Below are 57671 nucleotides of genomic sequence, written 5' to 3' on the forward strand. Positions count from 1 at the left end.
TTCGACGCACCATTCGACACCGGATGTTAAAGATCAAGTTAGGAGACGACGTCCTTGCGCGCGAAACCGCGGAAGGCCAGCGCGAACAGCACGAGCGCGTAAGTGATGGAAATTGCCGTGCCCTGGATCATGCCGGACCACTCCGGGCGCGGCTGGACGGCGTCGGCCCAGGCGAACTGCCAGTGCGAGGGCAGGAAGTCGCGCCAGTGGCCGAGAGCCGTCACCGCGTCCAGCACGTTCCCCACGATGGTGAGTCCGACCGCGCCGCCGACCGCGCCCAGCGGCGCGTCCGTCCTGGTCGAAAGCCAGAACGCGAGCCCCGCGGTGACCAGTTGGGACACAAAGATGTACGCCACCACGACGACGAGCCGCTGGGCCGCCGTGCCCGGGGAGACGGCGCCGCCCGTGGGCAGCTCCAGTGGCCCCCAGCCGTAGGCCGCCGTACCCACCGCCAGCGCGACGACCGGCAGGAGCACCATCGCCGCGAGACTCATGCCGAGCCCGACCGCGAGCTTGGACCACAGCAGCCGGGCACGCGGGACGGGCGCCGCGAGCAGATAGCGCAGCGAGGACCAGTTGGCCTCGGAGGCGACCGTGTCACCGCAGAACAGGGCGACCGGGATGACGAGCAGGAACCCGGCGGAGACGAAGAGGTTCATCGCGGCGAAGTTGGCACCGGACGCGGTGGCCGTGTCCATGAGCGTCACCCGGCCGTTGCGGTCGGCCGGCTGGCCGCCGATGGCGAAGGCGACGACCAGCACGAACGGCAGTACGGCCAGGATGGCGCCCATGACGAGCGTACGGCGTCGCTTCAACTGCCTGACGAGCTCGACGCGCAGCGGCAGTGTCCGCCGCGCCCGGTACCCGTCGGCCGTCTCCGTCCGCTCGGCGAGCGCACTCATGCGGAACCTCCGATCAGGGTGAGGAAGGCGTCCTCGAGACGCCGGTGGGGGCCGAGCGAGGCCACCGGGACCTCGAGCCGCACCAGTTCGACGAGCAGCCGGGCGGCGGCCGCGGAGCCGACGGCGTCCGCCTCGGCGGCGGGGGGCCCCGCGTCCGACGTCTCCTCCCCGACGGACTCGACAGTGGCTCCGACGGTCTCGACGGTGGCCGAGACCGTCGTCACCGTCCGTGGGGCGCTCCCGGTCGTGGCATCGCGCACGGCGGCGTCGGCACCCGCTCCGGCGGTCTCGACGGTGGCCGAGACTGTGGCCGAGACCGTCGCGGTCGCCCGGGCGACCGGCGCCCCACCCAGAACCTCCACGGTGCGCGGTCCGCCGCCCAGGACGTCCAGGGCACCCGGCCCGTCGGCGCTCGGTACGCCGAGCGGTGCGAGGCGCACGAGCAGTCCGCCCTCCGTGCGTACCGTCGACTCCACCCCGGGCAGCGCGGCCACCTTCTCCACCAGCGGGTCGGAGATGTCGCTCGCCAGTCCCACGAGCAGGGTGTCGCCGGAGCCCACGATCTCGTCCACCCGTCCCGCCTGGACCAGTCGGCCGCGGTCCATGACCACCAGATGCGTGCAGGACTGTTCGACCTCCGCCAGCAGGTGGCTGGAGACGATGACCGTGCGGCCCGCCGCCGCGTACCGGATCATGACCTCGCGCATCTCACGGATCTGCGGCGGGTCGAGGCCGTTGGTCGGTTCGTCGAGGATCAGCAGGTCCGGCAGGCCGAGCATCGCCTGGGCGATCGCGAGGCGCTGGCGCATGCCCTGGGAGTACGTGCGCACGGCGCGGTCCAGGGCGTCGCCCAGTCCCGCGATCTGCAGCGCCTCGTCCAGATGTGCGTCCTCGGGCGGGCGGCCCGTGGCCCGCCAGTACAGCTCCAGGTTCTCCCGGCCGGACAGGTGCGGCAGGAAGCCCGCGCCCTCCACAAAGGCTCCCACCCGTGACAGCACCGGGGCGCCCGGGCGGATCGCATGGCCGAAGACCCGGATCTCGCCGCCGTCCGGGCTGATCAGGCCCATGAGCATGCGCAGGGTCGTCGTCTTGCCCGCGCCGTTCGGCCCCAGCAGGCCAAGCACCTGGCCCCTCTCCACACGGAAGGAGAGGTCCTTGACCGCGTACCGCTCCGCCGACCTCGCGTACCGCTTGCTCAAGTCCGTGATCTGCAGCGGGACATCGGCGAGCGCGGGGTCGGGCGCCGATGCCGTCGCGCGGCGGCGGCGCGTCAGCAGCAGGGCCGCCGCGCTCACCGCTCCGGCGAGTGGGAGCCACCAGACCCAGGCCGGGAGCGAGGCGGGTGCGGTCGTCACGTCCTGTGCCGTCGGTACCTGCAGGCCGCCCTTCAGGGAGACCGTGTAGGTGGCGGGCGCCGCCGGGGACGCATAGCCGAGGTCCGTCGAGGCCAAGGCCAGCCGCAGCCGGTGGCCCTTCTGTACGTCGTGGTCTACGGCGGGCAGCGTCAGCGTGACGTCCTTGCCGTCCTTCGCGCCCGTGACCCGCACGGGGGCGACCAGTTGCGAGGGCAGCACCTGGGTGCCGCGCGGGCCGACGTCGTACACCTTTCCGAAGAGCACGGCGTCGTCGCTCGTCGACGTCACATGCACGGTCACCGTGGGCGAGCCGGTGATCCACAGGTCGTTCCGCAGGGGCCGGGAGTCGAAGTGCGCGTACTGCCCGGGGAAGTCGAGGGAAACCCCGATGCCCAGCGACGACAGCTGGGACAGGCCGCCCGAGCCGCCGAGGCCGGGGAGCGCCGAGACGGCGGGCGGGCTCGCGCCCGCCGGGTTGGTGAAGCGCTGCTCGCGGCCGCTGAGCGCGACGGTCCGCCGCCCGCTCTCCAGCCCGGGGTACACGTCCCCGCCGGCACCCTTCAACTGGACCGAGCCGTCCGTGGAGCGGATGCCTCCGGTGCGGGTGATACGGAAGGCGGGCCCGGTGTCGACGCCCTTCTCGTCCTTCAGATAGCGGTCGAACCACGCCGTGACGCGCGCCTGGACGCGGCTTGTCTCCATGTCCCCGCCGTCGTGCCCGCCCGCGATCCAGTCGACGTCCACCGGCGCCCGGTTGGCCCGGATCGCCCTGGCCGCCGCGTCCGCCTGGCCGAGCGGGAACAGCGAGTCGGACTGGCCCTGGACGAGGAGTGTGGGCACCTTGATGTCCTTGCCGACGGCGGACGGCGAGCGCGCCTCGAGCAGGGCGCGCGCCTGTGCGTCGGGGATCCCGGACTCCGCGACCCGGTCGTACATCCGGCACAGCTCGTCGATGAACCTGCCGCAGCCTCCGCCGGAGTTCATGAAGACGCCGGCCCACAGCTTCTTGAACACGCCGTTCGGGAACAGGGCGTCCGCCAGGTTCCAGTACGTGATCGCCGGGGCGATCGCGTCCACCCTGCGGTCGTACCCGGCGGCCAGCAGTGAGATCGCACCGCCGTAGGACGCGCCGGTGACGCCCACGCGCGGATCGCCCGGCTTGTCCAGCAGGACCTCCGGGCGCCGGGCCAGCCAGTCGACGAGCCGCGAGACATCGGCGACCTCACCCCTGGGGTCGTTCAGCCCGATCTTGCCCGTCGACCTGCCGAACCCGCGCGCCGACCAGGTCAGCACCGCGTACCCGTCCCGGGCCAGTTGCTCCGCCTGGGCCCTGACGTCGTCCTTGCTGCCGCCGAAGCCGTGCGCGACCAGGACGGCCGGGCGGCGGCCACCGGATTCGGAGGTGAAGTACGACGTGTCGATGCGCACCCCGCCGCCCATGTCCATGACTCTGTCGGTGCGGTGCACGGCAGGCGCGTCGTCGGACGCGACGGCCGTCCACGTACCGACACCGGCCAGCACGAGGACGATCGCGGCCACGGCGGCCACGATCCCTCGGGGCAGCCCCCGGACCGCGGGCAGTCGAAGATCCATGCGTCAACGGTAAAGGCCCCCACCGACATCCGGGGCAGCCACCGGGCTGAACTGAGGCCCATCCCACGGATGTAGGGGCCTGATGCCGCATACCGCAGCCGTGGTACGAAGGCCCATGGAGATTCGCCGTGCCACCACTGCCGCCGAAGTGGCCTCCGCCGAGCACCTCTTCGACCATCCCGTCCGTCCCGAGTGGGCGGAGCGCTTCCTGGCCGCGGCCGGGCACCATCTCCTTCTGGCCTACGAGGACGGCCAGCCGTCGCCCGTCGGCTTCGTCAGCGGCGTCGAGACCATCCACCCCGACAAGGGCACCGAGATGTTCCTGTACGAGCTGGCGGTCGCGGAGCCGTACCGGCGCAGGGGAACCGGACGGGCGCTGGTCCGGCGCCTCGCCGCGCTCGGCCGCGAACGCGGTTGCTACGGCATGTGGGTGCTGGTCGACACCGGCAACGACGTCGCCCTCGCCGCCTATCGCAGTGCGGGCGGCAAGGGCGACGGGACGTGCACCGTGGTGACGTGGGACTTCACCTGAGTGCCCGCGGACGGGCTCAGACCTGTGCGTCTCGCAGTGCGGGCGGCAAGGGCGACGGGACGTGCACCGTGGTGACGTGGGACTTCACCTGAGTGCCCGCGGACGGGCTCAGACCTGTGCGTCCTCCGGGATCGACACCAGCCAGCGGGTGTCGCGGCGCGGGCGGAGGTAGAGGGCCCAGTAGAGGGTGGCCACCGCCGTGATGCCGCCGGTCCACAGCAGGTAGCTCGTCTCCTGCTGGCTGAGGATGTACGCCAGGACCGCGATCAGCAGGACCGGCATCGCGGGCCACAGCGGCATCCGCCAGGCGGGCGTCGTCGTGTGCGCGCCTCGCCGGGCGAGCAGGGCGGCGACCGCGACGAGCAGGTACATGCCGGTCACCGAGACGCCCGTGACGCCGTACAGGGTGTCCAGGTTGACGAAGCACAGCAGCGCGCCCGGGACGCCGACGACAAGGGTGGCGACCCACGGGGAGCCGAACCGCCCGAGCTTGGCGAGGCCGTTGTTGACGGGCTCCGGCCAGGCCTTGTCGCGGGCCGAGGCGAACAGCACGCGGGAGTTCTGGATCACCATGACGATGCCCGCGTTGATGATCGCGAGGGCCACGCACAGGCTGACGAAGGTGCCGACGGCCGAGTTGGACCAAGCGGTGACCATGCTGCTGATGTCGCCGCCCGTCAGCGCCTTCACATCGGGGGCGCCCATGGTGATCGCGACGACCGGGACCAGGATGACGACCGAGGAGATGGCGAGGGTGGCGAGGACCGTGCGGGCGACGTTGCGGCGCGGGTTCTCCAGTTCCTCGGAGAGGTAGACGGCGGTCGAGAAGCCCTGGGTGACGAAGAGGGCGATGGCGAGGCCGGAGACCACCAGCATGGCGGTCACGGTGTCCGTGTGCCCGCCGGATCCGGTCACCTGCATCGAGACCAGGCTGCCGAGGCCGCGCCGGCTGTGGGTGAAGCCCAGGACGGCCACGACGCCGGCCGCCACCACCTCGAGGACCAGGAAGATGCCGGTGATCCAGGCGTTGGCGCGCAGGTCCAGCAGACCGGCGAGGGTGGCGAGCAGCATGACCCCGGCGCCCGTCATCGCAGGGTCGAGATGGACGACGGGGGCGAGGTAGTCCGCCGTGCCCATCGCGATCACCGGCGGGACGATCACGACGACCAGCAGGGACAGCACGAAGACCAGCCACCCGGCCAGCCGTCCCGCCAGCGTCGACACCATGGCGTACTCGCCGCCCGCGCTGGGGACGAGGGTGCCGAGCTCCGAGTAGCAGAACGCCACGGCGATGCAGAGGAGGGAGCCGATAGCGATCGTGAGGGCGGTGGCGGTGCCCAGTGAGCCGAACAGGTCGGGCACGACCACGAACAGCGTGGAGGCGGGCGTCACGCATGACAGGGTGAGCAGGGTTCCGCCGATGACGCCGATGGAGCGCTTCAGCTTCTGGGGACTGTGCGATGGCTCGATGACGGCGTTCTCGACAGGGCGGAGCGTGTCGGTCATGCGGCGGTTCCGATCGATTCGTGCGAAAGATGGTTGGTCGGGAGCGCTATCGCCTCCGGCGGCTCTCGTCGTACGTCACTTCGTCCGCTCCCGGCGCTGAATGGAACCCCGACGAAAACCGCTGCGTCAATGGGCATTCATCTACGGAATTCGCAGTCAAAACATGATCAACTTCATGATTGCGTGGCGAGAAGTCCGTTCACCCGGCTGCTTTCGGTTGTGCGGGAACCGTACCTTCCGCGCAGAAATTCACGAATACCGTCCGGACTCCGGACACCGCACCGGTGTCGCGAGCGTGCTCCGTCCCGGTCGCACCGTTGTCGGTGGGCCCCGCTAGAGTCGCCGTTCACAACCGAATCACAGCAGTGGGGTGGGACAGATGAGACTGCGGCACACCGCGGCCTGGGTGGGGATCACGGCGGCGGCGCTGATGGCGACGTCCGCGTGCGACGCGGAGAGTGCGAAGACTGCGGCCAAGGCGGTCGACAACGCCGACAGGATCATGGCGGCGCTGGCGCGTGCGACCGACCGGACCGAGAACCTGGGTTCCGCCGAGGTCAGGATGACGACCGAGATGCCGACGACCGGACCGATCACCATGAACGGCACCTACTCCTGGGGCCATGGCTTCGCGTTCGACGTCGAGACGGACACCAAGGCCGTGCGGATGCAGCGGGTGCACGCCGCCGCGAAGACCCGCATGCTGTTCGTGGACGGCGCCTACTACTACCAGATCGACCCGCAGCCCTCCGGCCCGCTCAAGGGCAAGGAGTGGATGAAGATAGACGCGTCGGCGGTGTTCGGAGACAAGGGCGCCCAGGCGTTCCAGGGGAACTCCGGCAGCGGCAGCCCGGCGGCCGCCATGCGGGGCCTGAAGTACGCCAACAACGTCGACGACCTCGGCAGGGAGACCGTCGACGGGCAGAGCGCGACCCACTACCGGGCCGTGGTCGACCAGGCGCACATGGGCAAGTTCAAGGAGGCCTACGGCGACCAGAACAGCGTCTTCGGTGCGCTGACCGGCGGCGCCGACTCGATCACCATGGACGTCTGGGTCGGCGCCAAGGACCTCCCGGTCCGTTTGAACGAGCGGATCGGCAGCGCGACGGTGTCGATGGACTTCGAGAAGTTCGGCGCCACGGCCGAGATCAAGGCCCCGCCCGCCGCACAGACCGGTGACGTCACCGAGCAGCTCAAGAAGGCCCGCGCCCAGCAGCAGGGCTGAACCGGCCCGGCAGCAGGGCCGAACCCGGTCCGGACAAGACGGTGCCCCGCCCCGAGGGGAGGGGCGGGGCACCGTACGGCCTCAGTGGTTGCGCGGGAACCCGAGGTCCACGCCCGCGGGGGCCTCGGACGGGTCGGGCCAGCGGGAGGTGACGACCTTGCCGCGGGTGTAGAAGTGCGTCCCGTCGTTGCCGTAGATGTGGTGGTCGCCGAAGAGGGAGTCCTTCCAGCCGCCGAAGGAGTGGTAGCCCACGGGGACCGGGATCGGCACGTTGACGCCGACCATGCCGGCCTCGATCTCCAGCTGGAAGCGGCGGGCGGCGCCGCCGTCCCGGGTGAAGATCGCCGTGCCGTTGCCGAACGGCGAGGCGTTGATGAGGGCCACGCCCTCCTCGTACGTCTCCGCGCGCAGCACGCACAGCACCGGGCCGAAGATCTCGTCCTGGTACGCCTTCGCCGTGGTCGGCACCTTGTCGAGGAGCGAGATGCCGATCCAGTGGCCGTCCTCGTACCCCTCCACGGTGTAGCCGGTGCCGTCGAGGACGACCTCGGCGCCCTCCGCCGCCGCGCCCGCCACATAGGACGCCACCTTGTCCCGGTGCGCCTTGGTGATCAGCGGGCCCATCTCCGAGGCCGGGTCGTCGCCCGGGCCGATCTTGATCTTCTCGGCGCGCTCGCGGATCTTCTCCACGAGCTCGTCGCCGATTCCGCCGACGGCCACGACGGCGGAGATCGCCATGCAGCGCTCGCCCGCGGAGCCGTACGCCGCGGAGACCGCCGCGTCCGCCGCGGCGTCCAGGTCCGCGTCCGGCAGCACCAGCATGTGGTTCTTCGCGCCGCCCAGGGCCTGGACGCGCTTGCCGTTCGCGGACGCCGTGGTGTGGATGTAGCGGGCGATCGGGGTCGAACCGACGAAGGACACGGCCTTGACGTCCGGGTGCTCCAGCAGCCGGTCCACGGCCACCTTGTCGCCGTGGACGACGTTGAAGACGCCGTCCGGCAGACCGGCCTCCGCCAGCAGTTCGGCGAGGCGGACCGACGCCGACGGATCCTTCTCGGACGGCTTCAGCACGAAGGTGTTGCCGCACGCGATGGCGATCGGGAACATCCACATCGGGACCATCGCCGGGAAGTTGAACGGCGTGATGCCCGCGACGACACCCAGCGGCTGCCGGATCGAGGCCACGTCCACGCGATTCGCCACCTGCGTGGACAGCTCGCCCTTGAGCTGCACGCTGATACCGCAGGCCAGGTCCACGATCTCCAGACCGCGCGCGACCTCGCCGAGCGCGTCGCTGTGCACCTTGCCGTGCTCCGCGGTGATCAGCTCGGCGATTTCGTCGCGGTGCTCGTCGAGCAGCGCGCGGAACTTGAAGAGGACGGACGTGCGCTGCGCGAGCGAGGACTGGCCCCAGGCGCGGTACGCGTCCCTGGCCGCCGCGACGGCCGCGTCCACCTCGTCCACGCTCGCGAAGGCGACCTTCGTGGTGACCGCGCCGGTCGCCGGGTCCGTCACCGGCCCGTATGTGCCCGACACGCCTTCGACGGACTTGCCGCCGATCCAGTGGTTGACGATCTTCGTCATGCCCAAGAACTCCTTCACAGATGGCGGCGTCGGGTCGAGACGTGCCGGTCGTACTCCTCGCGCGCCTTGACCGCCGACGGTCGGGTCGCGGTCTCGGCCACGGGTACATCCCACCAGGCCTGCGCCGGGGGCGCGCCCGACACAGTGTCTGCGGTTTCGGTCTCCACGTAGACACATGTGGGAGTGTCCGCGTCGCGCGCCTCGGCCAGGGCTGCACGCAGCTCGCGCACGGTCTTCGCGCGCAGCACGCTCATGCCGAGGCTGGCCGCGTTGGCGGCAAGATCCACGGGCAGCGGCGCCCCGGTGTACGTGCCGTCCTCGGACCGGAAGCGGTAGGCGGTGCCGAAGCGCTCGGCGCCCACGGACTCCGACAGTCCGCCGATGGACGCGTAGCCGTGGTTCTGCACGAGCAGGACCTTGATCGCTGTCCCCTCCTGCACGGCCGTGACGATCTCCGTCGGCATCATCAGATAGGTGCCGTCGCCGACCAGAGCCCACACGGACCGGTCGGGCGCCGCCATCTTCACACCGATCGCGGCCGGGATCTCGTAGCCCATGCACGAGTAGCCGTACTCGAGGTGGTACTGGTCGCGGGAGCGGGTCCGCCACAGCTTGTGCAGATCGCCGGGGAGCGAACCCGCCGCGTTGATGACGATGTCGGACTCGTCCACCACGGCGTTCAGCGCGCCGACGACCTGCGGCTGCGTCGGCCGTACGTCGGGCTCCCCGGCCGCGAAGCAGGCGTCGGCCCGCTGCTCCCAGCGCTCCTTGTCCTCGGTGTACGCGGTGACGTACGCGGCGTCGACGCGGTGGTCGTGCAGTTGCAGCGCCTCGGTCAGTTGCTCCAGACCGCTGCGCGCGTCGGCCACCAGCGGCAGACCGGAGAGCTTGTGACTGTCGAACGGGGCGATGTTGAGGTTGAGGAAGCGCACGCCGGCAGCGGCGAAGAGGGTGCCGGAGGCGGTGGTGAAGTCGGTGTAGCGGGTGCCGACGCCGATCACCAGATCAGCGGTGCGGGCCAGTTCGTCCGCGGTCGCGGTGCCGGTGTGGCCGATGCCGCCGACGTCCTGCGGGTGGTCCCAGCGCAGCGAGCCCTTGCCGGCCTGGGTGGAGGCGACCGGCACGCCGGTGGCCTCGGCGAACTCCGCGAGGGCGTCCTCGGCGCGGCTGTGGTGGACGCCGCCGCCCGCCACCACGAGCGGACGCCGGGCGGCACGGATCGCGTGGACGGCCTCGGCGAGTTCGACCGGGTCGGGGCCCGGACGGCGCACCGTCCAGGTCCGCTCGGCGAAGAAGTCCTCCGGCCAGTCGTACGCCTCCGCCTGCACGTCCTGCGGCAGCGCGAGGGTGACCGCGCCCGTGTCGACCGGGTCGGAGAGCACGCGCATCGCCTGGAGAACTGCCGGGATCAGCGCCTCGGGCCGGTTGATCCGGTCGAAGTATCTCGACACCGGGCGCAGACAGTCGTTGACGGACACATCGCCGGCGTGTGGGACCTCCAGCTGCTGGAGCACCGGGTCCGCCGGGCGGGTGGCGAAGACGTCGCCGGGCAGCAGCAGGACGGGGATGTGGTTGATCGTGGCGAGGGCGGCACCCGTGACCAGGTTGGTGGCGCCGGGCCCGACGGACGTCGTCACGGCGTGTGCGGACAGCCGGTTCGACTGCCGGGCGTAGCCCACCGCCGCGTGCACCATCGACTGCTCGTTGCGGCCCTGGTGGTACGGCATCACGGGGGACCCGGAGGGCGTCCCTCCGGCAGACACGGCACCGTACTCGACCAGCGCCTGCCCAAGGCCCGCGACGTTGCCGTGGCCGAAGATGCCCCAGGTGGCGCCGATCAGGCGGCGGCGCACCCCGTCGCGCTCGGTGTACTGGGCGGCCAGGAAGCGTACGAGCGCCTGAGCGGTCGTGAGCCTCGTCGTCGCGGTCATCGGTACCCCCCTGTGCTCTCCAGGTGGTCCGGGTGGAAGCAGATCCGCCACTGGCGCTCCTCGCCCGGCCCGGCCATGACGTTCAGGTAGTACATGGGGTGTCCGGGCTGGGCGATGGACGGGCCGTGCCAGCCGTCGGGAACGAGGACGGCGTCACCGGTGCGGACCTCGGCGAGGACGTCGGACCCGCCGTCGCGGGAGGGGAATACGCGCTGGTACCCGAAGCCGTTCGGACCCTGGATCTCGAAGTAGTAGATCTCCTCGAGCTCCGTCTCCTCGCCCGGCCGTGCCTCGTCGTGCTTGTGGGGCGGATACGAGGACCAGTTGCCGCCGGGCGTGATGACCTCGACGGCGATGAGCCTGTCGCACTCGAAGGCGTCGGCAGAGGCGAAGTTGCGCACCTGGCGGGCGCAGTTGCCGCTGCCGCGCTCCTCGACGGGTACCTCCGGCGCGGGGCCGTAGCGGGCGGGGAGTCGGCGCTCGCACTTCGCTCCTGCCAGGGCGAAGCGGCCTCCCGCGCCGGAGGCGATCTGTGCCCGGGCGTCACGGGGGACGTAGGCGAAGTCGGAGACTCCTGTGAACACGTCCTCCCTGCCCAGGAGTTGGAACCTCTTGTCCTCCGTGTGGACCGTACAGGCGCCCTCGAGGGGCAGCACGATCCACTCGCTGTCACCGGTGGCGAACGTGTGTGTGCCGCCCGGCTGGAGGTCCACGATCCGCAGGCTGCTGTGGGTCCAGCCGGCCCGCTCGGGGGCGATGTCGAGCGCATACGCGGCGTTCGCGGTGGCGCCCCTGGGAACGTACAGCTCCTTGCTCATGCGGCCCTCGCAGAAGTCCTCGTGCGGTGTCCACGGCGGCGGCCACGTCGCCGCCCGCCGGGTCTGTACGCGGAACTGCCGCCCAGGCCTTCGACGACGGCGACGGACCGGGTCACGGCCTCGGTTCCAAGGCTGTTGTGCAAGGTGCCGTCCATCAGGGGACGCCGGGACCGCATGGCGACGGCCTTCGCGACCGTCTCGGGGTGGCGGGTCCGTGGCCGGACGAGTTCGGTGACGTCCACGCGCGCGTGCGTGACGCAGGGGCCGCCGTTCCGGTACCCGCTGTCGGTCCCGCCCTCGTGCCGGGCGCCCCCGACCTGGCCGGCCCTCACGGCACCGCTCCCGCCGTGACCGCGCCCTCGATCTCGTCGGCCGTGGGCATCGCGGACGAACACTCCAGACGGGACGCGACGATGGCACCCGCGGCGTTCGCGTACCGCACGGTCCGCTCCAGGTCCCAGCCGCCGAGCAGCCCGTGGCAGAGCGACCCGCCGAAGGCGTCGCCCGCGCCGAGCCCGTTGAGGACCGTCACCGGAAGCGGCGGGACCTGGACCGATGCGCCCCCACTGGTCATCGCGAGGACGCCCTTGGGTCCCTGCTTGACGACCGCGAGTTCGACACCCGCGTCCAGCAGGGCACGGGCCGCGGTGTGCGGGTCACGCTCGCCGGTGGCGATCTCCACCTCGTCGACATTGCCGACGGCGACGGTGGCATGGCGCAGGGCCTCGGCGTACAGGGCGCGGGCGGAGTCCGGGTCCGTCCAGAACATCGGCCGCCAGTCGAGGTCGAAGACCGTCGTGCCCGCCTTGGCGCGATGAGCGAGCGAGGCGATCGTGGCGGTGCGGCTCGGCTCCTCGCTCAGGCCCGTGCCCGTCACCCAGAAGACCCCGGCGGCGCGGATCGCGTCCAGATCCAGCTCGTGTGCGTCGATCTCCAGGTCCGGCGCCTTGGGCTGCCGGTAGAAGTAGAGGGGGAATTCGTCCGGCGGGAACACCTCGCAGAACGTGACCGGCGTCGGCAGCCCGGCGACCGGCGTGACCCACCGGTCGTCCACGCCGAAGCCGCGCAGCGCCTCGTGGAGGTAGGTGCCGAAGGGGTCGTCGCCCGTACGCGTGATCACCGCCGTACGGCGGCCGAGGCGGGCTGCGGCGACCGCTACGTTCGTCGCCGAACCGCCCAGGAACTTCCCGAAGGACGTCACCTGCGGCAGGCGCACGCCCATCTGCAGCGGATAGAGGTCGACACCGATCCGGCCCATGGTGATCAGGTCGAACGGGCCGCCGGGCGCGGCGGCCACGGACTCCTCGAACTCCTCCATCGAGTTCCCTTCACATCGGCTGTCCCCAGGTCTAGCCGCGCCGAGGGAGCCCTGTCAACGCTTTGTCCAGACATATGGACGACCGCTTGACATGGTTTCGGGGCGGCCGGAAGCTGACGCCCATGACGTCGTTGTCACCTCAGCCCTCACTCTCCCGCATCCGGATCGGTTCGGCTCCCGACTCCTGGGGTGTCTGGTTCCCCGACGATCCCCGGCAGGTGCCCTGGCAGCGCTTCCTCGACGAGGTCGCCGAGTCCGGCTACGAGTGGATCGAGCTGGGGCCGTACGGATATCTGCCCACCGATCCCGCGGTCCTCGCCGAGGAGACCGGGCGACGCGGCCTCAAGGTGTCCGCCGGCACGGTGTTCACGGGGCTGCACCGCGGTCCGGACGTCTGGGACGCCACCTGGGCGCATGTCTCGGCCATCGCCGCGCTGACCCAGGCCATGGGCGCCTCGCACCTCGTGGTCATCCCGGCGTTCTGGCGGGACGACAGGACGGGCGAGGTGCTGGAGCCGAGCACCCTGACCGCCGAGCAGTGGCGGCACCTGACCACGCAGACCGAACGGCTCGGGCGCGAGGTGCACGAGCGGTACGGACTGCGGATCGTCGTCCATCCGCACGCGGACACACACATCGACAGGGAGGAGAACGTCACGCGCTTCCTCGATGCGACGGACTCCTCAGCGGTGTCGCTGTGCCTGGACACCGGGCACTATACGTACTGCGGTGGCGACAGCGTCTCGCTGATCGAGACGTTCGGGGAGCGGATCGGCTACCTCCATCTCAAGCAGGTCGACCCCGGGATCCTGGCCGAGGTGCGGGCGGGCGAAATCCCCTTCGGCCCGGCGGTGGCCAAGGGCGTGATGTGCGAACCGCCGTCCGGCGTACCGGCGTTGGAGCCGGTGCTGGCCGCCGCGGGCCAACTCGACGTCGACCTGTTCGCCATCGTGGAGCAGGACATGTACCCCTGTGACCCCGACAGGCCGCTGCCCATCGCGCGGCGCACCAGGGCGTTCCTGAGGTCCTGCGGGGCGTAGGCGACGCAGGCGCCCTCGGGGCTTCCGGCTCCTGCCGGGTGCGTGCGGCGTGGGCGGCCTCTTGAAGTCAACTCCGGCCGCTACTCGTACTAATCGATGAAATCGGTCAAGTGTGTCGAAGCTGTGAAGACCGGCAATTCCGGAGATCACCCCATCGGGGGCGCAACCAGGACGCGTAGCGCGGAGTTTACTCAACGTCGGGCATTCCGCCCGGCCGTTGAGACGATCCCCAAGGAGCACCTCTCCATGTCGCGTATCGCGAAGGGCCTGGCCCTGACCACCGTTGCCGCTGCGGCCGTGGCCGGCACCGCCGGTATCGCCGCCGCCGACAGTGGCGCCACCGGCGCTGCCACCAACTCCCCGGGCGTCGTGTCGGGCAACTCCGCGCAGGCTCCGGTCCACGTCCCGGTCGGTGTGTGCGGGAACACGGCCAGCGTCATCGGCCTGCTGAACGGGGCGGTCAGCAACTCCTGCGCCAACGGCTGACGTCCGAGCGACCCTTGAGCCGGCCGTTCTCCCTCGGAGCACGGCCGGTCGGCGCTGCACGGCCGGTCGGCGCTGCACGGCCGGTCGGCGCTGCACGGCCGGTCGGCGCTGCACGGCCGCCAGGCGCGAAGTCGCTTGCACGGACGCGAGGACGGCCCCGAGGACGGATGGGGGGTCAGGCGTGACGGCGACGGCCCCCGGGTCAGCCGAGGCGGCGTACTGGATCCCCCGCCAGGTATGCCTCGATGTCCTCGACGGCCTGGCCGTAGTACATCGCGTAGTTGGCGCGCGAGACATAGCCGAGGTGCGGGGTGGCGAGCAGACGCGGGGCGGTGCGCATCGGGTGGTCGGCGGGGAGTGGCTCCACGTCGAAAACGTCGATGCCGGCGCCGGCGATGCGGCCCTCGTGCAGGGCCGCGAGCAGGGCGTCCTGGTCGACGATGGCGGCGCGCGAGGTGTTGATCAGGTACGCGGTCGGTTTCATGAGCGCGATCTCGCGGGCGCCGACCAGGCCACGGGTGCCGTCGCCGAGGGCGAGGTGCACCGAGACGAAGTCGCTGCTCGCGAGCAACTCCTCCTTGGACGGGGCGAGTTCCGCACCGGCCTCCTCCGTGCGCTCCTTGGTGAGGTGCGGGCTCCAGGCGGCGACCTCCATCCCGAAGGCGAGCCCCACCCGAGCAACCCGGCTGCCGATCTTCCCGAGCCCGAGCAGTCCGAGCCGCCGCCCGTGCAGATCCGCACCCACGGTGCTCTGCCAGGGGCCGCCGTCGCGCAGGGCGTTGTTCTCCTCGACGATCCCGCGCGCCAGCCCGAGCAGCAGGGCCCAGGTCAGCTCGAGCGGTGGCGTGGAGGAACTCGAGGTACCGCAGACGGTCACTCCGTGCGCCTCGGCCGCGCTGTAGTCGATGACGGTGTTCCGCATCCCGGAGGCGATGAGCAGCTTCAGCCGGGGCAGCCGGGCGAACAGCGAGCTGGGGAACGGCACGCGTTCGCGCAGGGTGACGACGATGTCGAACTCGGCGAGCGCGTGGGCCAGCGCGTCCTCATCGGCGAAGTGCTCGGCGAAGGACACCACCTCGACGCGGTCCGCCACCGGAGACCAGTCCGCCACGGAGGTCGCGATCTGCTGGAAATCATCAAGTATCGCGCAGCGAAGCCCCATGTCAGCCCCCTTCTGATCAATGGGTGCACCTTATCGAATCAACATCGAAATCGAATCAACATCGAATCAACATCGAATCACTTGCGGCGCGTTGTCGCCGGATGTGTGGGCCGGACCGCGGCGGCCCCGGCCGCGGCTACTTCCTCATGTCGGCGTAGAAGACGATGTTGTAGTGGAGTTCGTGGTTCTTCGCGTCCGCCGCACCGCGTTCGGCATCCTTCGTACCCGTCCGGGTTGCATCCTTGGTGGCCGCCGGGGCTGCTGCCTCCCTGGCGAGAGTGTCGCCGGAAGCGATGAGGCGGAGCTCCGCATGCCGCGAGTTCGGTTGCAGGTCGTGGACGGCGACCTTCTCCCTGCTCACGTGCTCGATCTTCCGTACGACGAACGTGGCCGTCCGTCCGTCGGCCCGACGCACCTCGATTGGGTCCCCGAGCTTCACCCGCAGCACATTGCGAAGGAGCCCTGGGCCCTTGGGGGTGTTGTGGCGAGCAAGAAGCACGGAAACCCCCTTCTCGCCGGGTGTGACACTGCCGGTGTACCAACCGGGCCGGTCCGCCTTCTCCACCGGCGGAGCCTCGAGTTGGCCCTCGTCGTCCAGGCCGAGCTCGAGCAGGGGTCCCGCGTCCACGCCGGCGGAGGGGATCGTCAGTCTCACGGGCTTCGAGGCGCGCAAGGGGGCTGAGCCCGCGATGACCGACGACGCCGTGGCACCGTGCGCGGGTTGGCGGTCATGCACCACACGGCCGGGCCCCATGACACCGCAGGCCGCCGCTCCACCGCCGACGCCGACCAGGAATACCGCTGTCACCGCAACGCGGCGAAAAGTGGGAGCAGCCGAAGAGATGACAGGCACGAAACTTCCCCTCAATTCTTCTGACGGGGCAGACAACGGCGGAGACTAATAAGGAAGTTGGCGGGAGACGGCGGAATGACACGCCTCTCGCACGGCATCGGAGCCAGATGGGTGAATCAAGCGCTGTGCCCAGTAGCGTCCCTGTCCCTGTCCCTGTGCAGGGTGATGGGGTACCCGACGGTCGCCGTCTCACCCCGCTTGAGCGAGCCCGACCACCGCAACAGGGGCTCGGCGCAGCCCACCAATGCCCGAAGTCGGCGAGGTCATGATGCGCACGGCGGTGGGCTCCGACAGTGCCGATGCGTCGAGAGGGTGGGCGCATGGCTGCGGCAGCTGAAGAAGACCACATGCGGCCCATCTTCGATCACCTTTGGCGCAGTGATCAGGCTTTTTGGCTCCAATGGGGCATTTTTATGCGCGACGCGCCCCTGGAGTCCGTCGTTCTGCCGACAGGCGAATACTGTTGGGCGGTTCAAATGATCGCGGCAGGCAGGCCCATAGGCCCTTGGAGGAAATGCCCACGCGATGTTTCGTCCACGGCTCTGTACCCCACCACGGGCCGATCCGCTGGAACGTGCGACTCCATCCACTCTGAACAGCAAAAACGAAATCTGCGCAACGGGAAACAACTCACCGCTCACGAAGCGCAGCTTGATTCAGCGAATTCGGCAGTTGACTCAGCTCTGCTCATGAAAACGTCCTGGATAGCGGGTAAATGATCCCGGGTGAGGTTCAACCGAACTTTGCGGTGGCGATGCGGAATACGCTTACGTCCCGGGGTATGGGTTACCGCGTCTCCGGGTGCTTCCCCGGCAAGTGAGCCAAGGGATCGAACCCTCTGGCCTCGCGGTTCTCATGACTTGCCTCTGACCCGTAGTGTCCTCGTCTTTCTGGCCGCGACGGCCGAGAGCCCCCGCTGCCCGAGAGGGCAGCGTAGGGGCGCAAGCGCGGTGGCGCGACCGGCTCGCCACCGTTCTCCGTGAAGTCCTCGCCGCGGCGCTTTGCCGAAGCCCCTGAACCTACGGGTGCTGTACCCGAGCGACTCAAGGCACCTTGGGCTGTTCGGCCCTGTCGCGATCGAGGGCCGCGAGGGATGCTTGATCAAAAGGGAGAGGAATAGGCTGGCACATCAAACGATAGGGAATGAAATGTCCATCAAAGGCCGTAGATGTCGAGGGATGGGGCGAGCGGGCGGGCTCACCGCAGCAGGTGTGTTCGCGATAGGCGCGCTCCTTGGCGGCGGTGCCGGTCCAGCACTGGCGAATACTGCTTGGATTTCGGCAAGCTCCGTTACGGTGACCCCAACAAATCCGCCGAACCAAAATGGCGGGGGCTATGGTTGGGAGGATGGCTACAATGCCGGTTCCAGGTGCGAGGGACTTTCGTCCACTCATGGAGCCCCGCTCCCACCTGAGCTTGCCGCAAATATAGCCAAGGCGGACGCCAGTAAAGATCCGACTGCGCAAAGACTGGCTTCTGCAGCCGCAGCCGAATACAAGGCGAACTACAACGCCGGATACCAGAAGGGATTCGGTGATGCCGACTGCGGTCACCGCAACCAGTTCATAGGCCCCGTCCCGCCCAAGCCAGAGCAGAACCAACAGCAGAACCAGCAGCCGCAGCCGCAGAACCAGCAGCCGCAGCCGCAACAGCCGCCTGAGGTGCAGCAGCCGCAGGAGCAGCCGCCTGAGGTGCAGCAGCCGCAGCCGCAACAGCCGCCTGAGGTGCAGCAGCCGCAGCCGCAACAGCCGCCTGAGGTGCAGCAGCCGCAGGAGCAGCCGCCTGAGGTGCAGCAGCCGCAGGAGCAGCCGCCTGAGGTGCAGCAGCCGCAGGAGCAGCCGCCTGAGGTGCAGCAGCCGCAGGAGCAGCCGCCCGAGGTGCAGCAGCCGCAGGAGCAGCCGCCGAATTGTCAGTGTTGACGGACACTCACCACCAACCCTTGCTCGGTGGTCCGGCAATCCGGCAATCAACCAGGTCTTTCCGGTCAGCCGTGACGGCTTTGGCGCTGGCGGGCTGAGCGTAGCGGTTGATGGACTCGCGGACACCCTCTGCCAGGGGCTCCCCGGCAGCACTGAGGTTTCCGCCGAGGATGATCGCTGCCGGGTTCAGACAGTTGACGAGGTCGGCGAGGACCAGACCGAGGGTCCGTCCTGCGCGGCCGTCCAGTGGAAGCCCGCCGGCGCATTCGTGAACGGCTTCATCCAGTTCACCGTCCCCGGCGGCAACGAACGCCGGTCAGCGCTCGGCAGCCAGACCTCCAGCGCAGCACAGGACGAGAACTCGGTCGTCTTCACTAAGCAGCAGCAGCCGGAGTTCGACAAGCTCCGCGCCGCCCTTGACCAGGCGATCGCCGCGCAGCACGCGCCGCAGGCCCCAGTTGCCACGAGGCCCACTTCACTCGCAGACGAACTGACGAAGCTCGCGGCGCTGCGGGATCAGGGCATCCTGAGCGCGACCGAGTTCGAGCAGCAGAAGGCGCGGCTGCTCGCCCAGTAGTTCACCCACGATCAAGGCCCGGCCGTACGCCCAGCGGATCGGCCGGGCCTTTCCATGCCCTGGGAGGCGCGGCCGTGGCAAGGGTGAGGAGGATGGGGCTTGACGGTGGATCACCAGCCCGAGGCTCCCGGCGGCGGCGCGGGGCGAACAGGAAGTCGTTCGACATCCTCGGCCCTCGCGCGGTACGCCCGGCGGGGACGGCCGACGAAGCCCCGGCCCACCGATCATCATCCTGGACGCCGCGTACCGCTCCGGCCAGTGGGTCAGTACGGATGGCGGTCCCCCTTGTCCGTCCACGCCGCGTAGGCCTTTGCGCCCAGCTCCGGGTAGATCTGCTCGACGTGGATCCGACGCTGGTCCAGCGGCTTGGTGAAGTCCTCGTACTGGTAGACGTCGTCAAAGCCGATGTCGCGGGTGGCCTTCAGGTCGCAGCTGAAGTAGACGGCGTCGATGCGCGACCAGTAGATGGCACTCATGCACATCGGGCACGGTGCGCCGCTGATGTAGATCGAGCAGCCCTGGAGCATGCGGGCGCGCTTCGGAACCGGGTCGGGAGACCCTTCGGGGCGCGGGACGTATGCGAGGGTGCTCTCGTTCTGGTGTTCCTCCGAGATGCTGGGCGCCTCGGGGTTGAGTTGCTGGACCGCCTTGCGAATGGTCTCCACTTCGGCGTGTGCGGTCGGGTCGCCGGTCAGGAGAACGCGGTTCTGCCCACGGGCGATGATTTCGCCGTCCCGAGTGATCACGGCACCGAACGGGCCGCCCCAGCCATGCTCCACCGACTCCGTGGCCAGCCGTACGGCTTCCGCCAGAAACTCCTTGTGCCCCATGAGGACCTCCGTTCCGCGCCGACGCGTCTTCCGCCACCCCTTGTTTGCCGTTTGCCATCATTTGTCCGATAAGTTCCTTTTGGATTAGGCTACTCCGTATGAACGTCAGCGCCAACCGAGCTCCCGGCGGAGCCGGAGCCACCGTCGTGACCTCTCAAAAAGTCGTCCCCGGCCGTGAGGAGGACTACAAGCGCTGGCAGGAACAGGTGAATCGGGCCGTACGGGACTTCGACGGCTTCGAGGGGACCGAGCTCTATCCGCCCAACTCCGAATCCGGCGAGGCCAACCAGTGGGTCGTGGTGTTCCGTTTTTCGGGTGTAGACCAGTTGAGTGCGTGGCTCACGTCCGGGACGCGCCGTGAACTCCTCGACCGGGGCCGTGGGTTGTTCGAGGAGGAGCCCTCCCAGGAGGTTCTGAGCGGCGGGGAGCCTGCTCAGCAGGCCGTTACGGCGGTCATCTCCCATGAGGTGAAGCCCGGCCGGGAGGGGGACTTCGCGACCTGGCAGGACAAGACCCTGAGGGCCCAGGAGAAATTCCCGGGATTCATGGGGTCCGAACTCTTCGCGCCTGTGGAAGGAGTTCAGGACCGCTGGGTCGTTGTCTTCCGGTTCGACACGCGTGAGCACCTCGATCAGTGGCTGCGTTCGGACACCCGCATGAAACTGCTGGACGAGGGTCGCGACTACTTCGCCGACTACGACGTCCGCGAGATCGCATCGGCCTTCAGCGGATGGTTCCGTTTCCGCGAGGGGGAACAGGGGGGCGTCCCGCCCAACTGGAAGCAGGCCATGTCCGTTCTCCTCGCGCTCTATCCCACCGTCATGGTGCTCAACCTCACCGAGGGCCGCGTCCTCACGCACATCGGCGTTCCGGGGTACCTCGGACTCTTCATCGGAAACGTGCTGAGCGTCGCAATTCTGACCTGGGTGCTGATGCCGATGGTCGTCAACCGCGCCCTGACCTTCTGGCTGGCGCCGGACCGGCCGCGGTCGCGACGCATCGACATGGCGGGCGCCGCCGTGGTGCTGGTGTGCTACGCCGCTCTCATCGCGATCTTCAGCCTCATCGCCTGAGCGCCGGTTCATCACCGAGTTCTGGTTCACCACCGAGTGCCGGTTCATCACGTCCATCATCGAGTGCCGGTCCATCACGCCTGCTCAGCCGTCGAAGTGAATCAGTGGCTTGATGATCCCGTCGGCCCCGGCTTCCATCATCCGGAAGGCCCGCTCGACCTCCTCGAAACCGAACTCGTGCGTGGTCATCTGGGTGGGGTCCACCCTGCCGTACTCCATCAACCGGAAGATCCGGCGCAGACGCTCCCTGCCCCCTCGGTTCAGTCCGCCGTAGACCTGCTTGTCGGACATCCCGTATCCGAAGGACTCCAGCGGAATCGTCAGCGGTTCGGGAACCTCACCGTGGTAGCCGACATTGGAAATGCGGCCTCCCGGTTTGGTGACGCGGAACGTCGCCTCCCAGGTCCCGGGCGTCCCCAGGGCTTCGATGGCCGCGTCCACACCCTGGCCCTCTGTCAGCTCGAGAATCCGCTCGACGGGATCGCACCGGGTATGGTCGACGATCACATCAGCGCCGAAGTGACGGGCCACTTTCTGCCGTTCGGGCCGCGACTCGACGGCGACGACGAGCCCGGCACCGCGCAGCCGGCACCCGATGGTGGCCGAAAGGCCCACCGCCCCCTGGGCGAACACGGCAACGGTCTGACCGAAGTCGAGCTCCGCGCGTTCTGCGGCCACGAATCCGGTCGACAGCATGTCCGTCGCGTACAACGCCTGGTGGTCCGACAGTGTCTCGGGAATCGGAGCGAGATTCGCCTGCGCGTTGTTGACGAGGAAGTACTCGGCGAGGCTCCCGTCCATCCGGACGGTGAACCTCGCGCCGCCCATCATTCTGCCCTCGCACTGCGAGGACAGACCGCGCTGACAGAACTCGCACTGAAAGCACGGCGTGACCCCGCTCACCGCCACACGCTCACCCTCGGACAGCCCTTCCACGGCCGAGCCGAGCGCGTGGATCACCCCCACCGCCTCGTGGCCCAGTGTGACCTCGGGGGCGACCCGGATCACTCCTCGCACCGTATGGACATCGGAGCTGCAGATCATGGCGGCGGTCGTACGCACCACGGCGTCATTCGGCCCCGGCTTCGGAATGGGTTTGTCGAGGACCGCGACCTCGCCGATTTTCCTCATGACAAAGGATTTCATGGTGTCTGCGGCAATCTCTCGGGCCACAAGTCGTTGAGGCACGGGCTGCGAGGTAAGCTGCAACTGCCCTGGCTCATCCCCGAATAACGCCTCTTCAGCGTCATCCACGACGGCATTCCCCGCAACTTCTACGCCCTCGGCGCGCAACTTGTCCGGCCCGAGGGGCATGCGGCACGCAGGGAATGCCGAGGTGAGGAGTACAGGTGATGAGTCGGCACACGCAGACTCGCGGGCTCGGGGGAATGCTGGTACGGCGGGACAACCCCGAATACGAGGACTTGCGCAGAAGCGCGGTGTGGAACGGCCTCACACCTGCGCGGTTCCCGGATGTCATCGTGCGCCCCGCCACGACCGCCGACGTCGTCGAGGCGGTCCGCCTGGCCCGGTCCCAGGGACTCCGGATCGCCCTGCGGTCCGGGGGACACAGCTGGTGCGGGTCACCGCTGCGCGACGGTGGCATGCTCATCGACCTGTCCGGGCTTCGCGCGTGCACCGTCGACCCGGCCTCCGCGACGGCCACGGTGCAGCCCGGCACCACGGGCCGGGAGCTCAGCTCGGAACTCGGCCGTCATGGGCTCGCTTTTCCCACCGGCCACTGCGGATCCGTCGCGGTCGGCGGATACCTCCTGAGCGGCGGACTCGGCTGGAATTCCGGTGCCCGTGGGCCGGCGTGCGCCGACGTGGAGGAAATCGAGGCCGTCACCGCCGACGGCGAGTCGGTCACCTGCAGCGACCGGGAGCATCCCGACCTGTTCTGGGCGGCACGGGGAGCGGGGCCCGGCTTCTTCGCGGTGGTCACCTCCTTCCGCCTCAGGCTGTATCCGCGTCCCGGCGCGATCACGAGCACCACCTGGAACCTGCCCCTCGCGGATGTCGCCGAGGTGACGCACTGGGCCACCGGGGTGGCCTCGGAGCTCCCCCCGGATGTGGAGCTGAGCTTCTGCCTTGCCTCGGCGGACCCCGGCACGGACGCGAGCCCCAAGGTGGTGAACGTAACCGGGACCGCCTTCGCCTCGTCACGGCAGGAGGCCGACGAGTTCCTCGAGCCGCTCCGGTACTGCCCGCTCGCCGAACGCGCCCTCTCCCGGCAACTGGACGAGCCGACTGCATTCGAAACGCTGTACGAAGGCGCTGCCTCCGCGTGGCCTCCCGAGCACCGCTACGCGGCGGACACGCTGTGGTCGGACTCCGGCTTTCCCACGCTCCTCGAGCGGCTTGCCGATGCCCTCGACGCGGCCCCGTCGAGCAGGTCGCTCGTACTCGCACCGGTCTCGCCCGCAGGCCGGCCGACACAGGACATGGCCTTCTCGGTGCTCGGGAACAGCTATGTCGTCCCTTACGCCGTCTGGGACGACCCACGCCAGGACGCTGCCAACATCGGCTGGCTGCGCGACGCCATGCGGGCGGTCGAACCCCTGGGTACAGGCCACTACATCGCCGAGGCCGACCTCACCGCCGCGCCGTCGCGTGCTCGCCGGTCCTTCGCCCCGGACGACTGGACGCGCCTGCAGAGCCTCAAAGCGCAATACGACCCCGACGGCGTCTTCCGTTCCTATCTGTCACCGGATGAGGCCACACCGTAACGATCCGGGTGGGAGCGCCCGACGGCGACGTTCGGCTCATCGCCGTGTTCGCTCGCGGTGTTCGCTCGTCCGCGTTCGCTCGCTGTTGAGTTGACAAGGATCGCCACCACTCGATCACGCGGCGTGACTACTAGTCCCGTGCCGGTGTCTTCTTCCGGATCAGCAGGAGGGCCGCCCCGCCGATCAGGACCAGGCCGATGGCCGTCCCCGTGATGATCGGTGTCGTGTTCGATGAGCCCGTCTCTGCGAGGTTCGTGTCGGCGGGCGCCGTGCCGCCCACGGTCGCCGGACTGGGCTGACTGAGCGTCTGCGCCGTCAGGCCGCCGGTACTGCTCTCGGTTTTGCAGTCGAGGACGCCCTTGAACCACTCCCTGTAGCCGCCCGGCCCCTTGATCGTGAAGTCGTACGCCTGATCCTCCTGCAGGGCGATCGCCACCGTCTGCGAGTGGCTCGCCGGGATGGTGTGCTCGGCGCCCATCAACTCGAACGTGAACGCCGCGTCGCCCTTGTTCACCGCGGTGATGTCCACGCTGCCCCTGGCGCAGTCCCGCTCGGCCGACAGGGCGGGTATCGGGCCCTTGGCGGCCCAGCCCGCCGTCGCCGTCGCCGCGACTGTGGACTCGCTGGAGCCAGCGAGTATCTGCGTCTGGCTGCGGCTCTCGGAGACGAAGGCACGGCCCACCGGGACGGTGGTCGAGGCCTGCACCGTCAGTGCGGCCGAACCGTCCTGCGCCCTCTTCGGCACCTGGAAGTAGATCCGACTGCCGTCGACCGCGGACGTGATCTTCTTGCCGTCCTTGTCGACGACCTTCACCCCGCTCGTCGCTGCGTCCGCGGGCGGCGTGACCGTCACGCTGTCCGCATTCGTGTGCACCGTGACCGGGCCGAGCCGCCCGCCCGGGTGGCCCGAGACGGCGGGCGGGTCGAGAGCGAGGGAAGCAGCGGGTTCCGGGAGTTTCAGTGCCTGCTTCTCCAGGTAGTCCGCGAGCTTCTCCGCCCGGGGGTCGACCGCGTCCACATGGGCACCGTCCGAGTAGCGCCAGATCGCCACCTGGGTACCCGCCGCCGCGTCCTGCTCGGTGAGACCCGCGGCGCCTGCCTTGGCCGCCAGCGCCGCCAGATCGTTGACCTGGGGGTAGGAGTTGCGCAGGATCCAGCGGATCTTTCCGGCGTTCTTGTTCCCGCTCAGCGACGTGCCGCTCCAGGACGTCTCGTGGTACTTGGCGTCCTTCTGCGTCGGGTTGTGGACGTCGATGCAGTACGTCTGCAGGGTGCCGCCGTTGTCGACGGACATCTCGAACAGACCCGCGCGCACCTGCTCGTCCCTGCCGGCCCCATGGATGACGGCCGCCCCGTACACCTTGAGGTCGCCTATCGTCGCGGTCGCTCCACCCTCGGTCTGCGGTGTCCCGTCGGCAGCAGCCACGTCCGCGGTGGCCAACGGGCCCGCCGCGACGAGTCCGGACACCAACGTCGCGGCGGCGAGGCGGGCGGCACCTCGCCTGTGCGCGGACGGCGCAGAGAACGCAGAAAACACAGAACTCCCCTTCGAGTAGGACCCGTTGACATGAGGGGGGGGGGCGGTCCTACCAGCAGAATCAGAAGCCTCTGAAGCTACGCTCGGCATCCTAAGGATGCGGCGCCCCCGGCTTCCCGATGATGACGCCGGAAGGCCGATCCGACTCGCAATCGTTATCGCACACACAGCCCCTGAGCTGCGCTTATCCACAAATGACTTCGGACCGTTCGGGTATGGGTCAACACATTCGGCGATAAGCGACAGTTCGGCCGGGGCGAGGCGAACACGCCTGACGTCATGTCACTGCAACTGATTCCGGGAGCTGTTGGGCCGTCGCCTCTGGCGGGTCCGTGTCCCCGCTCCGACTCATCGGATCCGTCTCCCAGTTGGGCTCCGGCTGCGAGGGGGCGCCGGTCTGCGTCTCGGTCCGCGACGACCGTCGGAAGGCCGACGTGCCCCGTGACAGATCATGGCCGATCGCGGCCGCGTCGAGGTCCGCCGACAGCCAGCCCTGCCCGTCCCGCTGCTCGGTCCGCACCTTCAATCGTCCCTGGACGAGAAGCGGGTCACCGACGGCCACGGATGCGGCGACATTCGTGGCCAGGGAGCGCCGGGCCCACACCGTGAAGAAGTTCGTGTGCCCGTCCGTCCACGTGTTCTTCTCGCGGTCCAGATACCGCGCCGTCACCGCCAGCCGGAAGCGCGCAGTGGGACCCGTAGGCGATTCCCGGTAGACCGGCTGAGTGGCGACGTTGCCGACCACGCACACCGTCGTCTCGTTCATGCGATACCCCTCCCTCACCCCGGCTCTCGCACGGGGACGGAACGCGTACGGGCCCGTCCCGTACGGCTGCGTCTGCCGCGGCGGTACGCCTTGTCGCATACCGCCACCGGTGCGACGACCGCGTTCGCCGCGTTCGCCGCGAGATCAGACTGCCTCCGTCGGCCCGAGCCCGCTGAGCACTGTGTGTTACCGCCCGGTTGTGGACAACTCCACCACCCGAACGAGTTCTTCCATCGTGTCCGTCCTGTCCGTCCTGTCCGCCCCACCCGTCCTGTCCGTCTCGTCCGTCCTCCTCGCTCCTCTCCCCCCCGGCAGCCGGGCTCCCGCCTCGCCCGCCGCCCGTCGCAGGGCCGGGGCTCAACCCACCCGTGCCCCCACCCCGGCTCCCATGACCTTCGCGTACTGCTCCCGCGCCTCCTGGTACCGCAGCAGCTCCGCGGCCACCGGGTCCAGGACCCGGGCCCGCCCGCACCCGGCTGCGGCCTCCCGCAGCCGCCTTTCCGCTTCGAGCCCATGGCGCCGGGCCGGTCCGCGCGCGGCCATCCTGCAGCTCCACTCGACGGCCGAGCCGCCGACAAGGCCGGCCAGGATCAACAGCGGCGGCACCCCGAGGTTCGACGACATGAACCCGAGGACCTGTCCCAACAGCCAGAGCACGCCGAGGACTTGGAGGAGCGTCATTGACACCTGGGCCAGCACGGCGATGGGCCACCAGCCGGGCCGGGTTGACCGTCCCTCGGGTGCAGTGGTGCGCCCCGCCAACTCGTCCAACGCCTCCGGCAGTCCCTGCGCACCCCGTACCGCCGCCTCGCGCACCGCCTGGGCCCAAGGCACGGGCAGTCCGCTCGCCGCGCGGTCCGCCACCGTCCGTACGGCCTGCTCGACGCGCTGTCGAGCGGTGACCTCCTCGTCCACGGGCGGTTGTACCGGCAGCCTCCCCGTGGAGGGTTCGCGCCGCTCCCGGTGCCAGCGCCACATCCGCAGCCAGGGCGTACCGCACGCGCGGTTGGCATCGCGCAGCCACGCGCGTTCGGTGGACTCACCCGCGGCGGTCGCGCCCACGGCGTCCGCGAGCCGCCCGGTGAACTCCTCCCGCGCCTCCTCGCTGAGCCCGGTGCGCCGCTCGGTCGCGTACACGGGCCGCAGCCGGGCCGCTGCCGCGTCCACATCTGCGGTGATACGGCGCGCCGCCGCCCCGCGCTCGGCCACGAACTGCCCCAGGGTTTCGCGCAGTTCCCCCACGCCGTCCCCGGTGAGCGCGGACAGGGCGAGCACGGTCGCGCCCGGGTCGCCGTACTCGCCCAGGGCGATTCCGTCCCCGTCGAGCAGCCGTCGCAGGTCGTCGAGCACCTGTTCGGCGGCCTCCCCGGGCAGCCGGTCCACCTGGTTGAGGACGACGAACATCACCTCGGCGTGCCCGGCCAGGGGCCGCAGATAGCGCTCATGGAGGACGGCGTCGGCGTACTTCTCCGGATCGACGACCCAGATGACCGCGTCCACGAGCGCCAGGATCCGGTCGACCTGTTCCCGGTGCCGCACGGCCGCGGAGTCGTGGTCGGGAAGGTCGACCAGGACGAGCCCGCGCAACTGCGATTCCGCGTCCGGGTTCGGCAGGGGGCGTCGGCGCAGCCGTGCCGGAATGCCGAGCCGGTCGATGAGCGGGGCGGCGCCGTCGCTCCAACTGCACGCGATCGGCGCGCCGGTGGTCGGCCGACGAACCCCCGTATCCGAAATGACCGCTCCGGCAAGTGCGTTGAAGAGCGTCGACTTGCCGCTGCCGGTGGCGCCCGCGATGGCGACCACGGTGTGCTCCGCGGAGAGCCTGCGGCGCGCGGCCGCCTCGTCCAGCACCCGTCCCGCCTCGGCGAGCGTGCGGCTGTCCAGCCGGGTCCGCGACAGTCCCACCAACTCGCGCAGCGCGTCCAGCCGCGGCCGCAGGGACGCCTCGTGCGCGAGGGAGGCGGGCTGCCGTACGGTCGAGCAGAGCGGCTCCACGAACGGGGCCGCCTCCTGCGCGACTGAGGTCGTCCCGGGCATCCGCCTGGCGATCAGCCCGTCGTCCCAGACGGCCCCGGAGGCGGTACGTTCCGCAGGGTCGCCACACGTCACGCACGCGTGCCGGGTGTCGTCCAACCGTGTCTCGGCCTCGGACCGCAATCCGCCCCCGGTCCGCCCCCCGCTCTCGGACCTCATCCGGCGCTCCGGGCGCCTCTCGGCCGTAGGCCTTCCCCCGGCCGTAGGCCTTCCCCGGGCCGCGGCGACCGATCCGTCCGACGGCTCGTCCTCCGGGTCCTCGGCGTGCTCCTTGTGGCCAGTGACGGCAGTCACGCGGTCACCTCTCCTTCTGCAGTACGGACAGCGCTGCAATGAGTTCGGCCTGAGGCTCGGCGTGGACCTCGAGGGCGTCGAGGGGGGCCAGACGACGCTCGCGTTCCGTATGCAGGGCCCGGTCGAGGTATTCGGAGAGCAGCCGTGCGGCGCGGTCGCGAAGCCGCAGTGCCCGGTGTGCGCCGATCCGCTCGGCGAGCTCTTCGCCGGCCGCCTGCGCCCGGCGGCCGCCCAGAAGGGCCGTGGCGACGAGAGCGGCCACCACCTCAGTGTCCGGGGCAGTGCTCCTGTCGAGGTCACGCGACTCTTCCTCGGCGTACTCCTCGAGGACGCGCCGCCAGCGTCGTACGGTCATCCCGATGCGGTGCTCGGCGCTCTCCAGGGTCGGGTCACGGTCCGCCAGTCCCGCAGCGCCCGCCGCGGGTTCGCGCCGCCAGGCTTCGTCAATGCGCTCGTCGGCGGCTGTGACGGCGCACAGCAGAAGGACGCCCAGATTCTCGACGAGGGCGTCCAGCAGTTCACCGGCACTGCAGTCCAGGGGGTAGCTGCGCCATCGCTTCAGAGCGTCGCCGGCGAGGACGGCACCGGCCTTCAAAGACCTGCGCACGCGCGCGTACTCACTGTCGTAGGCCGTGTCGACGGCCGAGGTGAGCCGCAGCGCCGCCGCGTACTGGGCGGCGGCTGCCCCGGCCAGCTCGGGCATGCGGGACTTCAGGGAGTCGAGAACGCCATTGGCCGTACGGAGCGCGGCGGCCTCCCGGGCGGCTGGGTCGTGCACCTGGTGCGTGAGCCAGGTGAGCAGGGGCGCGACCGCCGTCGTGGGCAGGAGTCCCCCTCCCCAGGCGGACTCGGGCAGCTCGGGCACGGTGAAGCGGGGCACGTCACCCAGCCCGGCCTTGGTGAGCAGGGCGCCGTACTGCCGCGACACCTCGGAGACAACCTGGTGCGGTACCCGGTCGAGCACGGTGATGAGGGTCGCCCGGTGCTCCTTCGCGGTGCGCAGCAGGTGCCACGGCACGGCGTCGGCGTACCGGGCGGCGGTGGTGACCAGGATCCAGATGTCGGCGGCGCTGATCAGCTCGGCGGCGAGGATCCGGTTGCCCGCGACCAGCGAGTCGATGTCGGGAGCGTCGAGCAGGGCGAGCCCCGGCGGAAGGGTGTCGGCGGTTTCGATGCGCAGCACCCGCTCCTCGCGCCCGATGCCGTGCAATTCGTCGCCGGGGTCCTGATGGGGCACCCACACACGCGTGAAATCGGGCAGGATGCGCATACCGCTGAACCAGTGGTGGTCCTCGGGATGGCAGACGAGGACCGGCGTACGAGTGGTGGGCCGCAGCACACCCGCCTCGCTGACCTTGCGTCCCACAAGGGAGTTGACGAGGGTCGACTTGCCGGCGCCGGTGGATCCGCCGACGACGGCCAGCAACGGTGCTTCAGGCTCCCTCAGCCGGGGCACCAAATAGTCGTCGAGCTGCGCAAGGAGCTCGTCGCGGTTGGCACGCGCGCGTGGAGCCCCGCTCAGGGGCAGCGGGAAGCGTGCGGCGGCAACACGGTCGCGCAGAGCGGAGAGTGTGTCGAGCAGCTGAGGCCGTACGTCCAAGGTCACCACATGTGAAGAATGCCCAATTTTGGGTGATTTATGAAGCATATGATGGTGTCTGCGCGCCGATAGGACACATGGGACGGAAGGGGCGACTGGGACGCAGGCATAACGAGTGCACAACACCCGGGGCGCGGGGCGCCAAAAGCGATGCACGATTCGCACCTGCCTGCGATTATCGGACCGCTTCACTGAACCTCCACATCGAGCCACGGAGGCGAAGCATCAGGGACAAGGACCCGGGAGCCCTATCCTTGTCCCCGGCAAGGTCACGGATCAGCCCACACCCGGGCACCACGACAGGCCACCACACCGGCCCCCGTAGCTCAGTGGATAGAGCAGGCGCCTTCTAAGCGCTTGGCCGCAGGTTCGAGTCCTGCCGGGGGCGCCACTGAGAGCCCTCCCCGCGGGAGGGCTTTTTTGCTGGTCAGAGTGGGTGATGCTCGGCACGAGTCAGCCCCGGACACCCCCTTGATGATCAAGGGAAGACTCCGGGGCCGTCCGGCTGTCACCGGGTTTTTGCGGGTGGCCGTGTCGAATGCGTGTCCAAGTTCTGGGCCGAGGGTCAGTCGGCGGACGGCCGCTCGTGGAGATCTCCGGCAGCTTCAAGCCGCCTCTTCAGGTCGGGCAGCTGGCCCTCGATGCATCGGGCGTAGGCCGCAAGGAGCACGGCAACGTTCCTGCACCCCAGTTATCCTGCCTTGTCCTGAACAAGTCAGGGAGGCCCCCACCATGAGCAGCACCACGCCCTTTCCCGAGCGGATCGAGCTCTCAGGGGAGGGGCTCGTTCTCCGCGACTGGACGGAGACGGACCTGGCCGCGATGCCGGAGCTGTTCGATCACCCCGACATCGCGTACTGGACACCGATCGTCTCCCCCTTCGACGAAGCGGCCGCCCGCGCACGACTGGACCGGGATCGGCAGCTGCGAGCGGAGGGCACGACCATCCTGCTCGCCATCACCGTCGACGGCGGCGCACCGCTCGGCGAGGTGATGCTACGGCGTATCCCCGAGGGCACAGAGCTCGGCTATGCGGTCGGCCCGGCGCACCGCGGCCAGGGACTGGCGGCGCGGGCGGTGCGGGTGATGGCCGCGTACGCCTTCGAGCAGCTGGGCGCGGAGCAGGTGATCCTGGAGCTGGAGGCCGAAAACGACGCCAGCGTCGCCGTGGCCACCAAGGCGGGCTTCAGACTGCTCGACGTGCCGCTGATCAGGGGTGAGGAGAAGGGGCGGCCCTACGCCCTGCAGACGTGGGGTCTGAACCGCTCATGATTGACCCGCCCTACGCCCCACTGGAGCCCTGCCCACATCCGGATCTGTTCGACATCTGACATCCGCGTCTGACAACAACGGCAGTGGTCGTGAACGGCCTTGAGCTACCTCTCATGACCTACGCCTCCCCAAGTCCACACGGCTGAAGGCGCAATGGACCGAACTCCTGAAGCGGGTGTCGCAAGACGGCATCCTGCTGCGGGAGGAGAGAGAAGGGTTGATCAGGAGGTGTCTCCTCCCGACATGGCCCTTCGCTGGTTCAGGTGCTGTCCCATACATGCACGTGCCGATGTGCCCTACGAGTGAATCCAGCCGTTCGTTGATTGGCAGCCGACGTGACAGCGGGAAGGCCATTCTGAACACCGGACAAGTGACGGGCAAGGAGCGCCCTATGCCGAAGTTCCTCATCCAGTCCACCTACACGCCCGAGGGGACGAAGGGCTTGCTCGAGGAAGGCGCAAGTGGCCGCCGCGCCGCTGTCGAACAGGTCGTCGCCGGCCTCGGCGGGACAGTCGAGGCCATGTACTTCGCCTTCGGAGAGGACGACCTCGTGTGCATCCTCGACCTCCCCGACCCAGTCTCCATGGCCGCCGTAAGCCTCAGCGTCAAGGCCAGCGGAGCGCTCCACACCCGAGCCACTCCCCTCCTCACCCTCGACGAGATCGACGAGGCTGCCCGCCGGCAGGTCACCTTCCGCCCTCCCGGCGCGTAAGCCAAGACGGCCTGGCCCGGGAGAGCCCGCCAGACGCGTCACAGACCGTGCGGGCAACCCAGCGAGCAGGGGCGCCCGGTGGAGACGGCGGACATCATGGTGCCCGCCGTTCACTGCAAGATCGTCTATGTGATCCCGATCAACCGTCACTAGCCTTGCCGGCGCCGCCTGTCGAAAGCCTTGCCGGCGCCGCCTGTCGAAAGCCTTGCCGGCGCCGCCTGTCGAAAGCCTTGCCGGCGCCGCCTGTCGAATGCGTGCCTAAGACCGGTCGAGCAGATATGTGACACCCGACCCGCAAAGCGGCGCTTGACCACAGGTTCGAGTCCTGCCGGGGCACCGGTTTCTGCCCTCCCCGTTGCCCCCTCAGGGAGGGCTTTTTGCTGGTCAGAGTGGGCGATGCTCGGCACGAGTCAACCCCGGATACCCCCTTGATGATCAAGGGAAGACTCCGGGGCCGTCCGGCTGTCACCGGGTTTTTGCGGGTGGCTGTGTCGAATGCGTGTCGAAGTTCTGGGCCGAGGGTCAGTCCGCGGACGGCCGCTCGGGGAGATCTCCGGCAGTTTCAAGCCGCCTCTTCAGGTCGGGCAGCTGGCCCTCGATGCATCGGGCGTAGGTCGCCAGGAGCACGGCGACACTGTTCCCGGCCCACTCCGCCACCTGGGCGGGCGGGATTGCGTCGTTGAGCCACTTCGTCAGCCGCGTGTTCCGGTTGTCGTACACGCCGCCCGGTCGGCGACTCGAAGACGTGCGGCGGCAGCACGGCCTTGCGCGCACCGCGCCAGGCCCGACGGATGAGGGAACCGGCGAGGATGCCGTCCGACTCCCCCTGGAAGAGCAGATCACCCGGCCGGAGCTGTTCGGGGATGACGCAGACGCCAGCCTAGGCAGGTAGACCTCAGTGTGCCCCTGACTCGTGTGGAAAAACCACAGGTCGCCTGGATCCCGGAAGGGTTGAGCTCATAGCCACGGACCCCAGCGAGTACCAGGCGGCAGTGCCGATCCTGGCCGCGTACCTCGCGAAGATCGAGCGAGCAGTTCACCGGACCCGTTGATCACGCGGGTTCCCAGCGCCATCCGTTGTTGTTCCGGCAGACGATGGGGTCGCCTTCACCATCGACGCCGCTCATCCCGTGGTCAGAATTGCGACAGTACTCGCCAGGGCGGTAGCAGCCGCCACTGTTGGTGGTCGGGTAGCAGCTGCCGCGGGCGGAGCCGCCAGAGCCGGAAGAGCCGCCTGATCCGCTGCCGCCGACAGAGGTGTAGCCGCCTCCTGACGTGCTGGAGGAATCGCCGCTTCCACCCGAAGTGCCGTTGTCGGCGTTGGCGCTCGTCGGCGTAGGTGTGGGAATGGGCTTAGGTGGCGGAGTGGGCGTAGGTGTCGGAGTGGGCGTCGGCGCGGGTGTGGGAGTGCGTGGCGGTGTCGGGTGGGTGGGTATGGGGGTTGATGTCCTGACCGTCGGGGTCGGCGAGGGACTGGTGCTGTGGCTGGTGCTGGTTCTCTTGGCGGCGACGCCGGCCACACCCGCGATGATGAAGATCACGACGATCACGCCCAGACACCCCAGGCAGCCGATAAGCCCCTTGTTCGGCTTCTTCTGTGCCGGCTGCGGCGGCACCCACTGAGGCTGCGGCTGAGTAGGCGGTTGCGGCGGATACGACATGGAGAATCCCCCCGATGCGCGCGAACTGGCAATGTGGAGGAAGTGTGACAGGGGATCGCAGATTATGTGACCAATCTGATTGAGATTCATAAATAACGAAGTGGCCCACTCCCTGCCGAAGGTGAGCGGGCACAGGCGGAACAGGTTCAACGGAGGCTGCGATACGCGGCGGTGAGGAGCAGGCCACCCAACCGCCCTGTGGTGCCCGCAGCTGGAGCAGACGACGCCGAGCGTGCCAAGCCCGGGCTGGACTGCGGTGTGCACGTGTAGTGGGGTCGAACCCCTGCAGGGCGTGCAGTCGCCGGGCGACGGGGCAGAGTCAACCACGGTCAACGACGGTTCGGGCCAGTCAAGATGCGCCGGTGACGTGCGGAGACTCCAAAGCCAGACCGACCTGGTTGTCGAGACTGCTTCTGATCTTCGCCCTTACAAAGCAGTGATCATTCGCCATCCTTGCCGTGGAGCCATGCGGCGACGTCGAGGACCCGCAGCGCGCTGATGTCCTTGCCGATCTGAGCCCGATCCCGGACCTGTTCGAGGTGAGACACGAGCTTCCGTTGGTCACTGCGAAGCGCGGTGCGCACATCGGACCAGAAGGTCAGGTCCATCGCTGGACGCTTGAAGACCTTCTTGATCACTGAATCGTAGACAGGCAGGAGGCGTGGACGCTTGCGGGCGAGCAATTTGCCGGCACCGACAGGGCCGATGCCGTCGACCTCGCGCAGGCATGTCCAAAGCTTCCATGCTGGACTGTCCTTGGTGATGTGCGTCGGCTCCGCATCGACGAGGTCGGTCTCAGCCGCCGTGTGCCGGATGTGGATCTCTAAATCTCACGCTCGGCCTGCCGTGCTGCTTCAATGAACGAGTCGACCGAGGCCAGGTAGGCGTCAACGGCCCGGCGGAAACTCTGGGCCTGGCGTATGTCTTCCTGGACGGCGATGAGACGGCCGTACGCCTCGCCGGAGGCCGCGTGGACTGCGTTGGCCGCCGCTATCGGCTCGGGGCGGCACTCCAGAGAGACGACGGACAGGGAACGCAGGAAGGGCCCGTAGGAGTCCCGCAGTTGGTCCCGGAGCTCTGTGAGGGATGCCAGTCGTTCCTCTTGGTCTTCTTCCTTCAAGTACTTGGGGATTCTGCGGTACAGGATCCCCATTTCATTGGCCTGCTGGATGAAGTCCAGCTGTGTGGCTCTGCGTGCCTCGCGCTCCCGAGCGATGTGCGCGGCTTCGGCGGCGGCTTGGGCTTGGACGCGAGCGGCTTGCGCGTTGCCTCTGCTGGTCACCCAACTGGCGACCACCGCTGTGGTAGCGGTCAGCAGGGCCACCCACAAAGCGCCGTTGTCCATGACGCACAGTGTGTGTGACACCGACCAACATGCACAGAGGGCGCCGGTTCTTGGGCTCGCTCGGCCGGGGCAAAGGGCGGGGCGGCGGTCTGTGCGCCCGTGCGGTGCCCCCGGCCTTGGTGGCTGCAGAGCCCCTGGGACGGCACAGCAGGGAAGACCATTTGCACGAGAAGTGCCGCTGCTGCCGCCGGCCACCTCAGGCAGGCGCGGCGGGACAGTGGGACACCGCCTGCTCAGGGTTTTCCCCCTGCCTCAAGGGCACTCGGCCAGTGAGTGCGGAGGTACTGAGATGAGTGCTGGAGAGAAAGCCAAGGCAAAGGCCGAACAGGTTGTAGGAAAAACTGTGCGAAAGGTGGCCCACGCGGTACACAAAGATACCCTCGCAGCAAAGGGTGCCGCCCTCGAAGCGCGGGGCAAGATGCGGGGCGCGAATGAGAGGACCAAGGACTCCTTCAAGCGCTGACAATGCTGACAATGTCGTGACATCGAGACACCGTGGGCGCGTGGCGCTGAACCGCTTGGAGGGCGGTGGCCTCGTGCCAGGGAGCGCAACAGGAGTTGTCCGCGTCCTCGTGCGGTGGGCGCTCGGCACACCTCCGACACAGTGTGTGCCGCCGGCGCCCTCTGACGAACTCCGCCGCAGGTCAGAGAGCCATGCAGGGTGATCGGCGCAATCACTCCGGAGCAATGTGCGCAGGTTCGAATCCTGTCGGGGCGCTGCGTCCGAACAGGCGATAAGCGTCGAACGGCCCCCTCGGAGTGATCTCCGAGGGGGCCGTTCGTGCCCCGGGGTACCAACGGGGGACAGCGCTCTGGCGGCGTTCTCGGCCGCACCCGGGGGCACAGAAGGCAGGACAGGGTAGGGATGGCGGCCGCCTTCGCCATCTTGATCAGGCTCGGAGGGCTTGGGTGTCTGCATCTGCGCCGGTGGGCCCTCGGGGAGCCGTGTGCGGCCGGCCGGTGCTCATTGCCGGCTGGCTCCTCTGCCTTCCCGGCTCCCCGCGCGTGCCTTCCCGGCTCCCCCGCGACCCGGCGCGGCGTTCAGTACTGCTCGGTCTCCATGAAACCCGTGTTCGCGTTGTCGTCCGCGTCGAAGGCGGCGGCGGTCGGGTCGAATCCGGGCGGGCTGTCCTTGAGGGCCAGGCCCAGGCCGGCCAGCTTCGCCTTGACCTCGTCGATGGACTTCGCACCGAAGTTGCGGATGTCCAGCAGGTCGGCCTCCGAGCGCGCCAGGAGCTCACCCACCAAGTGGACGCCCTCACGCTTGAGGCAGTTGTAGGAGCGGACCGTGAGCTCCAGCTCTTCGATGGGCAGCGCCAGGTCGGCGGCGAGGGCGGCGTCCGTCGGGGACGGACCCATGTCGATGCCCTCGGCTTCGATGTTCAGCTCGCGGGCGAGACCGAACAGCTCGACCAGGGTCTTGCCGGCCGACGCCATGGCGTCACGCGGCCGCATGGCCTGCTTGGTCTCGACGTCGACGATCAGCTTGTCGAAGTCGGTGCGCTGCTCGACGCGGGTCGCCTCGACCTTGTACGTGACCTTCAGAACCGGCGAGTAGATCGAGTCGACCGGGATACGGCCGATCTCCTGGCCCACCTGCTTGTTCTGCACGGCGGAGACGTAACCGCGACCGCGCTCGACGGTCAGCTCCATCTCCAGCTTGCCCTTGCCGTTGAGCGTGGCGAGGACGAGGTCGGGGTTGTGCACCTCGGCACCGGCCGGCGGCGCGATGTCGGCGGCGGTGACCAGACCCGGGCCCTGCTTGCGCAGGTACATCACGACTGGCTCGTCGTGCTCCGAGGAGACGACCAGCTGCTTGATGTTGAGGATCAGGTCGGTGATGTCCTCCTTGACGCCCGGCACGGTGGTGAACTCGTGCAGGACGCCGTCGATGCGGATGCTGGTGACAGCAGCGCCGGGGATCGACGACAAGAGGGTGCGGCGGAGGGAGTTGCCGAGGGTGTAGCCGAAGCCCGGCTCCAGCGGCTCGATCACGAACCGGGAGCGGAACTCGTCGACGACCTCTTCGGTCAGTGACGGACGCTGAGCAATCAGCACGAGGTATTGCCTCCAATGTTCGGCGCCCGCTATGTGACGCCGTAGACACCACGAAGGGTACGTGCGGTTCGGCCTCCCGTGAGGCCGAACCGCCCGTACCCCTCCCGTCTGTAGACCGGTCGGCAGGCTCGGCTCTTGCTGGAGTGGAGTCCAACGATCAGCTACTCCCGCTCCTGAGAGCCGGCCACCAGCGCAGTTCGGAGGCGCATACTGGGGGCGATGACAAAGCCTGCTGCACCCAAGCGTCACTTGCCCACCAGCCCCTTCAGCGCCCCGGTCGCGCCGACTCCCAAGCACTTCGCCGTGGGCGATCAGGTCACACACGACACCTACGGCCTCGGCCGGGTGATCGGCATCGAGGACGGAATCGCGGCGCTCGTGGATTTCGGCTCGGCGCAAATGCGGATCTTGAGCCCGTACGCCAAGATGACCAAGCTGTAGGACCGCTGTGCCCGGGTCACGGCACGCCAGGCTCCCTTCAGGTGCCTGTCACGAACACGCCAGGCCCCTTCAGGTGCCTGTGACGAACACGCCAGGCTCCTTCAGGTGCCTGTGACGAAAGGCTGACGGCTTGGGGGAGACGATCAACTCCGATTCGTCCCCACGGCCCGGCAGGCACGGCTTGCTCCGGTCGACGCCCCTGCATCGTGGCTGAGGCCGGTGGGGGTGCAGCGAGGCATACGCGCGCCTGATCGGGCGGCGCACCCGCCGCCGTGGCTGACCGTCGTCGGCCGAGGAACATGCGGCGCGTATCGAAGGTGTCCGCCGTCGACCACCCGGCCGGTTCGTGGTGATCGGCTCTGGGCCGTCCCTGGGCCGTCCGACGCCCCCGAGGCCGACCAAGGCGACCGACGGTGACAGTCGAGTCACAGCCGCCAGTAGCGAAGCCCCAGGTCAGAGCCCCCGGGCGATACGGGTTTCCGTCAGGGGCTGGCCGTCGGGCAAGATGGGGTGTATCTGCCCACTGCCAGATTTCAAGCTGCCGGACGGTTTCTCTTGGCTGAGTTCATTTACACCATGCGCAAGGCGCGCAAGGCGCACGGCGACAAGGTGATTCTCGACGACGTCACCCTGAACTTCCTTCCGGGTGCGAAGATCGGCGTCGTCGGCCCGAACGGCGCCGGTAAGTCGACCGTCCTCAAGATCATGGCGGGCCTGGAGCAGCCGTCCAACGGCGACGCGTTCCTGACGCCCGGCTACAGCGTCGGCATCCTGCTCCAGGAGCCCCCGCTGAACGAGGAGAAGAACGTCCTGGAGAACGTCCAGGAGGGTGTCGCCGAGGTCAAGGGCAAGCTCGACCGGTTCAACGAGATCGCCGAGCAGATGGCGGTCGAGTACACGGACGAGCTCATGGACGAGATGGGCAAGCTCCAGGAGCAGCTCGACCACGCCAACGCGTGGGACCTGGACGCTCAGCTGGAGCAGGCCATGGACGCCCTGGGCTGCCCGCCCGGCGACTGGGCCGTCACCAACCTCTCCGGTGGTGAGCGCCGCCGCGTCGCGCTGTGCAAGCTCCTGCTCGAGCAGCCCGATCTGCTGCTGCTCGACGAGCCCACCAACCACCTCGACGCCGAGTCCGTGAACTGGCTGGAGCAGCACCTCGCCAAGTACCCGGGCACCGTCGTGGCCATCACCCACGACCGCTACTTCCTGGACAACGTCGCCGAGTGGATCCTCGAGCTCGACCGGGGCCGTGCCTACCCGTACGAGGGCAATTACTCCACGTACCTGGAGACCAAGGCCACCCGCCTCAAGGTCGAGGGCCAGAAGGACGCCAAGCGCCAGAAGCGTCTGAAGGAAGAACTCGAGTGGGTGCGCTCCAACGCCAAGGGGCGGCAGGCCAAGTCCAAGGCCCGTCTGGCCCGCTACGAGGAGATGGCCGCCGAGGCCGACAAGATGCGGAAGCTGGACTTCGAGGAGATCCAGATCCCGCCGGGCCCGCGTCTGGGCAATGTCGTGGTCGAGGTGAACGAGCTCAACAAGGCCTTCGGCGAGAAGGTCCTCGTCGAGGATCTCTCCTTCACCCTGCCGCGTAACGGCATCGTCGGCGTCATCGGTCCGAACGGCGCGGGCAAGACCACGCTGTTCAAGATGATCCAGGGCCTGGAGACGCCGGACTCCGGTGGGATCAAGGTCGGCGACACCGTCAAGATCTCGTACGTCGACCAGGGCCGAGAGAACATCGACCCGAAGAAGTCGCTGTGGGAGGTCGTCTCCGACGGGCTCGACTACATCAACGTCGGCCAGGTCGAGATGCCGTCGCGGGCGTACGTCTCGGCGTTCGGCTTCAAGGGGCCGGACCAGCAGAAGCCGGCCGGCATCCTCTCCGGCGGTGAGCGCAACCGCCTCAACCTGGCGCTCACCCTGAAGCAGGGCGGCAACCTGCTGCTCCTCGACGAGCCGACCAACGACCTGGACGTCGAGACGCTCTCGTCGCTGGAGAACGCACTGCTGGAGTTCCCCGGCTGCGCCGTGGTCGTCTCCCACGACCGGTGGTTCCTCGACCGCGTCGCCACGCACATCCTCGCGTACGAGGGCGACTCCAAGTGGTTCTGGTTCGAGGGCAACTTCGAGTCGTACGAGAAGAACAAGATCGAGCGGCTCGGCCCGGACGCGGCCCGTCCGCACCGTGCCACCTACAAGAAGCTGACCCGGGGCTGATCTTGCGGCACATCTACCGCTGCCCGCTGCGCTGGGCGGACATGGATGCATACGGCCACGTCAACAACGTGGTGTTCCTCCGCTATCTGGAGGAGGCCCGTATCGACTTCTTGTTCCGCCCGGACAAGCAGTTCAAGCAGGGGTCCGTGGTGGCACGCCATGAGATCGACTACAAGAGGCAGCTGGTCCACCGGCATGCGCCGGTGGACATCGAGCTGTGGGTCACGGTGATCAAGGCGGCGTCCTTCACTCTCGCGTACGAGGTCAAGGACCCGGACCAGGTCTACGTCCGGGCATCCACGGTGATCGTGCCGTTCGACTTCGAGACGCAGCGGCCGCGGCGGATCACCGTGGAGGAGCGGGAGTTTCTGCAGGAGTACAGGGACGAGGAGGAGGCCGTCGCCGCATGACGGTGCTTCATCTCGCCGACGACGGGGAGGCGGCGGACCTAGCCGCCTTCCTCTCCCGGCTGATCCACTACGACCGCGGCGCGGCGGTGCGCCTGCAGGCGACCGGGACGACGCTGGCGGTGTTCGGGCGCCCGCCGTCGTTCGAGGTGCTCGCGGTCCGTGCGGTGCGGCTCGCCAAGCCGTACGAGGAGGGGCTGGACGTCCGGCTCGATATGACCGTGTCGGCCGGTGAACTCCTGGAGGGCGTCGAGGAGTCGGCGGCCACGGCCGCCCTTCCCGAGCCCGTCACCGGGCCGCCGTGGGCGGGGGTCCTCCCGCCGCGCGGCGGCTGGCGTGCCGAGCCGGGGCTGCCGGGACCCGAGGACCTGCGGGCCACCGTGGCCACGGCGGTGGCCGAATTCCGGTCGCGCACGCAGGAGCTGGCGCCCGAGCGGCGGACACGCGCCGAACTCGACAGGATCGGCAGGGAGATCTGGTCCCGCGCGGTGGGGGACACCGGGCTTCCCGTGCGAGCCGTCCACGCGGCGCAGTCGCTCGGCTTTCTGCATCCGGCCTCGAGTGCGCGGGGCGACGAGCCGCTAGGACTGTTCTCGTCGGGCACCTGGCTCAGGCTGCGCACGCCCTACGGCTCCATCGCCGTGCGCCGGGCGGGGCTCGGTGTCCTGGACGTCAGCGTCCGCTGACGGTCCGCTGGGGCATACGGCTCGTCCGCGGGGCTCGCGTGCGCCGCCGGTCACTCCGGCGCCCCCGGGCACCCACTCCGGCGCCAGCCTCCGCACTCACACAGGTGCCGCCCTCATCCACTCCGCCGGTCTCTTCCGCACTCACTCCGGCGTGTTCACCATCGACTGGGCCGCGTACGTCAGGTAGTTCCACAGCGTTGTCTCGTGTTCCTCGGAGAGGCCGAGTTCGTTCACGGCGTCGCGCATATGCCTCAGCCAGGCGTCGTGGGCCTCACGGTTCACCGTGAACGGGGCGTGACGCATGCGAAGGCGGGGGTGGCCGCGGTTCTGGCTGTAGGTCGTCGGGCCGCCCCAGTACTGGATCAGGAACAGGGTCAGACGCTCCTCAGCCGGGCCCAGGTCCTCCTCGGGGTACATGGGCCGCAGGATCGGGTCCTCGGCGACCCCCTCGTAGAAACGGTGCACGAGGCGGCGGAAGGTCTCCTCACCGCCGACCTGCTCGTAGAAGGTCTGCTCCTGAAGCGTGCCGCGCCGAATCTCTTTCACGTGCTCCATGGTCTCAGACGCGACGACCGAGGTCCCAAGGCTTAGGTCCGGTGATCACACCGGCTCCGGCGCACGGCATGCTCGCCCCGGGGCCGCTCCCGCAGCACAGTGGAGATATGGCCGCGCATGCCCTCGATCACGATCTCGAGAACCTCGCCCTGTCGGCGCGGGCGGATCTCCTGCGGGAGATCGACGCGAGCGGAGCCTTTGACCGCGATCCCGTCTGGCGGGAGGCGTTCCGGGCCGTGCCGCGCCATCTCTTCGTGCCGTCCTACTACATCGGCGTCGTCGGCGGCTACGAGCGCAGATGGGGCGGAGACCCCGACCCGCGGCGCAGGGAGCAGTGGCTGCGCGGTGCGTACGAGGACGCCCCGCTGGCCACCCAGGTGCGCGACGGCAAGCTGCTCTCCTCCAGCAGCCAGCCCTCCCTGATGGCGCAGATGCTGGCCGAGCTGGAGGTCGAGGACGGCAACGCGGTCCTGGAGATCGGCGCCGGCACCGGTTACAACGCGGCCCTGCTCGCCCACCGACTCGGCGACGACCTGGTCACCACCATCGACCTCGACCCGGAGATCACCGAGGCCGCACGGCAGCATCTGGCGGCGGCGGGACACCACCCGGCGGTGGTCACGGGCGACGGCGCGCGCGGTGCACCGGAGCGCGCCCCTTTCGACCGGATCATCGCGACCTGCACGCTGAGCTCGGTTCCGGGCGCCTGGCTGGCGCAATGCCGTCCGGGCGCGCGCATCCTCGCGCCGTTCGCGACGGGGCTGCTCGCCCTGTGGGTGCGGGACGCCGGGCACGCCGAGGGGCGCTTCCTGCGCACGCCCGCCTATTTCGTGCCTCTGCGCGGCGGCGCCCGGACCGAGCCGGAGCCACAGGACCTGAGCGGCCTGCCGTACCGGGCGCGCACCCACGAGCTGTTCCGGTTCCTGCTGGCCCTGACACAGCGCAGCCTCGACCCTTACGAGGCCCATCTGCTGTGGGAGCGCGAGCAGCAGCCGACGCGCGACCGGTTCGGGATCACGGTCAGCGGCGACCGTTCCTGGGCCTGGCTGGACGACCCGAAGGGCCCGTACGCCTGGCCGCTACCGTGACCGCCGGACCGCCGGACCGCCGGACCGCCGGAACGCCGGAACGCCGGAACGCCGGAACGCCGGACCGGAACGCCAGACGGCCGGACCGCCGGACGGCCGGACCGCCGGAACGGGTGGGCACTGCCGCGTACGCGCACCGGGGCCCATGGGGCCGTGAGCCCATGAACCCATGAGCAGTCCCGCACGTGTACGCGGACCGTGGTGCTCAGCCCCGGCGGACGGTGATCGTCGTCCAGGCGCCCACGTGCACCCGGTCCCCGTCCTGCAGGGGCACGGGCACGAAGGGCTGGATGGGCTCCTCACCGCCGTTGACCGTGGTGCCGTTCGTCGAATTCTGGTCGACGACCGCCCAGGAGCCGTCCTGCTGCTGGACCAGGACCGCGTGCTGGTGCGAGACGCCCGGGTCCTCCGGCGGCACCGACAGGTCGATGTCGGGGGTGTCGCCGGTGGAGTGGCGGCGGCGGCCGATGGTGACCTGGTTGCCGTTGAGCGTGCGCTGCTGCTCCGGGGAGTACGCCGGCAGGTTCAGGCCCGCGGCCTCGGGGCCGGAGCGCTGCATCATCGCCATGAAGTACTCGCGGTCCGGACCGATGGTCGCGGTCCAGGTCACCGGCTGCTGCTCGTAGGGGTGGGGCGGTGCCTGGGTGGGACCGGGCGGCGGGTAGCCGTAGCCGCCGCCCTGACCGCCACCGGGGCCGCCGACGGCACCCGGGCCTCCCGGACCTGTGGGCGCACCGGACGACGGCGGCGGGATCACCCAGTCGTCGCCGAAGGACGGACCGCTGGACTGCGGCGCGGAGGGCGGCGGGAAGCCCTGCGCCGGGGGCGGAGGAGGCGGTCCGGGCCGCTGGAAGGCGGCGGGCGGAGCGCCCTGCTGGTAGGACGGGGCACCCTGAGCGCCGGTCCCCGGGCCGCCGGACGCACCGGGACCGCCGGGGCCCCCGGACGCACCTGGGCCGCCGGGCGTCGGCCCGGGCGGCGGCGGAACCGGACGCGACGGGTCTGCGCCGAAGCCCGAAGGACGCGACGGGTCCGCGCCGAAGCCCGAAGGACGCGACGGGTCCGCGCCGAAACCCGAAGGACGCGACGGGTCCGCGCCGAAGCCCGAAGGACGCGACGGGTCCCCGCCGGAGCCGGACGTCCGCGACGGATCCGCGCCGAACGCGGACGACGGCGAGGAGTCGGCCCCGAATGCGGACGGACGTGAGGAGTCGGCCCCGAACCCCGACGACCGTGAAGGCTCGTCCCCGAAGCCGGACGGGCGCGACGGGTCCTGGCCGAAGCCCGTGGGGCCGGACGGCTCGCTGCCGAACGGCGGGCCCGGCGGGATCGGTTCGGCGGGCCGGTTCACCCGCGACGGCCGGGAGCTCTGGTAGTCGTACGAGTCGGGTCCCGGCATCGTCTGGCCGCCCTGCTGGAAGCGCAGTGCCGGGTTGGGGGCCGACGGGGGCGGTGCGGCAGGGGTGTAGGAGGTCGCCGTGTTGGTCAGGAAGTTCCACCGGCACTCCTCGCAGAACGGGGCGCCGCCCTCGCGGGGCGTGCGGCACTGCGGGCAGAGTTCCGGCTCGGGGTCCGGCACGGCGGACGGCGGGCGTCCCCCGGCGACCGGAGGCGGCGGGGGCGGACCCGGCGGCGGATAGCCGTAACCGGCGGTCGGCGGTGGCGGTGGAGGCGGCGGGGGCACGGCACCGGCCATACGGTGACCGCAGACCTCGCACCAGTCGTCGGAACCCGACTGGTGTCCGTTCGGGCAGGTCGGCATGTCGGCGCTTCCCCCTCTCCTTCCTCCGGTCGCTGACCGGAGCGGTTCTCCAACCCCTGGGGGCCGGGCTCGATGCTTCGGGCTTTCCTGGTTGTCCCAGGTCACTTCTTTACACGAACAGTCTTTGTGGACCGTGTCTCGAGGGTCATCTCGTCGGCCTCCGCGACCTTCGCCTTCAGTCGCACAGTACCTGTCGCGGCGTCGACCACGTCCACCACCTTCGCAAGCAGTTTCGCAGTATCCGCGTTCCCCGAGGCGCCGGCGAGCTGAACGGCCCGCCCCAGCCTGGCCGTTGCGCCATCGAAATCGCCCGCTTTGCGGAGATCCAGCCCCTGCTGGATGGCTTGCGCCAGTTCGGCTTGTCCGGTGTAGTGCGCGACTTGGGGGTTGATGGAGGTGGACGCCGCCATGTCGTCGGTCCACACCGCCCGTACGAGGCCCTGGGCGCCGAGGTTCTCGGCGCTGCCGTCGCCCCGCGGGACCACCAGGGAGACGCGGGCGGCGAGCATCTCCTGGCCGACATTCGCGGCCGGGACCCGGACGCATACGTGGTAGTCGCGGGACTCGTCGCCCCAGGAGCCGGTGGGGTAGTCCCCGGCGCGCGGGCCGGCCTCGACTCGGCGGCCGGTCAGCTCCTCGACCGTGGGCGCCACCTGCTTGACGAACTTGATCTCCGTGCCGACGGGCGTCCACAGCCGTAGCGAGACGTCCGCGACCTCCTTGCCCATGGCCGTCTCCATCATCTGTGTGAAGTCGGCGGCGAGGGCGGCCGGGTCGGCGACGATGTCGGCGGTGCCGAGCAGCGCGGTGGCGATGCCCGTGACCTCCTTGACCTCCCAGTCGGTTCCCACTCCACGCGCGTCACACGTGAACCGGCCGGCACAGGTATCCAGGGTGGCCTTCAGGTCCTCGGGCGACTCGTGTTCGTTGCGGCCGTCGGTGAGCAGGATGCCGTGCCGTATGGAGACGTCGGCCGAGGACAGCAGCCGGTCCGCGAGCCGCAGCCAGGTGCCGATGGCCGTGCCGCCGCCCGCGCTCAGTTTGCGCAGCGCCTGCTTGGCCTGGTCGCGAGTGGTCGCGTCGGCCACGGCGAGCCGCCCGGTGCCCGGGTAGACCTCCTTGGCCACATGGGTGCCGCCGATCACCGCGAAGTGGACGCCGTCGCGCAGGGTGTCGATGGCCGCGGCTGTCGCCTCCCGGGCGTTGCGCATCTTGGTGGCCGGGTAGTCCATCGATCCCGAGCAGTCGACCATGATCGCCACAGCCGCGCTCGGGCCCTGCCCGGGCGAGTAGAGGTGGGGCGCCGCGACCGCGTTTCCGATCGTGCCGCCGCCGGTCGCCGACACCGTGACGATGGCGTTGACCTCCCGGCCGCCCTCCGGCAGGTACTCGTTCTGGTAGACGTCCACCGAGAACTGCGGCACGTTCGGCTTCGAGAAATTGGCCATACCTGCTCTGATCCCCCTCGAGTACCCCAGTGGTGTGGGGCGATGACTGGTTACGGACCGGTCCCCTCCGGTCCTTGGTCCGGCCTGGGCCGGCCACGGGCGTGCCCGTGGACATGCCTCAGGCGGATCCTGCCCCCTGGGGAGTGGCCGGGAACGGGAGGACCGCCACTGTTACGTTGTCGTGGCCCCCGCCGTCCAGTGCATGGCCGACCAGCACCCGGGCGGCGTGCAGCGGCCGCTGTCCGGCGTCGGACGGCACTACCTCGGCCATCTCCTCGGCGGCCTCGGCGTAGTTCCACAGTCCGTCCGTGCACACCACCACCACACCCGGCCGGTCCGGCTTGAAGGCAGCGGTGTGCGGCTCCAGTTCGTACGCGTCGGCGCCGAGCCAGCCCGTGATCGCGTGGGCGCGCTCGTCGGCGTACGCCTCGGCCTCGCTCATCAGGCCCGCCGCGACCATCTGCGCGGCCCACGAGTCGTCCTCGGTGAGCCGGACCGGGGGAGCGCCGCGGTCCACCGGGACCCAGTAGACGCGGCTGTCGCCGACCCAGCCGACGACGAGCAGGCCGGAGGTGACCACGGCGCCGACGAGGGTGCAGGCGGGCGCGTTCTGGTGCGGGGCGTGCTCCTGGGCCGTCTCCGGCTCCGTGGCCAGCGCGTTGACGGCGTGCGAGGCGGCGACGACCGCCTCGTGCATGGCCTGCTGGGGGTGGGTGCCACGGGGCAGTGCCTCCAGCAAGGCCTCGTTCGCGGTCCGGGCGGCGGCGAGGGAGGCGTCGTCGGGGCGGGTCGCCGAGGAGACACCGTCGCACACGATCGCGACGACGGCGGGCGACCCGTCGGGCAGCGCCGTCCGGGAGACCGCGAAGGCGTCCTCGTTGCGGTGGTGGCGCAGACCCCGGTCGCTGACCGCGGCGACCGTGCCCAACTCCTGCTCCATGTGGTCGCGTTCGCGCGGCTGGGCATGGCCGCAGTTCTCGCAGTACCCGTCGGTGTCCACGTTGCCCGCGCGGCAGGCCACACAGACCTTCGCCTCGGTGACGGGCGCCGCCGGGGTGGCGGTGCGCGGGTCGACGGGCTGGGACGGGGGTCCCCCCTGCTCATGGGGGTCTCGCCGCTCGAGCGACGTCGGGAGCGAGGTAGGGGTCGAGGGTTTGGGGGACGCCAGGTGGTAGTCGTCGGGCTCGGCCGGACGGTCGAACCGTACGCCCTTGGAGGCGCTCTGGACGGCGTGTGTGCCCGGCGCGGCGGGTGTGTCCGGAACAGCGGGTGCAACAGCGGGTGCGCCGGGCGTGGTGGGCAGTTCGGAGCCGCCGGAGTCCGTACCCGGGAGGTCGGTCGGCAGATGCGTCGCGCCGGGCGCACCCGGCCCGCCCGGCGCGGGAGGGGCCGGCCAGTTCACCGGGTCCGCCTCCGAACGGGGGTGCGGCGTGGTGCCGTTCATGGTCAGCGTCGGGGTGTCCGACGGTGGGGCGGGCACCGCCGAGAGGTCGTACCCGCAGGCGCCGCAGAAGCGATCGCCCGACTCGAGGGGCTCCTCACAACTGGGGCACCTCGAAAGCGCCGTCGGCTGGGACATCTGGGACATCGATCACACCCACGTCCGGGGGCGGTAACGGTTGGCACGTTCCACCAGGTCGATCCTCTCCTCGCCGCCCTGGGCGAGCCTGGCCAGCGTCCGGTACGAGCGCTCCAGGCCGAAACGCAGGCCGCGCTCGTCCAGGTCGCTGCCGAGCAGCGCCCGTCCGTTGCCACCGGGCGGCGCGGAGCCCTGACTCCCGGAGAGTACCCAGTCCAGGGCGCAGCCGAGGACCTCTGTGGACAACTGCTCGCGCCGCACGGCGTCCAGGCCGTACGCCTCCAGCGCCTGGACCTGCCCCGCGGCGGCCACGAGGTCGTCCAGGAAGTCCGGGTCGGGTCCCCGGCCCGCCCGCTGACGCAGCCGCGCCCGTACGGCGGCCACGCGGGCGGCGGTGTAGTGGATGGACGCCTCCGGCACGGACTCCAGGGTGCGTACGGCGCCACGGCGGTCGCCGGAGGCGAGCTGGACGCGGGCCAGGCCGAACGCCGAGCTGACATAGCTGGGGTCGGTGGTCCATACGAGGCCGTAGTACTCGGCCGCGTTGTCGAGCTGGCCGAGGACCTCCGCGCACAGGCCGAGGGCCAGCTTGGGCGCGGGTTCACCGGGGAACGCGTCGTAGACCGCGTCGAAGGAGAGCGCGGCGGCCTCGTGGTCGCCGGTGACGAGCGCGGTGACACCGCGGTACCAGACGACCCGCCAGTCGTCGGGGTGGTCCGCCTCCAGGGCAGCGAGGGCCCGCCCCGCGGAGCCCGTCTCGCCCATCTCCAGCCGGGCCCGCAGCTCGCGCAGGCGCAGCTCCGGGGAGCCCGTCGGGGCGGCGTGCAGTGCCGTGATCAGCTCGGCCGGTGCGGCCGCCAGGAGACCGGCCAGGAAACCGGCGTTCGGGTCGCCGGGGTCGACGCGGGGGACCGGCAGGGCGAGGGCGGCGGCAGGGGTGCTGACCGGCTTGACGACGGCCGCCGTTCCGAGCGCGCCGCCCACTTGGCCTCCGGCACCCGCCGCACCCACGCCACCCAGGGCCCTCGCTCCCGAGCCGCCCGGCATTCCCGCTGACACGGGGCCGGCCGTCGACGGATACGCGTAACCACCGGCCGCGGAGGGCACGTTGGCAGCTCCTGGGCCGGACCCGAAGCCCGCGCCCGAGGTGCCCGGCGTCGCGAGGGGCGCGCCCTCGGCGGCCCGGTTGCGGCGCCGCGACGACACCACCCTCGCCCCCAGCCGCGACACGTCCCCGTCCAGCTGCGTGAACAACTCGGAGTCCGTCACCTTGAGTTCGGGCCCGAACAAGGTCGACAGCGCGGGCCGCGGCCGGCCGCTCTGGAGGGCGACGACCTCTCGCAGGACGCCCGTCAGCTGTTCCGCCATCTCCTGCGCGGAGGCGAACCGGCGGGCCGGGTCCGGGTCGGTGGCGCGGACCAGCAGGCGGTAGAACGACTCGTACCGGCGGAAGACCTCGACGGTGTCCGGGTCGGGCAGGGAATCCGCGTAGACGTTCGTGTAGCCCTGGAAGTCGAAGGTCAGCACCGCGAGGGTGCGCGCGACCGTGTACAGGTCGCTCGCCACCGACGGCCCGACCTCGGCGACCTCCGGCGCCTGGTAGCCCACCGTGCCGTAGATGGCCGACTCGTCGTCGTCCATCCTGCGCACCGCGCCCATGTCGATCAGCTTGAGCTGGTCCTCGGTCTGGATCGCGTTGTCGACCTTGAAGTCGCAGTACAGCAGATTGCGGCTGTGCAGATGCCCCAGGGCCTCGAGCGCCTCGATGCCGTACGCGCACGCCTGCTCCACGGGCAGCGGATCCCGCCTGCCGTCCGGGGTGCGGCGGGAGTTGGCGATCTCCTTGAGTGACTTGCCGCCGACGTACTCCATGACGATGTAGCCGTCGAGTGAGCCGGTGCGCTGGTCGAGGTGCTCCACGAAGTTGTAGATGCGCACGATGTTGGAGTGCTCGATCTCCGCGAGGAAGCGCCGCTCGGAGATCGCCGCGGCCATCGCGTCCTGGTCGCCGGTGTCCAGCAGGCCCTTGAGGACCACCCACCGGTCGGAGACCGCGCGGTCCACGGCCAGGTAGATCCAGCCGAGTCCGCCGTGCGCGAGGCAGCCCACGACCTCGTACTGGCCGTGCACGATGTCCCCGGAGTGCAGCTTGGGCACGAACGAGTACGGGTGGCCGCACTTCGTGCAGAACCCCTCGGTGCGCCCCGGCCGGTCGCCGCGCGCACGGCCCACCGGAACCCCGCAGTCGGCGCGCGAGCAGAACCGCTTGCGCTCGGGCACCTCCGGGTTCGCGAGGACCATCGCGCGTGGGTCCGGCCGCGGTACGTCCGGGACCTGCACCAGGCCGAGGCCCAGCCGACTGCGCCCGGAGCTTCCGGACGCCGCGCCGGAGCTGCGCACGGACACCGAGCGGCTGGTGGACCGGCCGGACAGCCGGCCGGACACCGATCGCCGGGACTGGGAGGACCGTGACGACGTACGGGAACTGGGGCGCGAGCTGCCGCTTCCCGAACCCCCGGAGCCCTTGCCGCCCGCGGTGATGCCCGTGGGCGGCGAGCCGACCGCCCCCGTCGCCGACACGACCGGCGCGAGCCCGCACGTGTCGCAGTACAGCTCGCCGCCGCCCACGTCCTCGTACGACCCCTCGCAGCCGGGCCGCTGGCACTTCTGCCCCGTCTGGCTCATGCTTCCCCCCTCCGGTCGGCCGGCGCGCCCCGGCCGGGTACGCGTGGGCCGAGCAACTCCGCGGCCGCCTGCTGATAGCGCAGCACCGCCTGCTCGGCGACCCGCAGGTCGCAGGGCGCGCTCCACAGCATGCGCCGGGCCGCGTCGTACCGCTCGATCAGCACCGGGTCCTCCGCCAGTCCGTGCCGGGCCACCTTCGCCTTGTACGCATCGAGGCGGCCGCGCAGCTCGGCGCGGACCGCAAGGGGCGCGGTGACCGCGGTCAACGACTCGCGGGCACGCAGCAGTTCGTCCTCGGCCTTCTGCTCCAGGGACTCCAGAAGTGGTGAAAGACGGTGCCACTGGGCGTGTCTGCGGTACTCGGCGGCCGTCGCCAGCTGCTCCTGCAGCGCGGTCGGCGGACCGCTGACCGCGGGCACCTCCGAGGCGGCGATCTTCGCGAGGACCTCCCCGCGTGCGCTGCGGGCCTCCGCCAGTGTGCGGTCCGCGCGGCTGAGCAGGTCGCGCAGCTTGACGATCCGCGTCTCCGCGTCCTGACGGACCGTCAGAACAGCGTCGATCTCCCGGCGCACGTCCTCCAGGGCGCGCGCCTCACGGTCGTACGTCGTCATGTCCGGACGTCCGCCGCCGGGTGCCGAACTCCCCTGCGCCGGAACCCAGTACGCCAGCGGGTCGGAGATCACCTGTTCGCGCAGCTTCGTCAGCGTGCGCGTGATGCGCTCCAGGTCGTCGCCGGCCGGGTGCTCGCCGGGGCGCACGCCCACGGAGTGCGCCAGCTGACGGGTGCGCTGCAACTCCGCGGCCAGTAAATCGATCCGGGCGGGCAGCGCCGACCACACGGCGTCGGCGGCGACGACCATGTCGAGCGAGGAGGCGTACAACTCGTTCATCCGCTCCACGAGCTGCGCCAGGGTGAACTGCTCGCTGAGCCTGCCGGTGCCGGTGAGCGTCGGCGCGTTCGCCGTCGCCGTGGCACCGCCCGCGACGGTGACGCTCGCGCCGCGCAGCAACTCGGTCAGCTCCACCAGGTCGTCGCGGCTGGACCAGCGCCGACGGGCGCGGATCTCGCGTGCGGTGCGCAGGGCGTCCGTGTAGGTGTCGAAGTACGTCCACAGCAGGGTGATCGACGCCTCCGTCGAAGTCCAGCGCTCCTTGGTGACGCCCGTCAACTCGGCGCCTTCGAGGAGTCTGCGGCCCGCGTGGTCCTGCAGGGCGAGCAGCGAGGTCTCTATGGCCTCGTGCTCCGCGCCGAGCCGCGCCAGCGCACGGTCCACCTCGTCCCGGTCCAGTACCGGCCCGGTGGGTCCCGTGACGCCCATCGATCACCTCTCGCTCTCGTCGTGCCCTGTGCCCGTGTTCGGTGCGCCGGGGTAACTCTCCAGTGGTATCAGGTCGGTTGCCTCCGTCAGGCGGACGGCGGACGTGACGACGCCGAGTCCGCGCCCAGCGTCTGGGCCAGCCACTTGGTGTAGGAGGTCTGCCAGCCGCCCTTGCGGTAGTCCACGAGCACCTGGTTGACCCGGCGCACCAGATCCTGGGCCTGCTTGTTCATCGCCACCCCGTAGTACTCGGTCGTGAAGGGCTTCCCCTTGAGTTCGACGGTCGGGTCCTGGGCGGCCTGGCTCGCCGCGAGCGCGCCGTCGGTGACGACGGCGTCGACCTCGCCGAGTTGCAGTTTCACCAGACAGTCGAGCTGGTTGGGGACCGTGGTGGAGATGTCTGCGGACGCGGCGAGCCGGCCGGTCTTCCGGTCCAGCGTCAGCTCGGTGTTCGCCGTCGAACCCTCTGCCGTGCAGATCCTCTTGCCGGCGAGCGACCTGTCATAGCCGGTGATACCGGACGACTTGGGTGCCAGGACCTGCTGACCGGTCGTGAAGTACGGGTCGGAGAAGGCGACGTCCTTCAGCCGGTCACACGTGATCGTCATGGTGCGCACCACCATGTCCACCTGCCCGCTCCGGATGGCCGGGATGCGCTGGTTGGTGGGAATCGCGTGGAAGCGGACCGCGTTCGGGTCCTTGAGGATCTGCCGGGCGATCTCGTGGGCGAGGTCGATGTCGAAGCCCTCCAGGTCGCTGCCCGGGGTGTTGGGGTCGCGGTAGCCCCAGCGGTAGCTGTTCTGGTCGACGCCCACCGACAGATAGCCGCGCTTCTTGATGGCCGAGACCGCCGGGCCGCTCTCGTCGCCCGACGCGGGCGGGCTCTGCCGCTCCGGGTGACCGTCACAGGCGTCCGCCTTCGCCTGCGTGGCCTCTGCGATCCCCGGGCCGACGGCGCCCGGGGAGCCGTCGCCGCGCGTGTGGGACAGCGGCAGGAGCAACGCGAAGACGGCCGTGAGGACGCACGCGACCAGCATCGCGCCCACACCGCCCCAGCCCTTCAGGCTGGCCCTCAGGCGCCGTGCGATCATCGCCGCTCCCCCTCTCACCGGTACTCCGAAAGCCTGCGCCCGACGCCCAGCACCGCGGCCGCCGCACCCAGCACCGCGAGGACCGCCGCACCCTCGGGCAGCCCGGTCATCGCGCCCAGGCCGTCGCCCGCCGCCTGCTCGAACTCGTTCTCCTCATGGGCCAGCGCCTTCGCCAGGTTCGCGTCCACGCCGTCGAAGCACTCGCCCGTCGGCTGGTCCGCCTTGGCACCGATGATCTTGTTAAGCGCGGCCTGGTAGTTGCCGTCGTCGTCGGCGGCCCGCGCCTGTGTGTGGCGCTGCTGCCAGACCTTCATGTTGCCGGTGGCGGCCGACACGGGCTGCCTGCCCGCCTGGTCGTCGGCGAGGGACTCGGCCTCGTCGAGTCCTGCGGAGAGCGTCTTCATGTCCTGCTGGAACGCGTAGTCGTACGCGTCCTCGACCCTGCCGTCGGGCAGCTTCTTGGTCTCGGCGCCCCGGCTGACCAGGGTCAGGTTCTCGTTGCCGCGGGCGTTGAGGGAGGCGATGCGCGCGTCGTGCAGCACGTTCAGCGAGCGGACGCCGTGCTCGTACGAGGAGTCGAGCCCCGCGCGGGCGACGCTGTGCCCGACGACCAGCCACAGCAGGACGATCGCGGAGGCGGCCGTGGCGGCGACCAGGCCCTGGTTGAGCACCCGGTTCGTGCGCAGGTAGTGGCGCCGCTGCGCCCAGCCGAGGGCGGCCAGCGCGGCGACGCCGAGGACGAGGGCGAACCAGGGGTACGGGGTCGCCTTCGCGTAGTCGGAGCGCAGCCGCTGGTTCTCCTTGGTGTAGAGGTCCTGCGCGGCCGGCAGCATCTCCTGCTGCATCTTCTCGTTCGCCGCCCGCAGGTACGCGCCGCCCACCGGGAAGCCCTGCCGGTTGTTGGCGCGGGCGCGCTCCACCAGGCCCTTGTACTCCGGGAGCAGCTTGTTGAGCTTGGTGACCGTGTCCGCGGCGGGGGAGCCGGGCTCGGTGCTGGCGGCCGCCGTGACGAGCTTCGCGGCGGCGGTCTGGATGTCCTGCTCGTAGCGCCTGGTGGTCGCGGGGGGCTCCTGGCCGCCCGACAGGAAGCCGCTGGACGCCGCCGTGTTGGCGTCCGCGAGGGAACGGTAGATGTCCGCGGCGCCCGCGCTGAGCGGCTGGCTGCTGTGCAGCACGTCGTCGGCGGCGGTCGAGCGGTCGGTCATCTGCCAGGCGGTGACGACCCCGAACGCCACGACGAGCACGGCCAGGACGGCGCCGATGATGCGCAGCCTGCCGGGCTCGGTGGTCGCGGCGCTCCGCAGCCGGTCGACGCCCTCGGCGAAAGCCGTGCGGCGCGGCGGGGTGGCGGCGGGACGGCCGGACGGCACGGGGGCCTGCTGCGGCGCCGGGCCGGTGGACTGCGGCGGCAGGACCGGTCTCGTCGGCGTCACGGGTGGCGCGCCGCCCTGCTGCGGTTGTGTCACTTGACCTCCCCCATGGCCATCCGTCGGTCACCTCCGCCCGTACGCGGGAGCGGACGCAGCTGCACGGCGGCAAGTATCGCCGCCGCGGCCGACGCCCGCACAGGGCCTTCGCGCGATCTTGATCTGATCGCAGTGTTCGATGGTGACCGCCGGTTGTACGTGCCGAGTTGTACCACCCCCGCTCATGAATACGCGACGTGCTGCTGTTCGGTTCCCGACGGCGGGGTCCGCCGGGGGCGGGCGCGGGTCGCGGACGACGATCGCCGGACTCGTCAAGCGTCCGTCCGACCCTCGTAATACGCCCGCACACGCGCGTGGACCTCCTGCGGGGCCCGTTCGTGGTCCAGGCCCAGCAGGGCCGCCCCCAGGACCGGACGGGCCGTGACCACCTGGGGCACCGCCTTGGGCGCGCGCTCCGCCAGCAGTTCCCGTACCCGGTCGTCCAGCTGGGGATTGCGGGCGGCCAGGATGCTCCCGCCGAGCAGGACCGGGGTCTCCTCGTCGAGCAGGTCGAGGCGGGTCAGCGCGACCGTGGCCATGGCTACCACCTCCTCGGCGAGCCGGTCGACGATCGCACGGGCCACCGGATCCCCCTGACCGGCCGTGGCGAACAGCACCGGCGTCAGCTCGTGGCGCCGGTCGTGCTCGATGCGCTCCAGGTGGAGCGCCTCGATGAGCGCGTACATGGAGCCGAGCCCGAAGTGCGCGGGCAGGGTGCGCACCAGGGCGGTGGGCCCGCCCCGGCCGTCCTCGGCGCGGGCCGCCCACCACAGGGCCTCCTCAGCAAGGCCCCAACCGCCGCCCCAGTCACCGGAGATACGGCCGAGCGCGGGGAAGCGTGCGGTGGTCCCGTCGGGGCGCATGCCGACGCAGTTGATGCCCGCGCCGCACACGACCGCCACGCCCTGGGGCGCGGCGACTCCGGCCCGCAGGATGGCGAAGGTGTCGTTGCGCACCGCGACGGTCGCTCCCCACGCGCGCGTGTGCAGCGCGGCCGCCAGCTGCTCCTCCTCCACCGGGAGGTCGGCGTTGGCGAGACAGGCCGAGACATGGCCGGCCGAGGCGACCCCGGCCGTGGCGAAGGCCCGTCCGACGACCTCGGCCAGGGCGTTCACGGCCGTCTCGACGCCCACGGCGGGCGGACGGAACCCCCCGCCCCGCGCGGTGGCGAGGACCTCGCCGTCGGCGGCCACGACGGCGACGTCGGTCTTGGAGTTGCCCGCGTCGATGGCGAGGACGCTTGCGGTCAGGCCCACGCGAGGTGCTCCCGGTTGTGCGCGATCAGCTGGTCGGTGAGGGTGTCGGCGTAGGCGTACTGCCCGATGAGGGGGTGGGCGAGCAGCGCCCGGAACACCCGGTCGCGGCCCCCGCGCAGCGCGGCCTCGAGGGCCAGCTCCTCGTACGCGGTCACGTTCGTCATCAGCCCCGCGTACAGCGGATCCACCTCGGGTACGGGCAGCGGGGCCGGTCCGTGCGCTCCGACGGCGGACTGCACCTCGATCACCGCGTCGTCCGGCAGGAAGGGCAGCGTCCCCTTGTTGTGGGCGTTCACCACCTGGTAAGGGGAACCCCCGCCGCCCAGCAGCGCGGCGGCGAGGTCGACGGCGGCCTCCGAGTAGTAGGCGCCGCCGCGCCGGGAGAGCAGCTCCGGCTTCTCGTCCAGGGACGGGTCGCCGTACATCTCCAGCAGCCGCCGCTCCATGGCCGCGACCTCGGCTGCCCGCGAGGGCTTCGTCCGCAGCTCCCGGACGACCTCGTCGTGCGCGTAGTAGTAGCGCAGGTAGTACGACGGGATCACGCCGAGCCGGTCGACGAGGGTGCGCGGCAGGCGCAGATCGTCGGCGATCGCCTCGCCGTGCTCGGCGAGCAGCTTGGGCAGCACGTTCTCGCCCTCGGGGCCGCCCAGGCGCACACCTGTCTCCCAGGTGAGGTGGTTGAGGCCCACATGGTCGAGGTGGACGTCGACGGGCGCGACACCGAGCAGGGCGGCGAACTTGCGCTGGAAGCCGATCGCCACGTTGCACAGGCCGACGGCCCGGTGGCCTTCCTGGAGAAGTGCGCGGGTCACGATGCCGACCGGGTTGGTGAAGTCGATGATCCAGGCCCTCGGGCTGGTGCGGCGGACGCGCTCGGCGATGTCGAGGACCACCGGCACCGTGCGCAGCGCCTTGGCGAGGCCGCCCGCGCCCGTCGTCTCCTGGCCGACGCACCCGCACTCCAGCGGCCAGGTCTCGTCCTGCTCGCGCGCGGCCTGGCCGCCGACGCGCAACTGGAGCAGCACGGCGTCGGCGCCCTCGACGCCCGCGTCCAGATCGGAGGTGGTGACGATCCGGCCGCCGTGCCCCTGCCGGGCGAGGATGCGCCGGGCCAGTCCGCCGACCAGCTCCAGGCGTCCGGCGGCCGGGTCGACCAGGACGAGCTCCTCGACCGGCAGGGTGTCCCGCAGCCGCGCGAATCCGTCGATGAGTTCGGGTGTGTAGGTCGAGCCTCCGCCGACCACGGTGAGCTTCACGGTCTCTAGCCCTTCACTCCGGTGAGCGTGACACCTTCGACGAACGCCTTCTGGGCGAAGAAGAACACAAGGATCACGGGGGCCATGACCAGCACGGTCGCGGCCATGGTGAGGTTCCAGTCGGTGTGGTGAGCGCCCTTGAACGACTCCAGGCCGTAACTGAGGGTCCACGCACCCGGGTTCTCCGACGCGTAGATCTGCGGTCCGAAGTAGTCGTTCCAGGCGTAGAAGAACTGGAAGAGAGCGACGGCGGCGATGCCCGGCCTGGCCATGGGCAGGACCACCTTCAGCAGGGTCCGCAGATCACCGCAGCCGTCGACCCTGGCCGCGTCCAGGTACTCGTTCGGGATGGTCATCAGGAACTGGCGCAGCAGGAAGATGGAGAACGCGTCGCCGAACGCCATCGGGATGATCAGCGGCCACAGTGTGCCCGACAGATCCAGCTGCTTCGCCCAGAACAGATACATCGGGATGATGATCACCTGCGGTGGCAGCATCATCATCGAGATCACCAGCATGAGTGACACGCCCCGGCCCGGGAAGCGGAACTTCGCCAGGGCGTACGCGACCGGGATCGACGACACGACGGTCAGGACGGTGCCCAGGCCGGCGTAGACGAGCGTGTTCCTCCACCAGGTGAGGAAGCCGGGTGTGTCGAAGACCTTTGTGTAGTTGCCCCACTCCCAGGTGTGCGGGATCAGATCGCGGCTGAGTGCCTGGCTGTCGCTCATCAGCGAGGTCAGGAACACGAACACGAAGGGGAGCGTGAAGAACAGGGCGGCGGCCACGCCCAGGGCGTGGACCGCGACCCATTCCAGCGCGGCTCTGCGACGGGCGGTGCGTTCGGCCGGCGTGACGGGCTTCGTCAACTCCACCGGCTTGTCGAGTACTTGGGTCATGGGTCAGTCACCTGCCAGGTTGAGACCGCCCCGGCGCCGCATCAGGAACGCGGTGAACACCATCGACAGGGCGAAGAGTACGAGCGCGACCACACAGGCGGAGCCGTAGTCGAAGCGCTGGAAGCCGAGGTTGTAGACGAGCTGGGGCAGGGTCAGCGTGGACTTCTCGGGATAGCCGGGCTCGAACTGCGTCCCGGCGCCCTGGATGACGCCGGAGGCGACCTTCCCCGCGATCAGCGGCTGTGTGTAGTACTGCATGGTCTGGATCACGCCCGTGACCACCGCGAACATCACGATCGGCGAGATGTTCGGCAGGGTGACGTAGCGGAAGCGCTGCCATGCCGACGCGCCGTCCAGCTCGGCCGCCTCGTACTGCTCCTGCGGCACGTCGAGCAGCGCGGCCATGAAGATGACCATCAGGTCGCCGACGCCCCACAGGGCGAGCAGGGTGAGGGCGGGCTTGGACCAGGCGGGGTCGTTGAACCAGCCCGGAGCCGGAACGCCGAGCTTCTCGAGGATCGAGTTGACCGGTCCCGTACCCGGGTTGAGCAGAAAGGCGAAGGCCATGGTCGCGGCGACGGGCGGGGCGAGATAGGGCAGGTAGAACAGGGTGCGGAAGACACCCGTGGCCGTCTTGATCTTGGTGATCAGCAGGCCGACGCCCAGTCCGAAGACGACCCGCAGGCTGACCATCACGAGGACCAGCCACAGGGTGTTGCGCAAGGCGGGCCAGAACAGCGGGTAGCTGCGGAAGACGTACGTCCAGTTCTTCGCCCCGCTCCACGTCGGCGGCCGGAAGCC

The 57671-nt window shown here is 70.0% G+C and carries 49 protein-coding genes, 1 tRNA gene and 2 pseudogenes (1 of these 52 running past the window's edge); 18 read left to right on the forward strand and 34 right to left on the reverse strand.

From position 1 onward, the window contains the following. Positions 1–38: 38 nt before the first annotated feature. Positions 39–902: an ABC transporter permease gene (locus AAW14_RS26140; RefSeq protein ID WP_265566383.1), complete on the reverse strand. Its 864-nt coding sequence runs from the start codon at positions 900–902 to the stop codon at positions 39–41. Beyond that, positions 899–3850: an alpha/beta fold hydrolase gene (locus AAW14_RS26145; RefSeq protein ID WP_265566384.1), complete on the reverse strand. Its 2952-nt coding sequence runs from the start codon at positions 3848–3850 to the stop codon at positions 899–901. The genes AAW14_RS26140 and AAW14_RS26145 overlap by 4 nt, the downstream gene beginning before the upstream one ends. 115 nt (positions 3851–3965) lie before the next feature. Here AAW14_RS26145 and AAW14_RS26150 point away from each other — a divergent pair, with 115 nt between their 5' ends. Then, on the forward strand, positions 3966–4382 hold the full coding sequence (locus AAW14_RS26150; RefSeq protein ID WP_265566385.1) for a GNAT family N-acetyltransferase: 417 nt from the start codon (positions 3966–3968) through the stop codon (positions 4380–4382). A 108-nt stretch (positions 4383–4490) separates the two neighbouring features. Here AAW14_RS26150 and AAW14_RS26155 read toward each other — a convergent pair whose 3' ends face one another. Further along, positions 4491–5888 carry an APC family permease gene (locus AAW14_RS26155; protein ID WP_265566386.1) on the reverse strand — a complete coding sequence of 466 codons (1398 nt, stop codon included), beginning with the start codon at positions 5886–5888 and terminating at the stop codon, positions 4491–4493. Positions 5889–6267: 379 nt separating this feature from the next. Here AAW14_RS26155 and AAW14_RS26160 point away from each other — a divergent pair, with 379 nt between their 5' ends. Next, the gene (locus AAW14_RS26160; protein WP_265566387.1) at positions 6268–7113 is read left to right on the forward strand and encodes a hypothetical protein; all 846 of its coding nucleotides are present in this window, start codon (positions 6268–6270) and stop codon (positions 7111–7113) included. Positions 7114–7194: 81 nt separating this feature from the next. Here AAW14_RS26160 and mmsA read toward each other — a convergent pair whose 3' ends face one another. From mmsA to iolC, 5 genes are read right to left on the reverse strand one after another with little or no spacing between them, the layout of a single operon-like run. Then, positions 7195–8697: a CoA-acylating methylmalonate-semialdehyde dehydrogenase gene (gene mmsA / locus AAW14_RS26165; RefSeq protein ID WP_265566388.1), complete on the reverse strand. Its 1503-nt coding sequence runs from the start codon at positions 8695–8697 to the stop codon at positions 7195–7197. A gap of 14 nt (positions 8698–8711) precedes the next feature. After that, positions 8712–10628: a 3D-(3,5/4)-trihydroxycyclohexane-1,2-dione acylhydrolase (decyclizing) gene (gene iolD / locus AAW14_RS26170; RefSeq protein WP_265566389.1), complete on the reverse strand. Its 1917-nt coding sequence runs from the start codon at positions 10626–10628 to the stop codon at positions 8712–8714. Next, entirely contained in the window at positions 10625–11446 is an 822-nt protein-coding gene (gene iolB, locus AAW14_RS26175) for a 5-deoxy-glucuronate isomerase (RefSeq protein ID WP_265566390.1), read from the reverse strand. Before iolB ends, iolD begins: the two co-directional genes overlap by 4 nt. Further along, positions 11443–11778, reverse strand: a complete 336-nt coding sequence (locus AAW14_RS26180) for a hypothetical protein (RefSeq protein ID WP_265566391.1) — start codon at positions 11776–11778, stop codon at positions 11443–11445. Before AAW14_RS26180 ends, iolB begins: the two co-directional genes overlap by 4 nt. Then, positions 11775–12764 (reverse strand): 5-dehydro-2-deoxygluconokinase, encoded by a 990-nt coding sequence (gene iolC / locus AAW14_RS26185; RefSeq protein ID WP_265566392.1) that lies wholly within the window; start codon positions 12762–12764, stop codon positions 11775–11777. The genes AAW14_RS26180 and iolC overlap by 4 nt, the downstream gene beginning before the upstream one ends. 122 nt (positions 12765–12886) lie before the next feature. On the opposite strand from iolC, the gene AAW14_RS26190 reads away from it, so the two are divergent. After that, entirely contained in the window at positions 12887–13804 is a 918-nt protein-coding gene (locus tag AAW14_RS26190) for a sugar phosphate isomerase/epimerase family protein (RefSeq protein WP_265566393.1), read from the forward strand. A 246-nt stretch (positions 13805–14050) separates the two neighbouring features. Further along, positions 14051–14290: a chaplin gene (locus AAW14_RS26195; RefSeq protein WP_265566394.1), complete on the forward strand. Its 240-nt coding sequence runs from the start codon at positions 14051–14053 to the stop codon at positions 14288–14290. A gap of 202 nt (positions 14291–14492) precedes the next feature. Here the strand turns inward: AAW14_RS26195 and AAW14_RS26200 are convergent, their stop codons facing one another. The 4 genes from AAW14_RS26200 to AAW14_RS26215 form a co-directional block, all read right to left on the reverse strand. Then, complete coding sequence (locus AAW14_RS26200; RefSeq protein WP_265566395.1) at positions 14493–15452, reverse strand: D-2-hydroxyacid dehydrogenase family protein; 960 nt, start codon at positions 15450–15452, stop codon at positions 14493–14495. A 136-nt stretch (positions 15453–15588) separates the two neighbouring features. Beyond that, entirely contained in the window at positions 15589–16107 is a 519-nt protein-coding gene (locus tag AAW14_RS26205; protein ID WP_265566396.1) for a sortase domain-bontaining protein, read from the reverse strand. 1241 nt (positions 16108–17348) lie between these two features. Continuing rightward, on the reverse strand, positions 17349–18275 hold the full coding sequence (locus tag AAW14_RS26210) for a hypothetical protein (protein WP_265566397.1): 927 nt from the start codon (positions 18273–18275) through the stop codon (positions 17349–17351). Continuing rightward, positions 18232–18510, reverse strand: a complete 279-nt coding sequence (locus tag AAW14_RS26215; RefSeq protein ID WP_322741121.1) for an ROK family protein — start codon at positions 18508–18510, stop codon at positions 18232–18234. Before AAW14_RS26215 ends, AAW14_RS26210 begins: the two co-directional genes overlap by 44 nt. Between AAW14_RS26215 and AAW14_RS39855 the strand changes: the two are divergent. Both AAW14_RS39855 and AAW14_RS39860 read left to right on the forward strand, forming a co-directional pair. Further along, positions 18469–18627, forward strand: a pseudogene (locus AAW14_RS39855) (DUF4429 domain-containing protein); the annotation flags it as partial. The gene AAW14_RS26215 and the pseudogene AAW14_RS39855 overlap by 42 nt on opposite strands. 87 nt (positions 18628–18714) lie before the next feature. Then, positions 18715–18801, forward strand: a complete 87-nt coding sequence (locus AAW14_RS39860; protein ID WP_416223380.1) for an SHOCT domain-containing protein — start codon at positions 18715–18717, stop codon at positions 18799–18801. Between the two features lie 263 nt (positions 18802–19064). Here the strand turns inward: AAW14_RS39860 and AAW14_RS26225 are convergent, their stop codons facing one another. Next, a complete protein-coding gene (locus tag AAW14_RS26225; protein ID WP_265566399.1) occupies positions 19065–19631 on the reverse strand; it encodes a nucleoside deaminase in 567 nt (188 codons plus the stop codon). A gap of 98 nt (positions 19632–19729) precedes the next feature. Here AAW14_RS26225 and AAW14_RS26230 point away from each other — a divergent pair, with 98 nt between their 5' ends. Further along, a complete protein-coding gene (locus AAW14_RS26230) occupies positions 19730–20704 on the forward strand; it encodes an antibiotic biosynthesis monooxygenase (protein WP_265566400.1) in 975 nt (324 codons plus the stop codon). Positions 20705–20788: 84 nt separating this feature from the next. Here the strand turns inward: AAW14_RS26230 and AAW14_RS26235 are convergent, their stop codons facing one another. Further along, positions 20789–22018 (reverse strand): zinc-binding dehydrogenase, encoded by a 1230-nt coding sequence (locus tag AAW14_RS26235; protein ID WP_265566401.1) that lies wholly within the window; start codon positions 22016–22018, stop codon positions 20789–20791. Positions 22019–22056: 38 nt separating this feature from the next. On the opposite strand from AAW14_RS26235, the gene AAW14_RS26240 reads away from it, so the two are divergent. Continuing rightward, positions 22057–23433 (forward strand): FAD-binding oxidoreductase, encoded by a 1377-nt coding sequence (locus tag AAW14_RS26240; protein ID WP_265566402.1) that lies wholly within the window; start codon positions 22057–22059, stop codon positions 23431–23433. Positions 23434–23563: 130 nt separating this feature from the next. Here the strand turns inward: AAW14_RS26240 and AAW14_RS26245 are convergent, their stop codons facing one another. The 4 genes from AAW14_RS26245 to AAW14_RS26260 form a co-directional block, all read right to left on the reverse strand. After that, positions 23564–24970, reverse strand: coding sequence for a Cys-Gln thioester bond-forming surface protein (locus tag AAW14_RS26245; RefSeq protein ID WP_265566403.1), 1407 nt, complete (start codon positions 24968–24970; stop codon positions 23564–23566). A gap of 277 nt (positions 24971–25247) precedes the next feature. Next, the gene (locus AAW14_RS26250; protein ID WP_265566404.1) at positions 25248–25736 is read right to left on the reverse strand and encodes a single-stranded DNA-binding protein; all 489 of its coding nucleotides are present in this window, start codon (positions 25734–25736) and stop codon (positions 25248–25250) included. 357 nt (positions 25737–26093) lie between these two features. Then, positions 26094–28064 carry a GTPase gene (locus tag AAW14_RS26255; protein ID WP_265566405.1) on the reverse strand — a complete coding sequence of 657 codons (1971 nt, stop codon included), beginning with the start codon at positions 28062–28064 and terminating at the stop codon, positions 26094–26096. A gap of 4 nt (positions 28065–28068) precedes the next feature. After that, positions 28069–29673: a dynamin family protein gene (locus AAW14_RS26260; protein WP_265566406.1), complete on the reverse strand. Its 1605-nt coding sequence runs from the start codon at positions 29671–29673 to the stop codon at positions 28069–28071. A 306-nt stretch (positions 29674–29979) separates the two neighbouring features. On the opposite strand from AAW14_RS26260, the gene AAW14_RS26265 reads away from it, so the two are divergent. The 4 genes and pseudogenes from AAW14_RS26265 to AAW14_RS26280 form a co-directional block, all read left to right on the forward strand. After that, positions 29980–30055: transfer RNA gene (locus tag AAW14_RS26265), tRNA-Arg, on the forward strand. A 341-nt stretch (positions 30056–30396) separates the two neighbouring features. Next, positions 30397–30936, forward strand: a complete 540-nt coding sequence (locus AAW14_RS26270; RefSeq protein ID WP_265566407.1) for a GNAT family N-acetyltransferase — start codon at positions 30397–30399, stop codon at positions 30934–30936. A gap of 391 nt (positions 30937–31327) precedes the next feature. After that, on the forward strand, positions 31328–31648 hold the full coding sequence (locus AAW14_RS26275; protein ID WP_265566408.1) for a GYD domain-containing protein: 321 nt from the start codon (positions 31328–31330) through the stop codon (positions 31646–31648). Positions 31649–31708: 60 nt separating this feature from the next. Then, a pseudogene (locus tag AAW14_RS26280) lies at positions 31709–31801 on the forward strand (GntR family transcriptional regulator); the annotation flags it as partial. Positions 31802–32170: 369 nt separating this feature from the next. On the opposite strand, the gene AAW14_RS26285 reads toward AAW14_RS26280, so the two are convergent. Then, positions 32171–32368 (reverse strand): integrase, encoded by a 198-nt coding sequence (locus AAW14_RS26285; protein WP_265566409.1) that lies wholly within the window; start codon positions 32366–32368, stop codon positions 32171–32173. A 555-nt stretch (positions 32369–32923) separates the two neighbouring features. Between AAW14_RS26285 and AAW14_RS26290 the strand changes: the two genes are divergently transcribed. Continuing rightward, entirely contained in the window at positions 32924–33271 is a 348-nt protein-coding gene (locus tag AAW14_RS26290; protein WP_265566410.1) for a hypothetical protein, read from the forward strand. A gap of 478 nt (positions 33272–33749) precedes the next feature. Here AAW14_RS26290 and AAW14_RS26295 read toward each other — a convergent pair whose 3' ends face one another. From AAW14_RS26295 to AAW14_RS26305, 3 genes are all read right to left on the reverse strand, one after another. Further along, positions 33750–34130, reverse strand: a complete 381-nt coding sequence (locus tag AAW14_RS26295) for a DUF6308 family protein (protein ID WP_322741123.1) — start codon at positions 34128–34130, stop codon at positions 33750–33752. A gap of 2 nt (positions 34131–34132) precedes the next feature. After that, positions 34133–34654 carry a hypothetical protein gene (locus tag AAW14_RS26300; protein WP_265566411.1) on the reverse strand — a complete coding sequence of 174 codons (522 nt, stop codon included), beginning with the start codon at positions 34652–34654 and terminating at the stop codon, positions 34133–34135. A gap of 1041 nt (positions 34655–35695) precedes the next feature. Then, complete coding sequence (locus tag AAW14_RS26305) at positions 35696–36712, reverse strand: DNA-directed RNA polymerase subunit alpha (protein ID WP_265566412.1); 1017 nt, start codon at positions 36710–36712, stop codon at positions 35696–35698. 219 nt (positions 36713–36931) lie between these two features. On the opposite strand from AAW14_RS26305, the gene AAW14_RS26310 reads away from it, so the two are divergent. The 4 genes from AAW14_RS26310 to AAW14_RS26325 all read left to right on the forward strand — a co-directional run bounded on the left by AAW14_RS26310 (position 36932) and on the right by AAW14_RS26325 (position 40466). Continuing rightward, positions 36932–37153 (forward strand): hypothetical protein, encoded by a 222-nt coding sequence (locus AAW14_RS26310; protein ID WP_265566413.1) that lies wholly within the window; start codon positions 36932–36934, stop codon positions 37151–37153. Between the two features lie 555 nt (positions 37154–37708). Beyond that, positions 37709–39373 (forward strand): energy-dependent translational throttle protein EttA, encoded by a 1665-nt coding sequence (gene ettA / locus AAW14_RS26315; RefSeq protein ID WP_265566414.1) that lies wholly within the window; start codon positions 37709–37711, stop codon positions 39371–39373. Positions 39374–39375: 2 nt separating this feature from the next. Beyond that, entirely contained in the window at positions 39376–39783 is a 408-nt protein-coding gene (locus AAW14_RS26320; RefSeq protein ID WP_265566415.1) for an acyl-CoA thioesterase, read from the forward strand. Next, on the forward strand, positions 39780–40466 hold the full coding sequence (locus AAW14_RS26325) for a hypothetical protein (RefSeq protein ID WP_265566416.1): 687 nt from the start codon (positions 39780–39782) through the stop codon (positions 40464–40466). Before AAW14_RS26320 ends, AAW14_RS26325 begins: the two co-directional genes overlap by 4 nt. 141 nt (positions 40467–40607) lie before the next feature. Here AAW14_RS26325 and AAW14_RS26330 read toward each other — a convergent pair whose 3' ends face one another. Then, entirely contained in the window at positions 40608–41021 is a 414-nt protein-coding gene (locus AAW14_RS26330; protein ID WP_265566417.1) for a globin, read from the reverse strand. A 107-nt stretch (positions 41022–41128) separates the two neighbouring features. Here AAW14_RS26330 and AAW14_RS26335 point away from each other — a divergent pair, with 107 nt between their 5' ends. Then, positions 41129–42109: a methyltransferase domain-containing protein gene (locus AAW14_RS26335; RefSeq protein WP_265566418.1), complete on the forward strand. Its 981-nt coding sequence runs from the start codon at positions 41129–41131 to the stop codon at positions 42107–42109. Positions 42110–42314: 205 nt separating this feature from the next. Here AAW14_RS26335 and AAW14_RS26340 read toward each other — a convergent pair whose 3' ends face one another. From AAW14_RS26340 to AAW14_RS26390, 11 genes are all read right to left on the reverse strand, one after another. Further along, complete coding sequence (locus AAW14_RS26340) at positions 42315–43871, reverse strand: FHA domain-containing protein (RefSeq protein WP_265566419.1); 1557 nt, start codon at positions 43869–43871, stop codon at positions 42315–42317. A gap of 101 nt (positions 43872–43972) precedes the next feature. Then, on the reverse strand, positions 43973–45319 hold the full coding sequence (locus tag AAW14_RS26345; RefSeq protein WP_265566420.1) for a vWA domain-containing protein: 1347 nt from the start codon (positions 45317–45319) through the stop codon (positions 43973–43975). A gap of 118 nt (positions 45320–45437) precedes the next feature. Next, positions 45438–46907, reverse strand: coding sequence for a protein phosphatase 2C domain-containing protein (locus tag AAW14_RS26350; RefSeq protein ID WP_416223378.1), 1470 nt, complete (start codon positions 46905–46907; stop codon positions 45438–45440). Between the two features lie 3 nt (positions 46908–46910). Next, positions 46911–49583 carry a serine/threonine-protein kinase gene (locus tag AAW14_RS26355; protein WP_265566421.1) on the reverse strand — a complete coding sequence of 891 codons (2673 nt, stop codon included), beginning with the start codon at positions 49581–49583 and terminating at the stop codon, positions 46911–46913. Then, positions 49580–50902, reverse strand: coding sequence for a hypothetical protein (locus AAW14_RS26360; RefSeq protein ID WP_265566422.1), 1323 nt, complete (start codon positions 50900–50902; stop codon positions 49580–49582). Before AAW14_RS26360 ends, AAW14_RS26355 begins: the two co-directional genes overlap by 4 nt. An 86-nt stretch (positions 50903–50988) precedes the next feature. Further along, entirely contained in the window at positions 50989–51993 is a 1005-nt protein-coding gene (locus AAW14_RS26365; RefSeq protein ID WP_265566423.1) for a glutamate ABC transporter substrate-binding protein, read from the reverse strand. A 14-nt stretch (positions 51994–52007) separates the two neighbouring features. Beyond that, complete coding sequence (locus AAW14_RS26370; protein WP_265566424.1) at positions 52008–53459, reverse strand: hypothetical protein; 1452 nt, start codon at positions 53457–53459, stop codon at positions 52008–52010. Between the two features lie 272 nt (positions 53460–53731). Then, positions 53732–54715 (reverse strand): N-acetylglucosamine kinase, encoded by a 984-nt coding sequence (locus AAW14_RS26375; protein ID WP_265566425.1) that lies wholly within the window; start codon positions 54713–54715, stop codon positions 53732–53734. Further along, positions 54706–55971: a 6-phospho-beta-glucosidase gene (locus tag AAW14_RS26380; protein ID WP_265566426.1), complete on the reverse strand. Its 1266-nt coding sequence runs from the start codon at positions 55969–55971 to the stop codon at positions 54706–54708. Before AAW14_RS26380 ends, AAW14_RS26375 begins: the two co-directional genes overlap by 10 nt. A gap of 5 nt (positions 55972–55976) precedes the next feature. Continuing rightward, on the reverse strand, positions 55977–56870 hold the full coding sequence (locus AAW14_RS26385) for a carbohydrate ABC transporter permease (RefSeq protein WP_265566427.1): 894 nt from the start codon (positions 56868–56870) through the stop codon (positions 55977–55979). Between the two features lie 3 nt (positions 56871–56873). Next, positions 56874–57671, reverse strand: the 3' portion of a protein-coding gene (locus AAW14_RS26390; RefSeq protein WP_265566428.1) for a carbohydrate ABC transporter permease. Its footprint extends 144 nt past the window's final position; only the last 798 of its 942 coding nucleotides appear in the window; its start codon lies beyond the right edge, outside the window; the stop codon is at positions 56874–56876.

It is taken from the genome of Streptomyces hygroscopicus, assembly GCF_026168105.1.
GTDB lineage: Bacteria > Actinomycetota > Actinomycetes > Streptomycetales > Streptomycetaceae > Streptomyces > Streptomyces hygroscopicus_D.

Bases quoted from the DNA above. Each gene is read 5' to 3' on its own strand.
- AAW14_RS26340 (WP_265566419.1), bottom strand. From the start codon at position 43,871: ATGCCGACCTGCCCGAACGGACACCAGTCGGGTTCCGACGACTGGTGC.
- AAW14_RS26250 (WP_265566404.1), bottom strand. From the start codon at position 25,736: ATGAACGAGACGACGGTGTGCGTGGTCGGCAACGTCGCCACTCAGCCG.
- iolC (WP_265566392.1), bottom strand. From the start codon at position 12,764: ATGGAGGAGTTCGAGGAGTCCGTGGCCGCCGCGCCCGGCGGCCCGTTC.
- AAW14_RS26360 (WP_265566422.1), bottom strand. From the start codon at position 50,902: ATGGGCGTCACGGGACCCACCGGGCCGGTACTGGACCGGGACGAGGTG.
- AAW14_RS26350 (WP_416223378.1), bottom strand. From the start codon at position 46,907: ATGTCCCAGATGTCCCAGCCGACGGCGCTTTCGAGGTGCCCCAGTTGT.
- AAW14_RS26335 (WP_265566418.1), top strand. From the start codon at position 41,129: ATGGCCGCGCATGCCCTCGATCACGATCTCGAGAACCTCGCCCTGTCG.
- AAW14_RS26325 (WP_265566416.1), top strand. From the start codon at position 39,780: ATGACGGTGCTTCATCTCGCCGACGACGGGGAGGCGGCGGACCTAGCC.
- AAW14_RS26355 (WP_265566421.1), bottom strand. From the start codon at position 49,583: ATGAGCCAGACGGGGCAGAAGTGCCAGCGGCCCGGCTGCGAGGGGTCG.
- AAW14_RS26200 (WP_265566395.1), bottom strand. From the start codon at position 15,452: ATGGGGCTTCGCTGCGCGATACTTGATGATTTCCAGCAGATCGCGACC.
- mmsA (WP_265566388.1), bottom strand. From the start codon at position 8,697: ATGACGAAGATCGTCAACCACTGGATCGGCGGCAAGTCCGTCGAAGGC.
- AAW14_RS26230 (WP_265566400.1), top strand. From the start codon at position 19,730: ATGAACGTCAGCGCCAACCGAGCTCCCGGCGGAGCCGGAGCCACCGTC.
- AAW14_RS26330 (WP_265566417.1), bottom strand. From the start codon at position 41,021: ATGGAGCACGTGAAAGAGATTCGGCGCGGCACGCTTCAGGAGCAGACC.
- iolD (WP_265566389.1), bottom strand. From the start codon at position 10,628: ATGACCGCGACGACGAGGCTCACGACCGCTCAGGCGCTCGTACGCTTC.
- AAW14_RS26385 (WP_265566427.1), bottom strand. From the start codon at position 56,870: ATGACCCAAGTACTCGACAAGCCGGTGGAGTTGACGAAGCCCGTCACG.
- AAW14_RS26235 (WP_265566401.1), bottom strand. From the start codon at position 22,018: ATGCCCCTCGGGCCGGACAAGTTGCGCGCCGAGGGCGTAGAAGTTGCG.
- AAW14_RS26140 (WP_265566383.1), bottom strand. From the start codon at position 902: ATGAGTGCGCTCGCCGAGCGGACGGAGACGGCCGACGGGTACCGGGCG.
- AAW14_RS26225 (WP_265566399.1), bottom strand. From the start codon at position 19,631: ATGGGGCACAAGGAGTTTCTGGCGGAAGCCGTACGGCTGGCCACGGAG.
- AAW14_RS26150 (WP_265566385.1), top strand. From the start codon at position 3,966: ATGGAGATTCGCCGTGCCACCACTGCCGCCGAAGTGGCCTCCGCCGAG.
- iolB (WP_265566390.1), bottom strand. From the start codon at position 11,446: ATGAGCAAGGAGCTGTACGTTCCCAGGGGCGCCACCGCGAACGCCGCG.
- AAW14_RS26275 (WP_265566408.1), top strand. From the start codon at position 31,328: ATGCCGAAGTTCCTCATCCAGTCCACCTACACGCCCGAGGGGACGAAG.
- AAW14_RS26160 (WP_265566387.1), top strand. From the start codon at position 6,268: ATGAGACTGCGGCACACCGCGGCCTGGGTGGGGATCACGGCGGCGGCG.
- AAW14_RS26195 (WP_265566394.1), top strand. From the start codon at position 14,051: ATGTCGCGTATCGCGAAGGGCCTGGCCCTGACCACCGTTGCCGCTGCG.
- AAW14_RS26270 (WP_265566407.1), top strand. From the start codon at position 30,397: ATGAGCAGCACCACGCCCTTTCCCGAGCGGATCGAGCTCTCAGGGGAG.
- AAW14_RS26365 (WP_265566423.1), bottom strand. From the start codon at position 51,993: ATGATCGCACGGCGCCTGAGGGCCAGCCTGAAGGGCTGGGGCGGTGTG.
- AAW14_RS26300 (WP_265566411.1), bottom strand. From the start codon at position 34,654: ATGGACAACGGCGCTTTGTGGGTGGCCCTGCTGACCGCTACCACAGCG.
- AAW14_RS26240 (WP_265566402.1), top strand. From the start codon at position 22,057: ATGAGTCGGCACACGCAGACTCGCGGGCTCGGGGGAATGCTGGTACGG.
- AAW14_RS26155 (WP_265566386.1), bottom strand. From the start codon at position 5,888: ATGACCGACACGCTCCGCCCTGTCGAGAACGCCGTCATCGAGCCATCG.
- AAW14_RS26310 (WP_265566413.1), top strand. From the start codon at position 36,932: ATGACAAAGCCTGCTGCACCCAAGCGTCACTTGCCCACCAGCCCCTTC.
- AAW14_RS26145 (WP_265566384.1), bottom strand. From the start codon at position 3,850: ATGGATCTTCGACTGCCCGCGGTCCGGGGGCTGCCCCGAGGGATCGTG.
- AAW14_RS26190 (WP_265566393.1), top strand. From the start codon at position 12,887: ATGACGTCGTTGTCACCTCAGCCCTCACTCTCCCGCATCCGGATCGGT.
- AAW14_RS26345 (WP_265566420.1), bottom strand. From the start codon at position 45,319: ATGGCCAATTTCTCGAAGCCGAACGTGCCGCAGTTCTCGGTGGACGTC.